The following is a 57,671-nucleotide window of genomic DNA, read 5'->3' as shown; positions in this document are numbered from 1 at the left end:
ACGGTCAATCCCGATGGCACGTATGTCTACACGCCGAATCCGAACTTCAATGGAACCGATACGTTCACTGTCACGGTGAGTGATGGCCATGGTGGGACGACGACGAGCACGGTGACGGTGACGGTCTCGCCCGTCAACGACGCGCCCGAGGCGCCCGACTACAACGAGACGACGAACGAAGACACGCCGATCAGCGGAAGCGTGGTCGGCACCGACGTCGATGGCGATGCGCTGACGTACGTGAAGGGCAGCGATCCGGCGAACGGCACGGTCACGGTCAATCCCGATGGCACGTATGTCTACACGCCGAACCCGAATTTCAACGGGACCGATACGTTCACCGTGACGGTGAGTGATGGGCATGGCGGTACGACGACGAGCACGGTGACGGTCACGGTCGATCCAGTGAATGACGCACCGACGGTGCCCAACTACAACCAGACCACGAACGAAGACACGCCCGTCAACGGCCAGGTCGTCGGCAGTGACGTGGATGGCGAAACGCTCACGTACGTGAAGGGCAGCGACCCTGCACATGGCACCGTCACGGTCAACGCCGATGGCACGTACACCTACACCCCCGGTGCCAACTTCCACGGCACCGACAGCTTCACCGTCACGGTGAGCGATGGCCACGGCGGCACTGTCACCAGCACCGTGAATGTGACCATCAACCCGGTCAACGACGCACCGACGGTGCCCGACTACACCAAGACCACGAACGAAGACACGCCCGTCAATGGCCAGGTCGTTGGCAGCGACATCGACGGAGACACGTTGACCTACACCAAGGGCAGCGACCCGGCACATGGCACTGTGACGGTCAACGCGGACGGCACGTACACCTACACCCCCGGTGCGAACTTCCACGGCACGGACAGCTTCACCGTGACGGTGAGCGACGGCCACGGCGGCACCACCACCAGCACCGTGAACGTGATCATCAATCCGGTCAACGACGCACCGACGGCGCCCAACTACAACCAGACCACGAACGAAGACACGCCCGTCAACGGCAAGGTGACGGGCGCTGATGTGGACGGCGATGCGCTGACCTACACGAAGGGCAGCAATCCCTCGAATGGCTCGGTGGTCGTCAACCCCGACGGCACCTACACGTACACGCCGAACCCGAACTTCAACGGCACCGATACGTTCACCGTCACGGTCAGTGACGGCCATGGCGGTACGACGACCAGCACCATCACGGTCACCGTCGATCCGGTCAACGATGCCCCCACGGCGCCCAACTACAACCAGACCACGAACGAGGACACGCCCGTCAACGGCAAGGTCATCGGCAGCGACGTCGACGGTGACGCGTTGACCTACACCAAGGGCAGCAATCCTTCGAACGGTGCTGTCACGGTCAATCCCGATGGCACGTACGTCTACACGCCGAACCCGAATTTCCACGGCACTGACACGTTCACCGTCACGGTGAGCGACGGCCATGGCGGCACGACGACGAGCACCATCACGGTCACCGTCGATCCGGTGAACGACGTTCCGACGGTGCCCGACTACACCAAGACGACGAACGAAGACACGCCCGTCAGCGGCCAGGTCGTTGGCAGCGACGTCGATGGCGACACGTTGACCTACACGAAGGGCAGCGACCCAGCGCACGGCACGGTGACGGTCAATGCCGATGGCACGTACACCTACACCCCGGGTGCGAACTTCAATGGCACCGACAGCTTCACCGTGACGGTGAGCGACGGCCACGGCGGTACGACCACCAGCACAGTGAACGTGACCATCAACCCGGTCAACGACGCACCGACAGTCCCCAACTACACCGAGACGACGAACGAAGACACGCCCGTCAGCGGAAAAGTGACCGGCAGCGACGTGGATGGCGACACGCTGACTTATGTGAAGGGTAGCGACCCCGCGAACGGCACGGTGACGGTCAACGCGGACGGCACCTATACCTACACCCCGAATGCCAACTTCAACGGCACCGACACGTTCACCGTCACGGTGAGCGACGGCCACGGCGGCACGACGACCAGCACCATCACGGTCACGATCGATCCGGTCAACGATGCACCGACAGTCCCCAACTACACCGAGACGACGAACGAAGACACGCCCGTCAGCGGCCAGGTCGTCGGCAGCGACGTCGACGGCGACACGCTGACCTACACCAAGGGCAGTGATCCGGCGCATGGCACGGTCACGGTCAACGCTGATGGCACGTACACCTACACCCCGGGTACGAACTTCAATGGCACCGACAGCTTCACGGTCACGGTCAGCGACGGCCACGGTGGGACGACCACCAGCACGGTGAACGTGACCATCAACCCGGTCAACGACGCACCGACGGCGCCCAACTACACCGAGACCACCAACGAAGACACGCCCGTCAATGGCCAGGTCGTTGGCAGCGACGTCGACGGCGACACGTTGACCTACACGAAGGGCAGCGATCCAGCGCACGGCACCGTCACGGTCAATCCCGACGGCACCTACACCTACGTCCCTGGCGCCAACTTCAACGGCACCGACACGTTCACCGTCACCGTGAGCGACGGCCACGGTGGCACGACGACCAGCACCATCACGGTCACCGTCGACCCGGTGAACGACGCCCCCACGGTGCCCAACTACGCCCAGACCACGGACGAAGATACCCCCGTCAGCGGCCAAGTGATCGGCAGCGACGTGGACGGCGACGCGCTGACGTATGCACTGGGCAACGGCCCTGCGCATGGCACCGTCACGGTCAACGCTGACGGCACCTACACCTACGTCCCCAGCGCGAACTTCAACGGCACCGACACGTTCACCGTCACCGTGAGCGACGGTCACGGTGGAACGACCACCAGCACCGTGACGGTCACGATCGACCCGGTGAACGACGCGCCGACGGTGCCCAACTACACCCAGACCACGGACGAAGACACGCCCGTCAGCGGAAACGTGGTCGGCAGTGACGTCGACGGCGACACGCTGACCTACGCGAAGGGCAGCGATCCCGCGAACGGCACGGTCACGGTCAACGCGGACGGCACCTATACCTACACCCCGAATGCCAACTTCAACGGCACCGACACGTTCACCGTCACAGTGAGCGACGGCCACGGCGGTACGACCACCAGCACCGTCACCGTGACGATCGACCCCGTCAACGATGCCCCGGTGTTCGTCGACGGCGGCGGCACGCCGGTCGACGCGGCCACCGGCTACGTCTTCGGCTACGACGAGAACCGCCCCGCAGGCACCGTGCTCGGCACGGTCCACGCCACCGACATCGACAGCGCGAACGTCACTTACAGCATCCTCTCGGGCAACGACAACGGCTACTTCGCCATCAACCCGGTCACGGGCGCGATCAGCCTCACGCCGGCGGGTGCTGCAGCCTTCGTCAACGACTACGAAGCGGGCGCCAATGCGCACTCGCTGGTGATCGGTGCGACCGATGGCACGGCCACGACCACCATCCCCGTCACGCTCAACGAGCAGAACATCAACGACGCACCGACGGTGCCCGACTACGCCAAGACCACGGACGAAGACACACCCGTCAGCGGCAGCGTGGTCGGCAGCGACGTCGACGGCGACACGCTGACCTACGCCAAAGGCAGCGACCCATCGCACGGCACGGTCACCGTCAACGCTGACGGCACCTACACCTACACGCCCAGCGCCGACTTCAACGGCACCGACAGCTTCACGGTGACGGTCAGCGACGGCCACGGCGGCACGACCACCAGCACCGTCACCGTGACCATCAACCCCGTCAACGACGCCCCGGTGTTCGTCGACGGCGGCGGCACGCCGGTCGACAGCGCCACCGGCTACGTCTTCGGCTACGACGAGAACCGCACTGCGGGCACCGTGCTCGGCACGGTCCAAGCCACCGACATCGACAGCGCAACCGTCACCTACAGCATCCTCTCGGGCAACGACAACGGCTACTTCGCCATCGATCCGCTCACGGGCGAGATCAGCCTCACCCCGGCAGGCGCTGCAGCCTTCGTCAACGACTACGAAGCTGGCGCCAACGCGCACGCGCTGGTGGTCGGTGCGAGCGACGGCACCGTCACGACGAACATCCCCGTCACGCTCAACGAGCAGAACGTCAACGAGGCCCCAGAGGCTCCCGACGACACCAAGACCACGGACGAAGACACGCCGGTCAGCGGTCAGATCATCGGCAGCGACGTCGACGGCGACACGCTCACCTACGTGAAGGGCAGCAACCCGTCGAACGGCACGGTGACGGTGAACCCCAACGGCACCTACACCTACGTTCCCAACGCCAACTTCAACGGCACCGACAGCTTCACCGTCACGGTGAGTGACGGCCATGGCGGCACGACCACCAGCACGGTGACCGTGACCGTCAACCCGGTGAACGACCCGCCGACGGCCACGGCGACCGACGCCGGCATCGTCTCCGAAGGCAGCCTGCCCGGCGGCATTGCGGCGGTGGGCGAGCCGCCGGTGCAATCGACCGGCAAGATCTCCATCGCGGACCCCGACAGCCTGGCGGGCGACCTGTCGGTGTCGCTCAGCGGCCCGGCCGGCGTCACCTCCGGCGGCCAGCCGGTGTCGTGGACCTGGGACGCGGGCACGCACACGCTCACGGGCAGCGTCACCGTCGACGGCGTCACCACCGAGGTGATGACCGTGGCGGTGGGCAATGTCAGCGCCACGGGCGCGGGGCAGTTCGAGGCGGGCTACACCGTCACGCTGAAGGCGCCGATCGACCACCCGACGGGCAACGGCGAGGGCGTGTCGAACCTGCACTTCGAGGCGCATGTGAGCGACGGCCAAGCCAGCGCGACGCCGGTGGGTTTCAACGTGCCCGTCAAGGACGATGCGCCGGTGCTCGTGAACGGCGAGCAGTCCGTCGACGTGGCGCCGATCAACACGAACCTGATGGTGATCCTGGACCTCTCCGGGAGCATGGAGGAGGAGACGCCGACGCGGCTTTCCCGTGCGAAGGCGGCCGTCCAGAACCTGATCGACGGCTACGACCTGTACGGCGAGGTGCGGGTGCAGCTCGTCACCTTCAGCACGACCGGGCAGGCACAACAGGCCTGGATGACGGCAGCCGACGCCAAGGCGCTGGTGCAGGACCTGCAGGCCAGTGGCAGCACCAACTACGACGCTGCCCTGGCTTCGGCGATGAGCGGTTTCTCGGCTGGCGGCAAGCTGCAGGGTGCCCAGAACGTGTCCTACTTCCTCACGGACGGCGAGCCGACGCGTGGGGACGGCAACCCCGACCAGCTCGGGAACAGCAGCAGCAGCAACGCGGCTGACAAGGGCATCCAGGCAGCGGAAGAAGCGATCTGGAAGACCTTCCTCACCAACAACAAGATCAACTCGTTCGCACTGGGCCTGGGTTCCAGCCTGGGCCCGACGGAGCAGGCCTACATCGACCCCATCGCCTACAACGGCAACACCGGCACGAACACCAACGGCAAGATCGTCACCGACACGAGCCAGCTGAACGACATGCTGCAAGGCACGATCAGCGTGCCGCCCACGGTCAGCAACCTGCTGACCGGCGGCCTCGGTGGCTCGTCGGGCTTCGGCGCCGACGGTGGCCATGTGTCCACGCTGACCATCGACGGCACCATCTACGCCTTCGACAGCAGCACGGGCCTGATGACGAAGACCGGCCCCGCCACCAGCAGCGACTACAGCTACAACCAGGCGACGCACCAGGTCACCATTGCCACCGACAAGGGCGGCAAGCTGGTGGTGGACTTCGACACGGGCGAGTTCAGCTACCAGGTGGCACCGCGCACCACCACCTCGCACAACTACGACGAGACCCTCAGCTACCAGGTGGTCGACCGCGACGGCGATGCGAGCAACGTGGCCACGCAGACGCTGCACGTCAACTACACGCCTGCAGCGGGGGCGGCAGCGCTCTTCACCTCGGCAGACTCGCTGGGCCTGGCCGGCATCGACGAAGTCACGGTGTCGATCGAGCAGCAACAGCAACCGCACGATGCGCCGCATTTCCCCTTCGGCGACGGTCCGGCATGGGGAGGGCTGCAGCTGTCCGACATGCTGCAGGGCTTCGGCGCCGCGGAGTCGCTGCATGCGCTGCTGCAGGCCGCGTTCCCGCCGGCCTTCGGGGGCGCGCAGGCGTCTCCCACGGTGCTGTCGCTGGCGTCCTCGGCCGATTCGCTCGCGGCCTACGCACCGCCCGTGGCGACTTCGCTCGACGACGAGCTCCACATGGGCCTCGCGCTTCACCACTGACCGACCGGTGTGCCGGCGCCGCTTGCGGCGTCGGCACCTGGTGGTCTGCACGTCTTCACGCATGCTTGCTTCCCGTCATCTTTCGTCTGCTGCCGCGGGCCTTTTCTTCCTGCTCGCCGGATCGGCGGCGCTTGCGCAAGCGAGCACCGTCGCCCCGCTGGGCATGGCCGAGGCCGTGCGCCTGGCCGCCACCTCGCACCCGACCGTGCGCAACGCCGTCGGCCAGGCGCTGCAGGCGGGCGAGGGCATTGCGGCCGCGCGCTCGGGCTACTACCCGCAGGTCAGCGCCGGCGTCAGCGCGCGCACGGGCAACCGCCAGCTGCAGGCCGACGGTCGCCGCCAGGTGCACCAGGCCTCGCTGTCGGTGACCCAGCTGCTGTACGACTTCGGCAAGGTGTCGAGCGCCGTGAGCGAGGCCGAAGCCTCGGCCACGGCCGCGCGCGCCAAGCTGCTCGTGGCGGTCGACGACGTGGTGCGCGACACCGCGCAGGCATGGATCGAAGTGCATCGCCAGCAGGCGCTCGGCGAAATCGCGCAGGCCCAGGTGAAGGGCGTGCAGTCGCTGGCGGGCCTCGTGGGCGAGCGCCAGGCCAAGGGCGCCACCAGCCAGTCCGACGTGGCACAGGCGCAGTCGCGCCTGGAAGCCGCGCGCGCCCAGCAACTCAACACCGCGTCGCAGGCCGAGCGCTGGCGCCTGAACCTCATGCACCTGACCCAGGGCCGCACGCCGGCCGACATCGCCGGCGAAGCGCCCGCGCCGCTCGCGAGCGCCTGCGCCGCGCTGCCGCAGACGGCCTTGCCCGCACCGACCGTGCAGATGGCGCAGGCCGAGCGCGACATGGCGCAGGCCGCGCTGCGCGGTGCCGATGCGCAGCTGCTGCCCACGCTGTCGCTCAACGCCGCCGTCAACCGGGGGCTCGAATCGGGCGCGCGGCCCGCCGGCCAGTCGGCCAACGAAAGCACGTTCACCGTCAACTTCACCGCGCCGCTGTACGAAGGCGGGCGCAGCCAGGCCCGCCAGCGCGCCGCCGCGCACGCCGTCGAGGCGGCCGAGGCCGCGCTGGGTTATGCAGAACTCAGCGTGCGCCAACGGCTCGAAGACGCGCGCGTGCAGTCGCAGGGCCACGCGCTGCGCCTGCCCGTGCTCGCCGCGCGCGTGCACAGCACGCAGCGCACGCGCGACCTGTACCGCGAGCAGTACCTGCAGCTGGGCACGCGCTCACTGCTCGACCTGCTCAATGCCGAGCAGGAATTCCACGGCGCGCGCTTCGAGCAAGCCGAGAGCGCGCACGAAGTGCAGCGTCTCGCGGTCGAGTGCCTGTACCAGTCGGGCCGCCTGCGCGAGGCCTTCGGGCTGGTCGATGCGGGCGAGCTCGTCGCCGGAGGCCAGCCATGACCGCCACCACCATGCCCGAACTGTCCGCCGCGCGCGGCCCCGAGCTGCTCGCCGGCTGGGTCGATGCCGTGCTGGCCGTGGCCGCCCACTACCACCTCGACACCTCGCGCGAACGCATCCGCGGTGCCGCCGCATGGAGCGACCACGAAGACATCGGCGAGCGCGTGCGCCAGATGGCCCGCCAGGCCGGGCTCACCGTGCGCCAGGTCGCGCCGCGCCTGGACACCCTGAGCCCCTGGCGCCTGCCCGTGGTGCTGCAGCTGCGCGACGGGCAGGTGGCCGTGGTCACCGCCATCTCGGCGCAGGGCCTGCGCGTGATGCTCGGTGGCGACCAGGGCGCGGAAACCGTCTGCACCGTGGATGAGCTGCAGCCCGCGCTCGAAGCCATGGCCGTGCTGCGGCCCGCGCAATCGGCACCCGACTCGCGCGTGGACGCCTACATCCGCCCCGTGGAGCCGCACTGGCTGCGCCAGATCGTGCTGGCCGACTGGCGGCCCTACGCCCACATCCTCGTCGCGTCGCTGGCCTACAACCTGATGGCGCTGGCCGGCACGCTGTTCTCGATGCAGGTGTACGACCGCGTCGTGCCCGCGCAGTCGCTGCCCACGCTGCATGTGCTGTTCGGCGGCGTGCTGCTGTCGATCGCGTTCAGCTGGGTCATGCGCGGCGCGCGCATGCGCATCACCGACGTGGTGGGCAAGCGCGCCGACCTGCGCATTTCGGACCGCGTGTTCGGCCACGCGCTGCGCGTGCGCGGCTCGGCGCGCCCGCGTGCCACCGGCACCTTCATCTCGCAGCTGCGCGAGCTGGAGCCCGTGCGCGAAATGCTCACGTCGACCACCGTGGCGGCCGTGGCCGACCTGCCGTTCTTCTTCGTGTTCTGCGTGCTCTTCTGGTTCATTGCCGGCTGGCTCGTGCTCGTGCCGCTGGCCGCGTGCGTGCTGCTGATCGTGCCCAGCCTGCTGGCGCAACCGCGCCTGCGCGCGCTGGCCCAGACGGGCATGCGCGAGTCGTCGCTGCGCAACGCCATGCTGGTCGAGGCCGTGCAGGGCATCGACGACATCAAGGGGCTGCAGGCCGAGCCGCGCTTCCAGAACCAGTGGAACCACTACAACGCCGTCAACGCCGACTCGGGCCTGCAACTGCGCGCGCTGCTCAACACCCTGAGCAACTGGACGCAGACCGTGCAGGGTGCCGCCTTCGCCTTCGTCGTGTTCTTCGGTGCGCCGCTCGTGATGGACGGCCACATGAGCACCGGTGTGCTCGTGGCCGCGTCGATCCTGTCGACCCGCATGCTCGCGCCGCTGGCCGGCGTGACGCAGGTGCTCAACCGCTGGCAGCAGGCGAAGGTGGCCGGCGAAGCGCTCGACCAGCTCATGAAGCTCCCGGTCGACCACCCGCCCCACGAGACCCGCGTGCACCGGCCCGCCGTGCAGGGCGACTACACGCTGCGCGACGCCGTCTTCAGCCACGACGGCCAGACCACCGCGCTGCACGTGAAGGCGCTGCACATCGGCGCCGGCGAACGCATTGCCGTGCTCGGGCGCAACGGCGCGGGCAAGTCGACGCTGCTGCAGGCGCTGTCGGGCCTTATCGAACCGCGCGCGGGCAGCGTGCTGCTCGACGGCGTGTCGATGGCTCACATCGACCCCGCCGACGTGCGCCGCGACGTCGGCCTGCTCGCGCAGGACGCGCGCCTGTTCCACGGCACCCTGCGCGAGAACCTGCAGATGGGCACCCCCCACGCCACCGACGCCGAACTGGTGGCGGCCCTGCAAGCCACCGGCGCCTGGGCCTTCGTGCGCCGCCTGCCCACCGGGCTGGACCATCCGCTGCTCGAAGGCGGGCGCGGCCTCTCGGGCGGACAGCGCCAGAGCCTGCTGCTCGCGCGGCTCCTGCTGCGCCGCCCCGGTGTGCTGCTGCTCGACGAGCCCACCGCCTCGCTCGACGAAGTGGCCGAGCGCGAAGTGATCGAACAACTGCGCGCGCTGCCCGCCGGCCGCACGCTGGTGCTGGCCACGCACCGCCCGGCCGTGCTCGAGGCGGTCGACCGCATCCTCGTGGTGGACGGCGGCGCCGTCGTGCTCGACGGGCCGAGCGACCAGGTGATGGCGCGGCTGCGCCAGGGCGCGGCCGCCTCGCGCGAGGCGATGGCCTCCGCAGGCCGCAGCAAGGAGGGGCAGGCATGAACGCCGTGACATTGACCAAGGCGCAGGTGCAAGCACAGGCACAGACACAAGCGCAGGCACCGGCCGTATCCACCGCCACCGTGTGGGGCCCCGGCGGCGCCGACGACTTCGACGAGGCCCGCGCCAGCGGCTCCGCGCGCGTCGTGTGGTTCATCGCGCTCTTTCTGCTCGCCTTCTTCGTGTGGGCCTGGTGCTTCGAGATCGACGAGGTGTCCAGCGGCATGGGCAAGGTGATTCCCAGCTCGCGCGAGCAGCGCATCCAGTCGCTCGAAGGCGGCATCCTGGCCGAGCTGCGCGTGCAAGAAGGCCAGATCGTCGAGAAGGGCCAGGTGCTCGCACAGCTCGACCCCACGCGCGGCGAATCGAACGTGGAAGAAACCGCCGCGCGCTACCGCGCCGCGCTGGCCAGCAGCGTGCGCCTGCGCGCCGAGGTGCAAGGGCAGGGCAGCCTGCAGTTCCCCGCCGAGCTGAAGGCCTACGCGCAACTGGTCGATTCCGAAAGCGCGCTCTTCCGCTCGCGCCAGGGCAGCCTGCGCGACACCGTGTCCGGCCTGGGCCAGGCGCTCGCGCTCGTGCGCAAGGAGCTCGACATCACCCGCTCGCTGCAGGTGAGCGGCGCGGCCAGCAACGTCGAGCTCATCCGCCTGCAACGCCAGGCCGCCGACCTGGAGCTGAAGATTGCCGAGGCGCGCGCCAACTACATGGTGCGCAGCCGTGAAGAGCTGGCCAAGGCCGATGCCGAGGTCAAGTCTTTGTCGTCCGTGGTGCGCGGGCGCGCCGACTCGCTCGAGCGGCTCACCTTGAACTCGCCCGTGCGCGGCATCGTCAAGAGCTTGCAGGTGACCACCATCGGCGGCGTCGTGCCGCCCAACGGCTCGCTGCTGACCCTCGTGCCGCTCGACGACCAACTGCTGGTCGAGGCGCGCATCTCGCCGCGCGACATCGCCTTCATGCGGCCCGGGCAGGAGGCGCAGATCAAGATCACCGCCTACGACTACGCCGTGTACGGCGGCCTCAAGGGCCGCGTGGTGACCATCGCGCCCGACACCCAGCGCGACGAGGTCAAGCCCGAGATCGTGTACTACCCCGTGCTCGTGCGCACCGACTCCGACGCACTCACCGACAAGGCCGGCCGCCGCATGCCCATCGTGCCCGGCATGGTGACCACCGCCGACATCCGCACCGGCCGCAAGACCGTGTGGGACTACCTGACCAAGCCGCTGAACAAGGCGCGCGAAGCCATGCGCGAGCGCTGACCCGCGCGCGCCCATCTCTCCCCGCAAACCCATCCGACACCCATCCGACCCAAGAGGACGCTAGCCATGAAAACCACCCCGCACGCATCCCCCGCCGCTGCCGCCTTCGTGCTCGCCGCCGCGCTGCTCGGCGCCGCCGCTCCTGCGGTGGCCCGCGACAACCCCGTGGACCCCGTGAGCAACCCCGACAAGCTCGACTACCGCGACGTCGAGGCGCGCCGCCCCGACTTCAAGGAGCCCTTTCTGCGCGACGGTGTCGTGTCGCGGCCCGAGCGCTTTCGCGAGATCAAGCCCGGCCTCAACCAGGCCCAGGTGCTCGCCGTGCTCGGGCAGGCCCTGAAGCAACAGCGCGGCGCGCTCGGCACCGAGTGGGACTACCACTTCAAGTTCCAGATGCCCCAGTCGGCCAACTACCTCGTGTGCCAGTACAAGGTCGTGTTCGACGACAGCCAGGCCGTGCGCAGCGCCGTGTGGCGCCGCCGCCAATGCCTGGACCTGCTGCCGCGCTGAGCCGCAACGCCGGCCCGCAGCCCATGCCTCGCGATTCCAAGCGCGCGCCCCGTCCCTACGAGGCCTTCGTGTACGGCAACTCCGCCGACGAGCCCACGCGGCTGGCCGAGCGTTGCCTGGAGGTGATCGAGGGCACGCTCAAAAGCGTCGACCGCGTCGTGGCCTGCCTGCGTGCGGCCGAGCTGGAACACGGCATCGGCATCGCGGCCATGACGCGCGCACAGATCGCCGACGCCGCCGAATGGCACCGCGCCAAGCTGCAGGGCCTGCTGGCCGTGAAGCTGCAGCTCACCAATCGCGGTGGCGACATTCATCTGGTGGACGACCTGCACCTGGTCGTGCGGCTCAAGTCGCGCCTCACCGCACCCGGCGGCTTTCTGCCGGAGCTGTACCACCTCATGCCCCATGGCTGACTTGGACGACGCGGCCTTCGCGGTGGATGCGGTCCGCGGCGTGGGGCTTTGTCTTCTTCCGGCGTTGAACGACGACGCCCGCGCGGCCGCCCCGGGAGTCGCGCCGTGATCCGCCGCACCAAGCGCTTTCGCAAGAACCTCTACCGGTTGAGCGACGTGGCGCTGTGGCTGCTCCTTGCGCTCTTCCTCGCGCTGGCGGCCGACGCGCTGCCGGCGCGAGGCGTCAGCCAGGACCACCACGACAGCGAAGCCGAGCGCGCCACGCACGCGCACTAGCTGGCGGCCGGCCCCGAGCCGAATCTTGCTTCGCCTCGTCTCGCCTCTGGTGAAGCAGAAAAACCGGGGCGCCTCAGATATCTCGTCGATTCGAGAAATCGTCGACGAATTCTTTTCTCTTGCGCGGCTTCGCTTCTCTACAGTGAATGCCCCCGCGACAAGACGGCCCGCTGTAGTGGCCGACGAACCCCGTGAAAGGAACGCCTTCTTCCCAGACATTCATTTATTGATTGATCGATCGATTGATTCGTGCGAGCGAATGAACCGCCTTGCCTCACGGCGGGTGTCGATGCCTCTTTGTGAAGCAGCGACACGAATGTGAGGCACAAAAGGCGACGGCCAGGGTGCGTGAACACCCTGGCCGTCTAACCACATGACGTGCACTAACTTTGGAAAGCGAGCACACCAAATGGCTGATCGAATTATGGCCGGGCGTTCCACGCCCCAATCTCCCCGCCGCACACGCGGCGCGACACCTTCGTCCACCCCCACAGGCGAAGACGCCCGAGACCTCCTCGAAATCAAACTGGCCCAGCTGAACTCCCTGCTGTGGTGCTGCTACGGCGACGGCAACGGCTGGTTCGAGGAAGCAGGGGAGAAACACCGGGATCACATGCTGTGGATTGCGGCGGATCTGGCTAGGGAGGCGGAGAGGTTGTTGGGGGAGAGTGGGAGGGGGTAGGGATTGGTGGTCAGCCGCCGTGTCTTTGTGACCGCCGGCGGTTCACGTACCTGTGTCTGCCACCGTGGTAACGGGCAGGCGTCGCCGACTGTTCGATCGAGACCTGGACCGCTTTGCACCGTCTTCGCTTGAGCTAAGGGCGTTGAGGTCGGTCAGAAGCCGAAAACACGCGTTGGAGCGGGGTCCTTCTCCGAGCTAGTTGAACACCCGGTTCTGCTTGGCAGAGCTTAATCTTCCGAGCTGTGATTCAGCGGCTTGTGAAATTTTGATGGGAAGGAATACTCCTTCGTATAGAAAGGCTTCCCTGAAACTTCTGGGAAGTCGGGACGCCAAACCCAACCGTTCAGCCTTGTCTTGATCGCGCCGAGCTTCGCGGGAGTTGCTAACTCGGAGAGCACGTCGCGAAGGAAGACGCGGTATCGCTTTGTGAAGAAGTACTGCTTATAGAGTCCCGCCGGAATTGGAAGTTTTAGTCCCGTGCCGTCGCCTTCGACTTGGATGCCAAGCAAGGTAGTTGGCAGCTTTGCTCTCAAGAGGCGACGATCGATCCCGTGTTCAACGAGCAAATTTTCGGCAATGCTCTCTATGTCGGAGATGAGCGTGTTGTGATGCCGATAGTCGCCGTTGTCGCAGTCTTTCCTGATGGTTGAAAGTAATTCCCGAAGTTCTTTGACTTTGTGTTCATTCCGAAGCTGCTTTAGTGCATCGATAAAATCGTCGCGTCCTTGGCATTCGTTAACGACAAGTGGCAATAGGGGAGGTAAACCAATGGTGGTCGCGCCGGGTAACGCACCAAGCGCGGCAAGGCTTGACTTCAATTTTCCCTTGAAGCGCCGCACGCCAATCGAAAAGGCGTTTTCAAATTCGACGGCATTTGATGCACCAATGTTGACGCGAGATAGAAAATCGTTAGCGAAAAACTCACGCAGAGGATGCGGAGAGTAGATTAGGTCGTGCTTTGCAGCAAAGACTTGGTGCCAGATGTATTGGTGCCCGAGCCAGCCCATCACAGAAAGCATTCGCTGAACATGAGGTGAAAGCTTGCCCCAATCAACTTCTTTGCCGTCCCTTGCGACTATTCGAAGCTGCTTTCCAAGATCGTCGTCCTTAGGACTGGAAAGAAGTGCCTCAATTAAGGGACTCTCTTTGCCAATACCCTGCGCACGAAAAACTAGAAAAAACTCGGAGCTAGAGTGTTCCCAAATGAAATTGCTATACGCCTGAACCTGCCCAAAGTACTGTTGAAAAAGAGATCGTTCCTTTCCTTCTGCATATGCCTCGGTCCAAGGCCCGGCCAAGCTACCCGCAACGACGTTGAGGGATTCATCAACGGCATCAGGAACCGAAAGAAATTCAACGTCAAGACTTTGAAATAGTTTTTTGCGCGCAGGAGTAAGTTCTTGCTTGTAGTTGTCTGGAATGACAACCTTGTCTGATAGAAGAACAGCTTCTACCAATCTTCCAAGGGCTGCATGTTCGACATCGAGAATTCCTAGGTCGCGAGTTTGTGCTTTTCCAAGCGCCCTTTGAACACTGGAGACGGTGGCATTGTCTATAAGGGTTTTGATCATTGAGGTGACTATGTGCCTCGGCTTAGCTCTCTTGATGAATGACTGTTCAGGAGCATTCAATTGATGTCTTTCCCGGCCCAGATCGCGACGGGCATTGGGTCGCGTTCCAGAGCGTGAGATGCTGCTTCAATTGGCATGAAGGTCGCCAAGCTCGCTGCAGTAGCTATTTTTCTTCTCGGTGACCGTTTTCGCGCAAAAAGCCCAAGCAGTGGTTCCTTTGAAAAATCAATGCCAAGGGTTGACTGATTTGGCGTCAAACGTGCACACTTTTGCGTGAAATTTCTTCTCGATGCTTTGAATGTATTTGAGGTCGGACTCGGAAAAAACGCCGATGTAAATACTCCAAAGTCTCGGAGGGGATCTTTTCCCTGCGTGGTGCGCTTTATTTAAGGCATCAATTATGTGCTCGTCGTATTGTCCAAATCCAAATCCGTAGGAAACTATGGACCCATCGACTTCACAGAGTTTGTCGTAGCAATTTGATAAATATCGATTGTGTCGAATTAGTTCGAGTTTTTCTTTTCCGTTTCCAGCGGTCACGAAGATTGGGTATTCTCCTCTGTCCAACCTTGCTTGGACATTCTCCAAAATGTATCCTTCGCTCGTATATTGTTCTTTGATTGTTTCTATTCCGTCGTCAAATAAAGGAAGGGCGCCGTGAACGTAGTGAATGTTTTGCTTGGATTTGTTTGGCCCCCATATCAAATCTGACCACTCGGGTTCAATTTTGCCTTGAACTGCTTCGTTTGGATTCAGTTGCTCACGACCAAAACCGTCCACTGCATTGTGGAATTTTTGCCGCATCAAAACCCAATATAAAAGCAAGTCGTAATTCGTGCTGAATATGTGCCCATCGGTATCCGTGAACTGATGAAGAAATTCTGCGCACCTTGCCATGTCTGCGTCAGGGATTTTGAAAACATGCTCTGGATGAAGAGATTGGATGGCATCCAAAAGGCTTTTCTTGAGCTGCTCGTGGGCTGCTTGAACCTTGTTCTGTACTTCTATGTCGACATCTAGGGCGGAGAGCAGCTCTGAGAATGTCTTTAGCTGGTCCATGATGAGTTCAAAATTCTTTGTCTTTAAGACGTCGAATAATTTTGTTAATGTCGGCTCATTAAGCTTCTGAACAAAATCGGCGAGTGCGTTGTAAGAGAATATCTTTGAATCATAGGAGATGCTGAAACCATTTCCAAGAAGTAGGTTGATCTTTCGTTTCGACTTCTTGAGATGGGAAATAACATCTTCAAATTTTTCAAAATGTTCCATATGCTGATCTCGCTCCTTGTTAATTGAGGTGGCCGCTTGCGGGTGTTTCGTCTAGGAGTACTGCAAGAGCGACAACACTTCTTAAAAGTAGTAGGAACACATCGTTACACGCATGTCAACCGTTGTCTATCAAGAAAGACCTTGTCCAAGAGTAAATCCCTGACAAGGTATTTTTAGAAGCTGATGAAGGTGGGGAAAGAGGCTAGAAAGCGCGTGGAACGGCAGGCGTGTGCTGCAGGTGTTTGCGCTGCGTATAGGCGCCGAGGTCTTCTGTTAACTCGATGTGCGCCACAGCGAGTTCTACAAGACGCAAGACGCGCGGACTGATCAGGCGCTGGGATTCGGCAGCATGGCGGCTGCGCAGCGCGACGCTGACGCTTCTCCGATGGCTTTAGCCAGTACCGCTTTGTCGGACGTGGCCAATGCCTCTTCCAGCCGTCCGGGAGGTGCTCGAACTGCAGTTTGCAGACGGCGCTGCAAACGCGGAAGGCGGTGGTCGCACAGCAGCCACGACCAAACGCGTCGCCGCGCTGAGCACTTCGTTTTGTTCGGCTTGTCGTAGTCGGACTACGTCAAGTCGAACAAATCAAAGCTCGTCGCCACTGAGAACGTTAGCGCTGCGGCATATCCTTAACCGAATACCCAAGGCTCACAGTCGCATCCTCCGGAATCCCCGGCATCGTCGCATTCCAAGCCTGCCACTGCGCCCGCATCGCCTCCAGCCGCTGCGGCTCCTTCTTCCCCAGGTTCGCGCGTTCGCGCTCATCGGCCGGAATGTTGAACAGGTACTCGTTGCCGTCGACCTTCAGGTACTTCCAGTCGCCGTCGCGCATGGCTTCCTGGCTGCGGTGGTTCATGCGCCAGTGCAGGGGGCGGCGGAAGGTGTGGGTGGCGTCTTTCAGCACGGGCATGAGCGACACGCCATCGAGCGGGTACGCCGCGTCGGCCTTCACGCCGGCGGCGTCGAGCATGGTGGCCGACCAGTCCATGGTCATGCACAGCTGCGTGCTTTCGCCGCCCTTGGCGATCACCTTCGGCCAGTGCGCAATCCATGGCACGCGGATGCCGCCTTCGGTCAAATCCATCTTGCCGCCGACGAGCGGCCAGTTGTCCGAGAAGCGTTCGCCGCCGTTGTCGCTGGTGAACACGACGAGGGTGTTGTCGGCCATGCCGTGCTTTTCGAGCGCGGCCATGATCCAGCCGATGCCCTCGTCCATGTGATGGATCATGCGGCGGTACACGTGGATGTTGCCGCCCGACAGGTCGAACAGGTTGTCCTTCACGAGCGGCGCCTTGTCGGCGTCGTCGCGGGTTTCCCACGGCCAGTGGGGCGCGGTGTAGTGCAGGCTCAGGAAGAAGGGCGCCTCTTGCGCGGCCATGCGCTCGACGTAGTCGACGGCGCGCTTGGAGAGCACGTCGGTCAGGTAGCCCTCGTCGTCCTTGTGCTCTTCTTCGCCGTACCAGAGGTCGTGGCGGCCGGCCGAGTCGCAGTGGGTGAAGTAGTCGACACCGCCCGACATGGGGCCGAAGAATTCTTCATACCCCGAGCGCAGCGGGCCGAAGCTGGGCGGGTAGCCCAGGTGCCACTTGCCGATGAGCGCGGTCTTGTAGCCGCTATCTTTCAGCAGCGACGGCAGGGTGGGGTGCTCGGTGGGCAGGCCCAGCGTGGTGCTGCCGCGGCTTCGGCTGTTGATGGGCTCTTCGGCCGCGCCGCGCAGGCGGTACTGATACCGCGCGGTGATCATCGCGAAGCGCGTGGGCGAGCACACGGGCGAGTTCGAGTAGCCCTGCGTGAGCTTCAAGCCGTTGGCGGCCAGGCCGTCGAGCACGGGCGACACGCGGCCAAAAGGCGCCTCGCGGCCGCCGTAGCAGCCGAGGTCGGCATAGCCGAGGTCGTCGGCCACGATGAAGATGATGTTGGGGCGGGTGCTGCGTGTCGTCATAGGTCGGAAGGTTTTTCGATCAGGGCTGGTAGCCGGACTTTTGGACCACGGGCGCCCATTGCGCCTTGTAGGCCTTGAGCATCGCGGCGGTCTGCGCCTGGGTGCTCACCACCGGCGTCATGCCGGCGTCCTTGAACTTGCGTTGGGTGTCGGGGTCTTGCATCACGGCGTGGATGGTGGTGGCCAGGCGTTCGACCTTCTCCTTGGGCATGCTGGCCGGCGCGAAGAAGGTGTTCCAGCCGGTGGCGGCGAGGTCGAGGCCGGCTTCCTTGAAGGTCGGAATGGTGGGTGCGAAGGGCGAGCGCTTTTCGCCCGACAGCGCCAGGATGCGCAGCTTGCCGGCGGTGTGCTGGGGCAGCACGACGTCTTCGGTGTCGACGGCAATGGGCACCTGGCCGCCGATCAAGTCATTCAGCAGCGGGGCGGAGCCGCGGTAGCCGATCACCTGGGTCTGTACCTTGGCCTTCTCGCCCACCATGAGGCCGAAGAAGTGCGGCAGGCTGCCGGTGGCGGGCACGCCCACGTTGGCCTGCTGCGGGTTGGCGCGCATCCATGCGAGCAAATGGTTCAGCTCGCGCACGGGCAGGGTGGGCGACACGGCCAGCGCGAAGTCGTAGGCGTTGACGTGCGACACGGGCACGAAGTCGCGCTCGGCGTCGTAGCCGTTGTCCTTGAAGACGAGCGGCGCCACCACCATCACGGCGGGGTTGGCCAGCATCAGCACGTTCTGGTTGGCGGGCGTGGCCTTGGCCTGCTGCGCGGCCAGGCGGCCGCCCGCGCCGGGCTTGTTGTCGACGATGACCGGCACGCCGAGCTGGGCCGCGAGCTTGTCGCCCACGATGCGCGCCACGCGGTCGGTGGCGCCGCCGGGCGCGTAGCCGACGACGATGCGCAGCGGGCTGTCGAGTGCGGCTTGGGCGGCCTGTGCGCGCGCGAGCGTGGGGGCGGCGATGGCCGCCACGAGGCCGGCCATGGCCAGCACGGCGGCGAGGCGACGACGGGCCGGGTTGAAGGAAGAAGCGAAAGCGGGGAGGGCGCGCGGGATCATGAAGGGTGTGTCCTTGGTGTCGATCGGTCGGTCAGTCATTGGCCTGGAAGTTCACGGCCTTCATGATGCCGGCCCAGCGGGCAATGTCTTCGCGCATGGTCTTCACGAGCACCTCGGGGCCGTCGGCCACGGGGTACATGCCGTTCTGCAGCAGCAGCTGGCGCACCTCGCGCGAGTTCACGGCGCGGATGATTTCGGTGCGCAGTTTCTCGGCGGTGGCGGGCGGCGTCTTCAGCGGCGCGTAGTAGGCGAACCACGCGGTGGCCACCACGTCCTTGTAGCCGCTCTCGACGAAGCTGGGCAGCTGCGGCATGAGCGGCGAGCGCTTGTCGCCGCTGGTGGCCAGCACTTTCACGCGGCCGGTGGGCAGCATCTGCTGCGCGCCGCCGATGGTGTCGAAGTACACGGGCACGGTGCCGCCCATCACGTCCTGGCGCGCGGGCGTGGAGCCGCGGTAGGGCACGTGCACCATCTTCAGGCCGGCCGCACGGTTGAGCATTTCGCCCAGAAAGTGCGAGGGCGTGCCGGCGCCGTACGAGCCGAAGCTCACCTTGTCGCCCTGTGCCTTGGCCCAGGTGATGAACTCGGCCAGGGTGTTGGCGGGCACGTCCTTGTGCACGGTGAGCGCCAGCTCGAAGCGCGCGGCGTTCACGAGCGGCACGAAGTCCTTGATGGGGTCGTACGACAGGTTGCGGTAGGCGCTGGGGAACATGGTCATCATGCTCGCGGTGCCCAGCAGCAGGGTGTGGCCGTCGGGCGGCGCGGTCTTCACGGCGTCCACGGCAATGCGGCCGGCCGCGCCCGAGCGGTTGTCGATGATGAGCGGGCCGAGCGAATCGCGCACCTGGTGGGCAATGGCGCGGGTCAGCACGTCCTGCGTGCCGCCGGCGGGCACGCCGATGAGCACCTTGATCGGCTGGCCGGGGGTGAAGGCGGCGGGTTGCTGCTGCTGCGCGAACGCAAGCGGTGCGAAGGATGCAAGGGGGGCAAGGGCCAGCCCGCCAAGGGTGGTCAGGGTGCGGCGGCGGGTCGGGTCGGGAAGCTGGGGCATCGTCAATCTCTCCGGGGTCTCGTTCGGCGTTCGGCAGGGTCTGTGCGTGGCCGGGGCGGGTGGCCGCGGCTGCGGACGATTCTGGAGACGCTACATTCGATTGATCAAATCAACCATCGCCCGGATTTACCCGGCCTTTCGAGACGCCACCTCATGACTGCCGAAGACGCCGCCACCCCGCCGCGCCGCCCGCTGGACGACCTGCTGCTGTACCGGCTGTCGCGCCTGCTCGCGGTGGCGGGCAGCATGGTGATCCGGCTGTGCGAGGGCCGCTTCGGCATCACGCGGCGCGAGTGGCGCTTGATCGCGGTGCTGGCCAGCCGGGGCGAGTTGGGCTCGTCGCAGCTGGCCGAGCATGCGCAACTGGACCGGGCGCGCACCTCGAAGGCGGTGGGCTCGCTGGTGGCCAAGCGGCTGGTGTCGCGCACGGCGCTGGCGGGCGACCGGCGGCAGGTGCGGCTGGGCCTCACGGCGACGGGGCAGGCGCTGTACGACGAGCTGTTTCCGCTGGTGACGCGCATCAACGCCGAGCTGATGGGCACGCTCGACGCAGACGATGCCGCGCGCTTCGACGACGCGCTGCACCGGCTGCAGGCGCATGCCGAAACCATGGTGGCGCAGGCGGTGCTGCCCAAGGCCGACCGGGGGCGCCACGCGGCGGCAGCAGCAGCTGCAGCAGGCCAGGGCAAGAAGAACAGCACGGCGCGCAGCGGCAAGGCCGTCAGTCCACCTTCATCCCGGTCGCCTTGACGATGCGGCCGTAGCGCGCCTGCGCCGTGGCCAGGCGCGTGGCGTCGGCTGCATCGGTTTCGGCCAGCGGCACCATGTCGAGCGAGGCTAGGCGGGCCTTCAGCTCGGGCAGGGCCAGCGCCTTGTGCAGCGCCTGGCGCAGGGTCTGCATCACGGGCTCGGGCGTGGCGGCCGGCACCATCGCGAGGTAGAGCACTTCGAACTCCAGGTCTTTCAGGCCCAGCTCGCCGACGGTGGGCACCTCGGGCAGCAGCGGCGCGCGCTGGCGGCCGGTGACGGCCAGGGCGCGCAGCTTGCCGCCCTGGATCTGCGGCAGCACGCCGGGCGTGGCGACGATGCCGGCCTGCACCTCGTTGCCCAGCATGGCCATCACGGCCGGGGCGTTGCCCTTGTAGGGCACGTGCACGATCTTCGCGCCGGTTGCGCTCGCGAAGATCTCGGCGGCAATGTGGCCCGGGCTGCCGTTGCCGGCCGAGCTGAAGGTGGCGGGCTCGGCCTTGGCCTGCGCGATGAAGTCGGGCAGCGTCTTGGCCTTCACCGAGGCGGCGGTGGTGAAGCTCAGGCCCGACGAGCTGAAGATCATCAGCGGCTTGAGGTCCTTCGCCGCGAAGGGCATCGAGGCGTACAGGTGCGGGTTGACGGTGAAGGTGCTGTCGATGCCCAGCAGCACGGTGTAGCCGTCGGCCGCGCTCTTGGCCACGGCGTCGGCGCCGATGTTGCCGCCCGCGCCGGGGCGGTTGTCGACCACGAAGGGCTGCTTCAGGTCTTTCTGCAGCGCGTCGGCCAGCGCGCGCCCGAGGATGTCGATGGGGCCGCCGGCGGGGAAGTTGACGAGGAACTTCACGGGCTTGGCGGGGTAGCTCGCCTGGGCCTGCGCGGCCGGGGCGACGAGGCCGAGGGCCAGTGCGGCGCAGGCGGCGGCGAGCGTGAGGCGGCGGCGCGCGCCAAAGGAAGAGGAAGGCTTCGAGGAAAAAATCGTGGTCATGGGCTGCTTTGTCTGTCTCCGTTTCCACGGCACTCTAGAAGGCTGCGCGGCGCGGCACAACTGAAGTCTCTTCCGCCAGCTATTCCCTCTGGTTATATTTGAAAGCACGTCGCCCCACCGGCTTCGAGGAGAACCGCATGTCAGCCATGAACTTTGAGCGCCTGAAGATGCGCCACCTGCAATGCCTGGTCATGGTGGCGCAGGAGCGCAACCTGGTGCGCGCGGCCGAGGCGCTGTCGCTCACGCAGCCGGCGGTGTCGAAGACGGTGGCCGAGCTCGAAGAGATCGTGGGCCGCCAGCTGCTGCTGCGCCGCCGCCGCGGCGTGGAGCTCACGCCGGCCGCCGAGGTGCTGGTGCGCCATGCGGTGTCGGCGCTGCGCGGCCTGCGCGAAGGCCTGGGCCTGGCGATGGATCAGCCCGAGGCCGACCAGCTGCGCGTGGCGGTCGGCGCCTTGCCGAACATGGCGGCGCACCTGCTGCCCGAAGCCGTCGCGCGGCTGCATGCGGCGCACCCGGCGATGCGCGTGCGCGTGGTGAGCGGCACCAACGCGCAGCTCATGACGCAGCTGCGCCAGGGCGAAATCGACCTCGTGCTCGGCCGGCTGGCGCAGGCCTCGGCCATGGCCGACCTGGCCTTCGAGCAGCTGTACAGCGAGGTGCTGCTGCTGGTGGTGCGCCCCGGCCATCCGCTGGCGTCGCGGCGCAAGCCCACGCTCGACGCGCTGGCCGCGTACCCGCTGGTGCTGCCGGTGTCGGGCACGCTGATCCGGCACACGGCCGATGCCTTCCTCATCGCGCAGGGGCTGGCGCTGCCGGCGCGGCTGGTGGAGGCGACCGACACCAGCTTTGCGGTGGGCCTGCTGCAGCGCTCCGACGCGGTGTGGTTTGCGCCGCAGGGCGCGGTGGAAGGCTTTGTGGCGCGCGGCGAACTCAAGCGCGTGGCCATCGACACGGCAAGCACCGAAGGCCCCGTGGGCGTGACCGTGCGGCGCGGCAGCGAGACGGGCGAGGGCGCGCGGCTGCTGCTGGACACCATCCGCGGCATTGCGGCCACACGCGCTGCCTGAAGGGTTTCTTCAGGCTTCCTTCAGAATAGATCGAGCGCTCGGTCTAATAATTCGGGCATGACCGAATTTCGCGAGAACCACCGTGCGCAAAGTTGACCCCGAACGCCAGCAGGCCAAGCGCCGCCAGATCCTGGAGGCCGCGGGCGACTGCTTTGCGCGGCGCGGCTTTCATGCCACCACCACCGCCGAGATCTGCGCCGCAGCGGGCATGAGCCCGGGCAATCTCTTTCACTACTTTCCCAGCAAGAACGCGATCATCGAGGCCCTGGCCGAGGAGGAGTGGCGCGACACGGCCGCGTACTTCGCCGCGATCGACGACGACCCGGCCGACCCGCTGGAGGTGGTGCTGTCTTTCCTCGACGTGGTGATGGTCTTCGCCTCCGACCGCAGCTACTCGCGGCTGGCACTGGAGGTTGCAGCCGAGACCCTGCGCAACCCGGCGGTCTGCGCCAGCGTGGCCGCGGGCGACACCGAAATGCGCGACGGCCTCGCGGCCCTGCTGCGCAAGGCCGCGGCGCGCGGGCAGATCGACCCCGAGCTCGACCCCGTGCAATCGGCCAACTGGATCGCCGCACTCATCGACGGCGTGTTCTCGCGCCTGGCGCTCGACACGGGCTTTGACCCCGCGCGCGAGGCACCGATGCTGCGGCGCGTGGTGGGCCGCTTTCTCGCGAAGCCGGGGCGGGGCGCATGAACCCGACCCCTGTGGCAGTCGAGCGCCAGTCGCTCGTCGATGCGTTGCGCGGCTTTGCGCTGCTGGGCATCCTGGTCGTGAACATCGCGGCCTTTGCCTCGCCGTACTACGGCCAGCCGCTGCCCGACCCGATGATGCGTTCGGGGCTGGACCGCGTGGCGGCCTTTGCCGTCGCCTTCCTGTTCGAGACCAAGTTCTACCTGCTGTTCTCGTTCCTTTTCGGCTACAGCTTCACGCTGCAGATGCAGTCGGCGCAGCGCAGCGGCAAGCCCTTCGTGCCGCGCCTGGCGCGCCGGCTGGTGGCGCTGTGGTGCATCGGCGCGCTGCATGCGGTGCTGCTGTTCCATGGCGACATCCTCACGACCTACGCGGTGCTCGGCGCCGTGCTGCTGGCGCTGCGCCACCAGAGCGACGCGGTGCTCGCGCGCTGGGCGCTGCGGCTGGTGCTGGCGACCGCGCTGGTGTGGGGCGCCATCGGCATGCTCGCGATGCTGGGCGGCCCGGCGACCGAAGACGTTCTTCGCACCGCAAGGGCCGATGCGGCCTCGGCGCTCGCGGCGTACCGCGGCACGGCGGCGACGGTCATCCGTCAGCACCTGCGCGAGCTGTCGCAGGTGTGGATCGTGCTCGGGCTGGTGCAGGCGCCGATGGCGCTGGCGATGTTCTTCGCGGGCGTCATCGAAGGCCGCCGCAACCTGTTCGCACGGGCCGACCGCTACCGCCCGCTGTTCAAGCGCCTGCTGGTGCCCGGCCTGGTGCTGGGGCTGCCGGGCGCGGCCGTGTATGCGTGGACGGCGTCTGTCGTGCCGGGCTCGCGTTGGGACGTGCTGGGCCTGGCGGTCGGCGTCTTCACCTCGCCGCTGCTCACGGCGACGTATGTGGGCGCGATGATGCTGCTGTTCCAGTCGCGCTGGGGCGGCTGGCTGGCGCAGGCGCTCGCACCGGCGGGGCGCATGGCGCTGTCGAACTACCTGCTGCAGTCGGCGGTGTGCGCGTGGCTCTTCCTGGCGTACGGGCTGCGGCTCATCGGCGAGCTCGGGCCGTTCATGAGCCTGATGGTCGCCTTCGGCATCTTCGGCGCGCAGATGCTGGTCAGCCGCTGGTGGCTGGCACGCTTTGCGTACGGCCCGGTGGAGTGGGTGCTGCGCGCCTTCACCAACCTCGAATGGCCCGCCTTGCGGCGTATGCAACGGTCACGTTGAACGACGAGAATGCCCTCGTTCCAACGAGGAGGATGCGCCGATGAGTTCCATGGAAGACGTGTGGGCCTACCGCGAGGAGACGCTCTACCCGCGCCTGTTCGGCCCCGAGCGCACCGGCATCTATGTGCTGGACTTCGACGACTTCAAGGCGCTGGGCGCCGAAGACGTCGATCCGCGCTGGCTGCACCTGGGTGTGTTCGAGTTCGCGCCTACGCCCGTGCGCAACACCTGGCTGTACGTGACCTCGGGCGGCTCCACGCCCTGGGAGAGCGAGCCGGCCGACTACGACCCCGAGGACTATTCGTGGATCGGCTCCGAGCTGGTCATCGAAGTGCCGTCACAGCCGCAGGACCAGTGGGCCATCAAGCTGCTGCGCCGCCTGCTTGCCTACAACGTGTTGCTCGCGCATTCGCACTTCGGCGAAGACAAGCAACCCTTCGACTACGGCGACCGCATTCCCGTCGGCGAAGCGATCCGCGAGAAGGGCACCGTGGTCCTGCGCCATGTGGTGCTGATGGAGCCGAAGCATTACCCCGCGACGGCGCAGCTCGATTCGGGCCGCTTCGACTTTTTGCACCTCGTCGGCATCAACGATTCCGAACGCGACTGGGCCAAGGCCCACAGCTCCGAGGCGCTGCTGCGCCTGCTCGAGGTGCATGGCGGCGCGCCGGTGACCGACGCGCGGCGCAAGGCGGTCGTTTGAGCCGCGCGAAAGGCGCGGCCGTCGCCGGCGGTGCCGAGCGTTCGCACGGGCGAGCGCTCGAGTTGGCCGAGTCGCTCGGCGCGATGGGCCCCATCGAGGTCAAGCGCTTCTTCGGCGGCTTCGGCCTCGTGCAGGCCGGCGTGCAGTTCGCCTTCGTGATGAAGGGCACGCTGTACCTGCGCGTCGACGACGCCACCCGGCCGGACTTCGAGCGCCTGGGCGCGGTGCCGTTCTCGTACGCGACCAGCGCCTCGACCGTGAAGGTCGCGAGCTACTACGAAGCGCCGGTCGACGCGCTCGAAGACCCGCACGCCTTGCGCGAGTGGGCGATGAAGGCGCTGGCGAGCGCGCTGGGTGCGCGCAAGCCCGCGCGCCGCAAGCCGGCCGGTTGATTCGTCAACGCGACAGCAGCGTCGACAGCTGAAACACCGCAAAGCCCAGCAGCAGCGCGCCCGACAGCTTGTTGATGCCCTGCAGCACACGCGCGCCGAGCTTGTGCCGCACCATCGACACGATGCTCGACAGCCCCAGCCACCACAGCGCCGAGCCGAGGAACACGCCCATCACCATCGTGAGTGCCGCACCGCTGCCGCTGCCCACATGGCCACTGCCGAGCGACGCGAACACCGCGACGAACGACAGGATCGTCATCGGGTTGGCCAGCGTGAGCACGAACACCGACAGCAGCGCCTTCACCGGCGTGGCCGCGTCTTCCGCGGCGCGGGCCTGCGTCGCGGCCGGCGCACGCAGCAGCTGCACGCCCATCCACGCAAGAAACGCCGCGCCGCCGAGCGCCAGCGGCACGCGCGCCGCGACCATCGTCGACACCACGGCCGACACGCCGAATGCACCGATGGCGCCATAGCAGGCATCGGCCAGCGCGGCGCCCAGGCCGCTGAGAAAGCCAATCGTGCGGCCGTGCGCGAGCGTGCGCTGGATGCACAGCAGGCCGATGGGGCCGACCGGTGCGGCGATCGAGAGGCCGATGACAAGGGCCTTGAGAAAGAGAGCGAAGTCCATGCCGACGATTGTTCGATGCGGCCCGCATGACGAGAATGGCGAAATTCAGGCGCGCGGCATGCCTTGCCTGAAATCGGAAGCGAAATTCTCAATCGGGCCTGAAATCCATGGAAATCGACGCCAAGAACTGGCAGATCCTCGACGTGCTGCAGCAGGACGCGCGCACCTCGCTCACGGCGCTCGCGCGGCAGGTGGCGCTGTCGGTGCCCTCGACCTCCGAGCGCGTGAAGCGCCTCGAAGAGGCCGGCGTCATCGAGGGCTACCGCGCCGTGGTGCCGCCGCGCAAGGCGGGCTACACCGTCACCGCGCTGGTCGGCATCACCACCGCGCAACCTGACAAGGCCCGGCTGCTGAAGCTGCTCGGCAGCCGGCGCGAAGTGCTCGAGTGCTTTCATGTCACGGGACAGGACTCGTACGTGCTGAAGGTGGTCGCGCGCGACATCGAGCACCTCGAAGCCTTCGTGAGCAGCATCAACCACCTGGGCGAGACGCGCACCTCGATCGTGATGTCGGTGCCGATCGCGGCGCGCGCGGTGGCGGCGCCGGCGGGCACCGTGCCCGACTGAGGCGCGCTTCTCTCGCCCCAAAAAAATGGTCCGCACAAAGGCGGACCGAATGGACCCGCCTGACGGGCTCCTGGAGAAACGGAACATCCGCGGGCGCAGGGCCGCCCGCGGTCATTCACTCACTTGCTTGCTTCTTTGCGCGTGACAGTCTTCCCTGATCAGAACGAGTGGCGCAGCCCGACGTCGTAGCCCGTCGAGGTCTTGGGCACGAACACCCCGGTGTTCACGAAGGCAGGGCCGCCGACCGTGAGCGCCGCGCCGTTCTTGTTGCTGATGCGCGCGACGGTGGCGTACAGGGCGGTGCGCTTGGACAGGTTGTGGATGTAGCCGATGGCCAGCTTGTTGGCCTTGGGATCGGCGACCGACGGCGTGAACGGTAGGTTGACGGTGTTGAGGTCGTACTTGACCTGCGAGTACGAGGCGCGGATCAGGCCCGGGCCGACCGGCGCGGTCACGCCGATCAGGTAGCCCGTGAGGTCGACATCCGGTACGCCACCGACCAAGGGCGTGACGGCGTAATCGCGCGTTTTCTTGATTCTCGACAATTCGCCGAACAGCTTGACCACGCCGAAATCGTAGGAGCTGCCGAGATTGAAGGTCTTGACGTTGTCGGTGGTGCCCGCATAGAAATTGTCGGCCGCCGTGCTGTTGCCATAAGACACGGCAACATCGAACGGGCCATTGGCATAACCGACACGCCCGCCCAGGTAGCGCCCCGCACGCGATGCGGCCGAATTGCCCGAATTGAGCGCGCCCGCCGCATTGACGCCGGGCGGCGTTGCCGTGCCGGGGTCGTATTTGGTGTTTTCATGCAGCGCGTACATGAATTGACCATAAAAGCCGCCGAGGTTCTTCGGCAGGAAATAGCCGATCGAATTGCTGGCGCGGTTGTAATTGAGGTCGCCCCCGAACCCGCCCGAGCCGCCGCCGGCGTTCGTGTTGGCGGCGGTGAAGATCAGGCTGCGGCCCACGCCGACGATGCCGAAGGGGTCGAACACGATGTCGTTCCAGGCCGTCGGCACGTAGTCGCGGCCCAGGCGCAGTTCACCGAAACCGCCCGACAGGCTGACCGTGGAGCGGCGCTGGAAGGTGGTGATGCCGGTCTTGCCGTCGTCGGGGCTGATCGGCGCCTCGAGCCAGAAGCTGGCCGCGAGCCCGCCGCCCAGGTCCTCGGTGCCGCGAAAGCCCAGCCGGCTCGTGGAGTAGCCGCCCGAGCTCAGCGCGGTCTGGCTCGCGGTGCGCGTGCCCTGGTTCACGTAGAACGGGTTGAACAGCGTGGCGCCGTTCATGTCCTGCGATTTGGACGAGTAATTGCTGATGCCCGTGTCCACCACGCCGAACAGCGTGACGGAAGACTGTGCATTGGCGAACCCGACCCCGAACAGTGCGGCGGCCGTGAGGAATTGTCTTTTCATTGTTGCCCTTGAATTGAATATGAAATTCATCGCTCCCACGCACCGCGTTGGAGCTCTGGTTCGGCTTGCGGAAATACGTTCAATTGATTTCTTCTGCCTTCCGCATGGTTCATGCGTCTGGGCAAATCATATCGATCGATTGCGACAGGAAAAGACCGAAACCGCCTTTTTCAATTACGTTTTCCGTGCAGCCGGGTTACGAATTGGAAAGCTCCGCTTGCCCCTTGCAGAGAATTGATGAATTGGTCTTCATCCTGTCGTTTTTGTAATTGAACCGTTCGCGCGGCGACGGTCCGAATTTCTAGCGTGTCGGCATGGCGAAGCAAAACCGCCATCGCCGAAGCGGGTGGTCCTCTTCGGCGTTCAACGAAGGAGATGACACATGACGAACAGGAAGATGGCCTTTGCGCTGGCGGCGATGGCCGCCGCAGCGCTCCCGTTGGTGGCTGGCGCACAAACCAGCCCGCAGCACGTCGAGGGGCCGGCGCATTTCGCGGCGACCGAAGCCGGCATCAAGGAGCACCCCGAAAACGCCGGCCCGGGCAAGACCGACGCCCAGGTGGTGGCCGAACTGCGCGCCGCGCAGCAAAGCCCCGAGTGGGCCGGCGTGCTGCGCTGGGGCGCCCCGATCCCCGTGAAGGCCACGCAACCGCGCACGCGCGCGGAGGTGGTGGCCGAGCTGGAACGCGCGCAGTCGCAACCGGGCTGGGAGCGCGCCTCGCGGTTGGGCGCGCCGATGGTGCTGCCGGCGGCGGCGCCTGCGCGGTAGGGGAGAAGAAAGAAGACGGCGGCGGGAGCTTCAGCCCGCCGTCGCGCCGTGCATCACCGCCGGCTGCCCCATCGCCGGATCGTTGCCCTCGAAGCGCATCTTCGGCAGGAACTGCGGGTACTCGCGCTGCATGAAGTCGATGACGCCTTCGCGCACGTGGCAGCGCAGGTCGAAGGCCAGGCCGGAGGTGGCGGCGGTGCAGAGCACGCGGACCTGCATGGTGCGTTCGGTGGCGTCGGTCACGCGCAGGTTGAAGAAGCGGCCGTCCCACTCGGGCGCGGCCTTCACGAGGCGCTCGACCTCGGCGCGCAGCGGCGCCAGCGGCGTGCCGTAGTCCAGGTAGAAGAAGACCGAGCCGAGCAGTTCGGCCGAGTGGCGGGTCCAGTTCTGGAACGGCTTCTCGATGAAGTAGGTGAGCGGCAAGATGAGGCGCCGGTCGTCCCAGATGCGCACGACCACGAAGGTGCCGGTGATTTCCTCGACGCGGCCCCATTCGCCCTCGACCACGAGCACGTCGTCGATGCGGATCGGCTGCGACAGCGCGATCTGCAGGCCCGCGATGAGGTTGCTGAAGACAGGCTTGGCCGCCAGGCCCGCCACGATGCCGATCACGCCGGCCGAGGCCAGCAGGCTGGCGCCGACCTGGCGCGCGCCCGGGAAGGTCATGAGCATCATGGCGCCGCCGGCCACGACGACGACCGACATGGCGGTGCGCGCGAGCACACGGGTCTGCGTGAGCACGCGGCGTGCCTGCAGGTTGTCGGAGATGTCCGAAGGGTGCTGCGCGAGCACGCCGTCGGCAAAGCCGCTGATGGCCTTGAGCACGAACCAGGTGCTGGCCGCGATGAGCAGCAGCCCCGTGAGATGTCGCACGCTGCCGATGAAGCGCAGGTCGTCCGGCGCCGCCTGCCACACCATCATGAGCGCCGCCAGCGGCAGCACCAGCCGCGCGGGGGCGGTGCAGTTGAGCACCATCGCATGCACGGCGGGCGCCGGTCGGGTGATCCGCCTGAGGACCATGCCCCCGATGCGGTGGGCGAGAAGGGCGAGGGGCGCGGCGATCAGGGCGGCAATCCAGGTGCCGAACCAGGGGTGTGCGAGGAGCTCTTGGGTCATCAGGCGGGGGTGGTCTTTGCTTCTGGGGTGTTGTCGTTCAGTGGTTGAAGAATGCGCGCTGCGTCGTCGCGCAGCTGCGTGGCGAGCGCCGTGGCCAGGTCGAGCCGGCGCACCAGCCAGGGGCTGATGTCGTTGTCGAACGGGTCAGGCAGTGGAATGGGGCCGCCGACGGTGGTGGCCCCCGTGCTCTCGGGGTGAGAGGGTCCTGCGATCGGAATGGTTCCCAGGGCGGCCTCGATGCGTTGCGCGGTGCGCACGAGCGGGCCTTCGATGTCGCCCGGCGTGAGGCGGTCGCGCCGCAGCACGAGCATCGACTTCACGGCGCTGAGCTGCGCGAGCAGCTGGTAGCTGTGGGCCTGCAGATGCTCCAGCGGCTCCAGCGGCGGCTGCACGGCGCGCGGTTCGGAGAGCGAACGCTGCGTGGCCTGCACGAGCGCCGAGAGGCTGTCGTAAGCCTCGCGGCGCGCAAGCCGCCACTCGAGCTCGGGGCTGCTCTGGATGGCCTGCAATTGGCCCAGGCCGAGTGCGAGCCGCGCATGGCGCGCCTGCGCGGTGAGCACGCGCGCCACCAGCGCCGGAATCTGCGTGCGCTCCCACGAGGGCAGCACGTAGCAGAAGCCCCAGGCCAGCGCGGCGCCGATGAGCGTGTCGGCGATGCGCTCGAACAGCGCAAAGATGGGCGCGGTGCCGGTGTTCAGCATGTGGGCCTGCAGCAGGCCCAGCACGGTGGCGGCCACGGCGGTGACGAGGTAGCGCCGCACCGCGAAGCTGTGGGCGATGGCCTGCGCGATGGTCACGGTCACGAGCAGCATCAGCGGCGAGGGGTGCGCCGACAGCAGGCCCACCGCGAGCACGCAGCCCAGCAGCGTGCCGGCGACGCGGCTGTTGCGCCGCTCCAGGGTCTGCGAGAGGCTGCCGCGCAGCACGACCACGATGGTCAGCAATATCCAGTAGTCGTGCGACCCCCAGGGCATCGACACCGCGATGCCGTAGCCGGCCGCGATGGCCAGCGCCGCGCGAATGGCGTGGCGCAGCGGCGGCGCGTCCCAGCGCCACAGCGCGAGGAAGGGGCGCAGCGACCAGTCGGTCGGGCTCACGAAGAGCTGCCAGTTGGCGCGCACCACGGCCAGGTTGGGCTCGGCGTCGCCGCGCGCCATGGCCGCCAGGCGCAGCACCTCGTCGTTGATGTGGCCGATGCGGCTGGCCAGCCCGCGCGCGAGCATGGCGGCCGAGGGGCCCATCTGACCGTGCGTGTCTTCGTCGTCCGCCGTCACATGGATCGCGGCCAGGCGCGGCCGGCGGTCGGCCACGGCGGCGGGGTGGCGACGCATGAGCAGCGCATCGGCCAGGCCGGTCGTTTCGTCGGCCAGCTCTTCGAGGATGCGGCGCATCTCGACCAGCGCCTGCGCGTGCGACGGATGGGCGCGCAGGGCGTCGAGGTCGAGCTCGCTGGCGAGCAGCTGGTCGCGCATCTCGAGCACGATGACGAGCATGCCGGCCAGGCGCTGGCGGCGCGGCGTGCGCGGCGACTCGAGCACGATGTCGCGCGTGGCCTGCAACTGGTCGGCCAGCGCGGCCTGCTCGCGCAGCAATTGGCCGAGCAACGAGGCGGGGGTGTCGCGGATGTCGCGGGTTTCGTCCTGCGGCGTGAACTGGCTGGCCTCGGTGCGCATGAGCGCGGCCAGCGAAAACAGCACGTCGGCGATCGACTGGGTGCGAAAGCGTCCGTTGAGCAGCAGGTTGGCCAGCGTGGCCCACACCACGTACAGGCCGGCGCCCAGGCCGAATTCGGTGGTGCGCGCGATGGCGTCCGACAGCCCGGCGGGCGCGGGCGTGGCCATGGAGAAGACCATCGAGAACATCACCGCGATGGCGATCGGAATGCCGCGCTTGCCCCAGGCCATGGCCACGAAGGCCATGAAGGTGGCGGGCACCAGCAGCAGCCCGAGGCGGATCGGTGCGCCGTGCAGCATCTGCACCGCGAAGAACAGCGGCAGGCCGATGAGCGGCGCCGGCAGCATCTGCAAAAACTTGCCGCGGCGCGGGCCGGGCAGGTCGGGCGGCGCCGTGACGATCACGCCGGTGGCGGCGGCCGAGGCGGCCAGGGTGCCCAGCCACAGGTGCACCCCGCCCGAGATCACGAGCAGGCCGAGCGCGACGGTGAGCCCGCTCGCGACGTAGTGGCTCAGCGCAATGCGCAACGCCGCACGAACCCGCGAGGCGGCGCCCGGCCCCGTCATCACTTGGCGGAGGCGTCGCCCTCGGCGGGCGCCTCGCGCTTGATGCGGGTGAGCTTGCGCGGGGCGGCCGGCGCGGCGGGGGCTGCGGCGGCCGGGGCTTCGGCGCTGCCGTCGAGCGGGGCGGCCGTGGCTTCGGTCACGGTGCTGCGGGCGTACAGGTCGACCGAGGCGTCGGCGGGGCTCGACTTGGTCGAGGCCGACACGGCGCGCACGCGGTCGCTGGCGCGCAGCTTGTCGTCCACGTTGGCGAACTTGGAGTACTTGGCGAGCAGCGGCACCAGCTGGCCGTACACGCGCGGGGCGCCGGCCAGGCATTCGCGCTGGTCGAGGAACTCGGGCTCGCCCGTGAAGTTGCCGATGAGGCCGCCGGCCTCGGTCACCAGCAGCGAGCCGGCGGCCACGTCCCAGGGGTTCAGGCCGGTTTCGAAGAAGCCGTCGGTGAAGCCGGCGGCCACGTAGGCCAGGTCGAGTGCGGCGGCGCCGGGGCGGCGCAGGCCGGCCATGCGGGGCATCATGTCCGCCATGATGGCCAGGTACTGCTTGAAGTTGTCGCCGGTGCGGAACGGGAAGCCGGTGGAAATGAGGCACTCGCTGAGCTTCACGCGCTTGGACACGCGGATGCGGCGCTCGTTCATGTAGGCGCCGCGGCCCTTGGTGGCCGTGAACAGGTCGTTGCGCGACGGGTCGAAGACGACCGCCTGCTCGATCTTGCCGCGTACCGACAGCGCGATCGACACGCAGTAGACCGGGAAGCCGTGGATGAAGTTGGTGGTGCCGTCGAGCGGATCGATGATCCAGACGAATTCGGAGTCTTTGGCGCCGTATTCGGTGCCCGATTCTTCGGCCAGGATGCCGTGCCCCGGGTATGCGCCCAGCAAGGTCTCGATGATGACCTTCTCGCTGGCGTGATCGACTTCGGTGACGAAGTCGTTGACCTGCTTCTGGGAGATGCGCACGGCCTCGACGTCGAGGGCGGCGCGATTGATGATGGCGCCGGCGGCGCGTGCGGCCTTGACGGCCACATTGAGCATGGGATGCAGGTTGGGGGACGACATTCTGGATTGTGAGAAGAACGGGTGGGAGAGGTCCCCAAGAATGCAATCTGGGCGACCCTGCGGTCCGGCGATGCGGGCGGCGAGAATCGGGCATTTTACCGGCTCAGCCCGTTTGTGTCTTCCCCACCCGTCATGCGCACCCGTTTCATCCTCATCCAGACCAGCCACGCCGGCAATGTGGGCGCCGCCGCCCGCGCCATGAAGACCATGGGTTTCGACGACCTGGTGCTGGTTGCGCCGCGCTGGGCCAACGTGCTGCGGCGCGAGGAAACCATCCAGCGCGCCAGCGGCGCCCTGGACGTGCTGAACAACGCCCGCATCGTCGAAACGCTCGATGAAGCCCTCGACGGCGTGACCCACCTGTGCGCCACGGCCATGATCCCGCGCGACTTCGGCCCGCCCACGCGCACGCCGCGCGAGCACCTGGAGCCGCTGGCCACGCAGGGCGACCAGCACGTGGCCTTCCTGTTCGGCTCCGAGCGCTTCGGCATGCGCAACGAGGACGTCTACCGCTGCAACGTGGCCCTGACCATTCCGACCGACCCGAAGTTCGGCTCGCTCAACCTGGGCGCGGCCATCCAGGTGGTGGCCTACGAATGGCGTCTGGCGCTGGGCGGCTACGGCGTGCGCGAGGCCATCGCCCCGGTGCAGGCGGCCGACGCGCAGGCCGTGGCCGGCATGCTCGACCACTGGGAACGCTCGCTGGTGGACATCGGCTTTCTCGACCCGGCGGCGCCCAAGAAGCTCATGCCGCGGCTGCAGCAGCTGTTCAACCGCGCGCAGCCCACGCCCGAGGAAATCCACATCCTGCGCGGCATCGCCAAGGCCATGAGCGACGCCACCCGCGAGCCGCGCGGCAGCTGAACTGTCACAAAACCCCATCGCGCGTAAGCGAAGACGCCCGGCTTTAGACTGCCCGGCCCCTATCGATATAACGACAACAAAGGCAGCGATGTTCTCTCGACTGCGCGCCGACATCCGGTGCATCCTCGAACGCGACCCGGCCGCCCGCAGCGCCTGGGAAGTGATCACGGTCTACCCCGGCTTCCATGCCGTGGTGCTGCATCGCTGGGCGCACGCCTGTTGGACCCACGGTTTCAAGTGGCCGGCCCGCTTCATCGCGCACTGCGCGCGCGCGTTCACGGGCATCGAGATCCACCCGGCCGCCAAGATCGGCGAGCGCGTGTTCTTCGACCACGCCATGGGCGTGGTGGTCGGCGAAACCGCCGAGATCGGCGACGGCTGCACCATCTACCAGGGCGTGACGCTGGGCGGCACCTCGCTCTACAAGGGCACCAAGCGCCACCCGACGCTGGGCAAGAACGTGGTGGTGAGCGCGGGCGCCAAGGTGCTGGGCGGCTTCGTCGTGGGCGACGGCGCCAAGATCGGCTCCAACGCGGTGGTCATCAAGCCGGTGCCGGCCGGGGCGACCGCGGTGGGCATTCCGGCGCGCATCATCCCGTCGAAAGAGGGCGAGAGCGCCGACGTGGCCGCGCCGCAGAAGTTCTCGGCCTACGGCATCACGCAGGACGACGACCCGCTGAGCCAGGCCATGCGCGGCCTGATCGACAACGCCTCGAGCCAGGAGCACCAGATCGCGCTGTTGTGGCAGGCCATCGAGAAGCTGTCGGCGCAGCCCGGCACCAAGGACTGCGTGCCGGGCGACGCAGCGCGCGGCGAGTCGTTCGAGGCCGACAAGCTGACGCAGCTGATCGGCAAGTAGAAGAGGGGCAGAGGGCGCTGTCGCCGTTCATGCGGGCGCGGCCCTGTCTCGCCGCAAGTTGTCTTCCAGCAGGTCGAGCGCATCCGCATGGTCCAGCGCCCAGCCATAGAGCGCGCGCAAGGGCTCGACGAAGACCTCGCCCAGCGGCGTCAAGGCGTACTCCACGCGCGGCGGCACGACCTGGAACACCTCGCGGTGGACCAGGCCGCCTGCCTCCACCTCGCGCAGGGTCAAGGTCAGCATCTTCTTCGATATGCCCGGCAGGGCGCGCTCCAGCTGCCCGGTGCGCATCGCGCCGTGGCTGAGGGCGTACAGCACCATCGAGGTCCACTTGCCGTTCAGGACGTAGTGGATGCGCCGCTGCGCACAGTCCTCGCGCAGGACGAACGGCGTGTCGCCGGGCGGCGCCGCGACGCGCGGGGTGCGAGCCGCGCGGTTCATCCGGTTCTTCATGGTCACTTTTTTATCCCTATCGCACTTTTAAGTCACTACTTCCGGGTTGGTGACGTGAAATCTACCATTCCTGTTTCGTTGCGAGGCATGGTGCCCGCCACACGACAGGAGCAGATTTTCATGAAAGCAGCCGTCATCCGATCCTTCGGCGACCCCGATCAGATTCAACTCGAAGACGTCGCCACGCCGGCGCCGGGACCGGGCGAAGTCCTGGTCAAGGTGCTGGCCGTCGGCGTCAATCGACTGGATCACTATGTGCGCCTGGGGCAGATCGCCCCGGCCTTGCCGTTCCCGCACATCCTGGGTTCGGATGCGGTGGGCGAGGTCGCCGCGCTGGGCGCTGGCGCTTCGCGCTTCGCGGTGGGCGAGCGCGTGATCGCCATGCCCGGCTACCCGACCGACCCCGCGCAGTGGGACACCCGCCCGGTCACGGCGGCGGCCAGCTACGCGATTCCCGGCATTCACATGCCGGGCACCTATGCCCAGTACATCGTCGTGCCGGAGCACTGGCTGCTGCGCGACACCACCGGCCTGCCCGCCGAGCAGATGGCCGCGCTGCCGGTCTCGCTGCTGATCGCGATCCGCGCGGTGCAGGTCGTCGGCGAGGTCAAGGCCGGCGACCGGGTGCTGGTGCATGCCGGCGCGTCGAGCACCGGCATGATGAGCATCCAGGTGGCGCGCGCGCTGGGGGCGCGCGTCGTCACCACGGTGCAGAACGCGGCGTCCGCCGAGCTGGCTGTGCGCTTGGGCGCCGAGCTGGCGATCGACACCGGCACGCAGGATTTCGTCGAGCCCGTGCGCGCCTGGAGCGGCGGGCAGGGGGTCGATGTCGCAATCGACAACCTCGGCGGCGATGTGCTGTCCAGGACCCTCGAGGCCGTGAAGCCCATGGGCATCGTGGTGGCGATGGGGTTCATGGCGGGCACCGACGTGCGCTTCGACATCCGGCGCTTCTTCTTCGCGCAGCAGCAGCTGCGCGGCACGCTGGTGGGCGACATCGAGGACTTCGCCGCCTGGCTCGACGCGATCAGGCAGGGCCGGGTCCGTGCGCAGATCGACAGCGTGCTGCCGCTCTCGCAGGCCGCCGAGGCACACCGGCGCATCGCCGCCAACGAGGCGCGGGGCAGCATCGTGCTGCAGCCCTGGGCGAGCTGAAGCGGGGCGCGCCATGGACGCTTCGCGTGCGACCGGGGACGACGAGGTGCTGCAGCGGCTGCAGGCCCTGGGCCTTGTCCTGCCCGAACCGCCATCGCCGCTGGGTGCCTACCGCGCAGTGATCGAGGCGGCGGGCCTGCTGCATGTCTCCATGCAGGGGCCGGTGGTGGCGGGGCATCCGCTGCCGCGCGGGCTGCTCGGCGCCGAGCTGACGCTGGAAGAAGGCCGCCAGGCGGCCCGGCTGGCGGTGCTCAATGCGCTGGCGCAGGTGCGTCTGCACCTGGGCGGTTTTCAACGGGTGCGGCAGGTCGTGCGGCTCGAAGGCCATGTCGCCTGCGTGCAGTCGTTCACCCAGCACCCGCAGGTGCTCGACGGCGCTTCCGAGCTGCTGGCCCGCCTGTTCGACGCGCGCGCGGGCCATGCGCGGTCGGTGTGCGGGGTGCGCAACCTGCCGGGCAACCTGCCGGTGGCCGTGACCTTGACCCTTGAAGTGGAACCCTCACGTCGCTGAGGTTGCCGACACCGCTGACGCCGCCCCGGCGTTCAGCGGTGCGCGTCCCCATCACGCCTCGCTCATTGAAGCGGTGTTGAGCGGCCCGTCGCCGACGTGTTCAGTTCGCTGAGCATGTGCACCAGGCGCGCCGTCGAGCGCGTGCCGAGCTTCTCGCGGATGCTGCGCAGCTGGTGGTCGATCGTGGAGAGCGAACGGTCCAGCTGGCGCGCGATTTCCTTGTAGCTCAGGCCGCCGGCCGCCAGCTTCGCCACCTTCAGTTCCGCCGGCGTCAGCGCCGCGAGGTTTGCCGGGTGATCGGTGGCGCCTGCCCGCTCGCTCTGCGCCTGCGCGAACCGGTGGGCGGCGCTCAGCAGCGGGCCCAGCGCAGTGCGGGCCAGGCCCGGCAACTCGTCGCACACGGCGTGCTTCCAGCGCGGGGCCCTGTGGTGCCAGTCGGCGCAGATCATGCCCACCGGCCGGTCTTCGTCGTGCACGGGAACCGCCAGCTTCGAGGCCGTGCCGGCCTGCATCAGCGTGGCGCGCAACTCCTGCGTGAAGCTGCGCTCTTGCGACACGTCGATGATGGGGGCGATGCCGCTGCCGCTCCAGACCGCGCGGATGCCCGGGTTGGCGGCGCTGAAGCGCAGGCCGATCACCGCAGGCAGTGGTTGCGACGGGCGCTGCACCTCGGCCGCGACCACGTAGTCATGCAGGCGGCCGCTGGCGTCGACATAGCCGCCGAAGCCGGCGTCGACGCGGTCGGCGTCGAGCGTGTCGCGCAGCCATTGCACCGAGATGCGCCAGCAGGCCTGCGGGTCGTCCAGGTACAGCAGCAGCTGCGCAGCCAGCTCGCGGCCCGGTCGCCAGGTGATCGCCCGCTCGCCTTCGAACAGGCGCCGTCGGAGCTGGCGTTGAAGCACAAGGATGTCGTGGTCTTCGAGCATGGGTGCCGGGCTTCAGTACGGAAGTCGAATGCTACGGCCCGGCGTCCCCGGGCGGAAGGGGTCTGCTTCCGATGGCACGCTGGTGTGGACCCGCGACGCTGGCGCCGTTCAGGCGAGCGTCGGCCCTGCGGCCGTCACGCCGCACCGCTGGCCGTCAGCGGGTCGTAGTCCGGCGAGCGCAGCAGGTCGTGCAGCTGGCGCCGGCGCACGCCCATGTTGCCGCCGTCGAACAGCGGGAGCACCAGGGCGTCCTGGAGCATGCCGGCCAGCGGCAGGTCGTGGTCGTAGCTGTCGATGCCCACCACGCGCATCAGGTCGGTGATCACGCGCACCGCGGTTTCGGAGCCGTAGATCTTGGCCTGCAGCGCCAGCTCCAGCGCCGCGGGCGATTGCGTGTCCAGCGCGTGGCACGCGCGCCAGTTGAGGTAGCGCGAGGCTTCGATGGCGGTCTTGGCATCGGCCAGCGCATACCCCACGGCCTGGTGCTCGATGATCGGCAGGGCGCCGCCGCGGCATTGGGTCTTGGCGAAGTGCAACGAGAAATCGAAGGCCCCCTGCATCAGGGCCGTGCCGAACACGCCGACCAGCGCCGCCGTCGCCGAGAAGCTGGCGGCCACCAGGCCCTTGCCGCTGCCCACCGGTCCCAGCACGTTGGCCTGGGCGGTGCGCACGCCCTCGAGGCGAAAGCGGGGCGTGAGGTGCGCGCGGTGGCCCATCGAGTCGTGATAACGCTCGACCACGATGCCGCCCTCGGGCCGCGGCACGACCAGCACCGACAGCCCGCTGTCGGGCGGCGCGTCGGCGTCGGTGCGGCACACCACGCACAACAGGTCGGCGCCTTGCTCGTCCCATCCGGTCGCGCTCGAAATCCACTGCTTGGTGCCGTCGATGACCCACTGCCCGCCCTCGAGCCGGGCGCGCGTGCGCGTGCCTTCGCCGGGGGCTGCGGCATCGAAGTTGGCGCTGCCGCCGGGCTCGCTGTTGCACAGGGCGGCCAAGGGCGCACCGGAGCCTTCCAGGAACGGCCCGAGAAACGCCTTCTGCTGCTCGGGCGAGCCGCCGATCGTCACGGGCAGCAGGCCCAGCAGCGTGGCGAACATCGTGAGCGACACGTTGGGGTCGACGCGATAGAACTCCTCGGCCACCACGGCCATGTCCAGCATGCCCGTGCCTTCGCCGCCGAACGGCATCGGGATGATGCGCCGCAGAAAGCCGGCCTTCACCAGCTGTACGTAGAACGGACGCGTGGCGACGAAGCGCGCCAGCGGCGTGGGCAGGTGGCGCGTGGCCGGAGCGACCTCGGTCAGTACGCTGCGCGCGAAACGGCGAGCCGAGAGTTGTAACTCGCGCTGCGCGGGGGTGAGGGTGAAGTCGATCGGCATGGTGTCTCCGTTGTAGGTCTGTCCGGCTCGCGGCCCCAAGGTCGCAGGGCGGATGCGCCGGGTCGGCGGAATTGTCTGCCGGGGTCGGCCGCACCGCCTTCGCGAACATTCGCGATGCCGGTGGGCGCGTCAGGCCCTGCCCAAGGGAGAAAAAAAGCCGTGCGAGCACGCATGCGCATCGGCGCGGTGCCCGGCCACAGAGCCTCGACACAAACCATTGAAGTCCGCTCGACGGCGGTGAAGCACGACCCCGACATCGCCCAGCGTGGCGCCGGGCCCGACGTCATGAGCGCTTGGCGGAGGCGCCGTGCAGCGTGCCGTGCACGTGCCCCGCGTGCTGGCCGAAGGTCTCGGGTGCGAGCGCGGCCGTGTCCAGCTCCTGCAGGATGCCGCAGGCGCTGGCCGATTCGGGGCCGCCGCACTGCAGGCGCAGCGCCTTCAGCTGCTTTTCGAGCGTCTTCAGCTCGGCGATGCGCGAGGCCACATGGCCGATGTGGTCGTCCAGCAGCTGGTTCACCTCGCCGCAGTCGTCCTGCGGCGCATCGCGGAATTTCAGCAGGCTGCGGATCTCGTCGAGCGTCATGTCCAGTGAGCGGCAGCGGCGGATGAAGCCCAGGCGCTGGGCATGCTCGTCGTCGTAGATGCGGTAGTTGCCGTCGGTGCGCGCGGGCGCGGGCAGCAGCTGTTCGCGCTCGTAGTACCGGATGGTTTCGACCGGCGTGTTCGTGGCCTTGGCCAGTTCACCGATTTTCATGATGCGGCATCTCAAGGAAGTGGCAATCAACGGTTGACTCTACACCTGCTTCAGGGTTTCCAATGAATGCATGACGAATCAGACCACCCTGAATCAGCCGGTGCCACGCGCTGCGCCGCATGACCACGCCCATGACCACGGGCACAGCCACGGACATGACCACGCGCATGACCATGCACACGATCACGCCCCCGCCGCGCCGGCAACGGCCTGCTGTGGCAGCCCCGTGTGCGGCAGTGCGCCGGCGTCGGCCGAGCCGGGCGACCTGCCGAAGGGCGCCGTGCTGTTTCGCATTCCCACCATGGACTGCGCGGTCGAAGAGTCCGAGATCCGCCGCGCCCTCGAGCCCGTCGCGGGCGTGAAGGCCCTGCGCTTTCGCCTGAGCGAACGCACGCTGGCCCTCACGACCGAAGACGGCGCGCTGCCCGCCGCGCTCGAAGCCATCCGCCAGGCCGGCTTCAAGCCCGAGCCGGTGGCATCGTCGACGGCGCAGAAGGCCGAGCCTGCGCGCTTCGCCGGAATGTCGACCGGGCTGGCGCGTCTCGTCGCTGCATTGGTGCTGGCCATCGCGGCCGAGACCGTGTCCTTCCTGGCGCTCGACGGCGTGGGCTTCATGGCCGCCGAGATGGGGCTCGCGCTCGCGGCCATCGCGCTGGCCGGCCTGGATACCTACAAGAAGGGCTTCGCCGCGCTGGTGCGCGGGCGCCTCAACATCAATGCACTGATGGCCGTCGCCGTCACGGGCGCCTTCATCATCGGCCAGTGGCCCGAGGCCGCGATGGTGATGGCGCTTTACGCCATCGCCGAGCTCATCGAAGCCCGCGCCGTCGACCGCGCGCGTAACGCCATCCAGAGCCTGCTCGCGCTCGCGCCCGAACAGGCCGAGGTGCGGCAGCCCGACGGCAGCTGGCAGACCGTGCGCGCCGACGCGGTGGCGCTCGATACCGTGGCCCGCATCCGCCCCGGCGAGCGCGTGCCGCTGGACGGCGTGGTGCTCGAAGGCACCAGCGCCATCGACCAGGCGCCGGTCACGGGCGAGAGCATCCCGGTCGACAAGGCTGCGGGCGACGCGGTGTTCGCCGGCACCATCAACCAGACCGGCGCGCTGGTGTTCCGCGTGACGGCCGTGGCGGCCAACACCACGCTCGCGCGCATCATCCACGCGGTCGAAGAGGCGCAGGGTTCGCGCGCCCCCACGCAGCGCTTCGTCGACAAGTTTGCCGCCATCTACACGCCCACCGTCTTCGTGCTGGCGCTGGCCATCGCGGTGCTCACGCCGTGGCTGCTGGGCTGGACCTGGGTGCAGGCGGTCTACAAGGCGCTGGTGCTGCTGGTCATCGCCTGCCCGTGCGCGCTGGTCATCTCCACGCCCGTGACAGTCGTGAGCGCGCTGGCCTCGGCCGCGCGGCGCGGCATCCTGATCAAGGGCGGCACCTACCTCGAAGAGGCGCGCAAGCTCAAGGCCGTGGCGCTCGACAAGACCGGCACCATCACCGAGGGCAAGCCCAAGCTGGTCGAGTCGGTGCTGATCGACAAGGCGGGCAGGGATGAAGGCGCGGCCTACGCGCTGGCCGCCAACATCGCCGGCCGTTCCGACCACCCGGTGTCGAAGGCCATCGCCCAGGGCCTGGGTGGGTCGGTCGAAGAAGTCGGCGACTTCACCGCGCTGCCCGGACGCGGCGTGCAGGCCACGCACGCGGGCCAGACCTACGTGCTGGGCAACCACCGGCTGATCGAGGAACGCGGCCTGTGCTCGCCGGAACTCGAAGCCGAACTCAAGCGGCACGAGGAAGCCGGCCGCACCGTGACGCTGCTGGCATCTGAAAAGTCGGTGTTGGCGCTGTTCGCAGTGGCCGACACCATCAAGCCCTCGTCGCAGGCCGCCGTGGCCGAGCTGCGCGCGCTGGGCGTGACGCCCGTCATGCTCACCGGCGACAACACCGCCACCGCGAAGACCATCGGCGCGCACGCCGGCATCGACGACGTGCGCGGCAACCTGCTGCCCGAAGAAAAGCTCGATGCCATCCAGGCGATGCAGCAACGCTACGGCGCCGTCGCGATGACCGGCGACGGCATCAACGACGCCCCGGCACTGGCCAGGGCCGACATCGGCTTCGCCATGGGCGGCGCCGGCACCGACACCGCGATGGAAGCGGCCGACGTGGTCATCATGAACGACGACCTGCGCCGCATCCCCGAGACCATCCGCCTGTCGCGCCGCTCGCACGCCGTGCTGTGGCAGAACATCACCCTCGCGCTCGGCATCAAGGGCGTGTTCTTCGTGCTCGCGGTGTTCGGCAGCGCGACCATGTGGATGGCGGTGTTCGCCGACATGGGGGCGAGCCTGCTGGTGGTGGCGAACGGGTTGCGGTTGATGCGTATGCCCAAGGAGTGAGTTCGGGCGGGGCTTGGGAGCCCCGGGGGGCGCGTGCGGCACCGGCGGCGATGGCACTAACATCGGCCGCTGTTCCCGCTTTCACCGCGACCCCGCCATGTCCGTCACCACCCTGCTGCTGCAACTCGTCGTCATCCTCACCACCGCGCGCCTGTGCGGCTGGGTGCTGCGCCATGTGGGGCAGCCGAGCGTGGTGGGGGAGATGGCGGCGGGGCTGATGCTCGGGCCGGCGGTCATGGGGCTGCTGTTCCCGTCGCTGCACGCGCAGCTGTTCGCCAAGGAGTCGCTGCAGGGGCTGTCGTCGCTGGCGACGGTGGGGCTGGTGCTGTTCATGTTCGTGGTGGGTCTGGAGCTGCGGGCCACGCGCAACATGCGCGCGCAGCTGCAGGCGGCCGGCGCGGTGGGCGTGCTCAGCGTGCTGGTGCCGCTGGTGCTGGGCCTGGCGATCTCGCCGGCGCTGCACCCCACGCTCGCGCCGGCCGGCGTGGGCTTCTGGCCCTTCGCGCTGTTCATGGCGGCGGCGCTGTCGATCACGGCCTTCCCGGTGATGGCGCGCATCCTGAAAGACCGCGGCATGACGCGCACGCCCTTCGGCCAGCTCTCGCTGAGCGCGGCGGCGGTGGTCGACGTGTTCGCGTGGATCCTGCTGGCCTTCGTGGTCGCGCTGGTGGGCACCAGCGACGGCTACGCGGGCCTGATCAAGATCACGGTCGGCGTGGTGGTGATGCTCACGGTGCTGTTCCTCGGGCTGAAGCCGGCCTTTGCGTGGCTGCTGCGCGTGAAGGCACCCGACGGCGAGCCGTCGACCACGCTGATGGCCGCGCTCATGATCGGCCTGCTGGTCACGGCGCTGCTGACCGAGTGGCTGCACCTGCACGCGGTGTTCGGCGCCTTCCTGTTCGGCGCCTGCCTGCCGCGCGACGACCGCCTGCTGCGCTCGCTGAGCGAGCGCATCGAGCCGATCTCCATCGTGGTGCTGATGCCGCTGTTCTTCGCGCTCGCGGGGCTGGGCACCACGGCCAACGCGTTCTCGGGCGCCAGCCTGGGCGCGATGCTGCTGATCGTGGGCGTGGCCACCGTGGGCAAGATCGCGGGCGGCGCGGCGGGCGCGCGCATCGCCGGCTACAGCTGGCGCGACAGCCTGGCCACCGGCTCGCTCATGAACGCGCGCGGGCTGATGGAGCTCATCGTCATCAAGATCGGCCTGGACGTCGGCCTGATCGGCCCCGAACTCTTCACGATGCTGCTGGTGATGGCGCTGGCCACCACCGCGATGACCGGGCCGCTGATGACGCTGTGCGTGGGCCGCAAGCCGAAGCCCGCCGAGACGGCGGCGCACGCCGAGCCCTGAACCCCTTCAGCCGCCGCGGCGCACGCTGAACCCGATGCGCGTCTCGCCGCCCTGGCTCGACGCGAACACCTGTCCGCCGTGCATGCGCGCGATCGCCTCGACGATCGACAAGCCCAGCCCGTGGTGGCGCGTGGAGCCGTCGCGCGCCTGGGCCGCGCGGTAGAAGCGCTCGAACAGGCGCGGCAGGGCCTCGGGATCGATGGGCGCGCCGCGGTTGATCACGGCGATGGTGTGGTGTTCTCCGCCAGGAGCGGCCGCAATCTCGATGCGCAGCGTCGAGGCCGGTTCGGCAAAGCGGATCGCATTGCCCAGCAGGTTGAAGAGGGCGCGCCGGATCAGCCCCGCGTCCACCTCGGCCACGGCCTCGCCGTGCACCTCGGCGCGCAGGCCGGCCTCGTCGAGCATGGCGTCGTAGAAGTCGATCACGTCGCGCGCCTGCTCCGCCAGGCTCACCGGGGCCATCGAGCGCGCCGAGGTGCCGCGGTCGGCCTTCGAAAGAAACAGCATGTCGGTCACGATGCCCGACAGCCGCCCCATCTCCTCGAGGTTGGAGGCCAGCACGGCCTGCAGCTCCTCGTTGCTGCGCGGGCGCGTGAGCGCCACCTCGGTCGAGCCCAGCAGGTTGGCCAGCGGCGTACGCAGCTCGTGCGCCACGTCGGCGTTGAACGACTCCAGCTGCACGTAGGCGCGCTGCACCCGCGCCAGCAGCGCGTTGAACTGCGTGATCCAGGGCCTCAGCTCCTGCGCGAAGGCGCCGGGGTCGATCGACTGGTGGACGTGGTCGGGCGTGATGGCCGCGGTGCGCTCGGCCAGCGCCTTCAGCGGCCGCAGCCCGCGCCGCACCAGCCACATGCCGGTGAGCGACACCAGCGCCGTGCCCAGCACCACCGCGCCCAGCAGCGTCCAGGCCAGGCGCTCGAGCAGCCGGGAGTCCTGCGCGATGTTCACGCCGACCTGCACCGACAGGTCGGTGTGGAAGTCGCCGTTCTGCCAGGGCACGACGATGGCGCGCCGCAGCCAGCGGCCCTGCGGCGGCGGCGTGGACTGGAACAGCGGCTTGCCGGCGTTGGCGATCGACAGGGTCACGTCGTCCTGCATCGAGAAGAAGTCGTCGAGCTTGTGCCGCAGAAAGACGAGGTCGCCGCCTTTCTCGGCCTCCTTGAGCAGGTGCTCGACGAGCACCGTCTTCTGGTCGAGCGCGTCGCGCTGCTTGGCGCCGAAGCTCCAGGCGGTCACGAGGTAGATGGCCAGGCAGATGATGCTCAGGCCGGACAGCGTCTGCGCGGCGAACCAGAACGACAGCCGGCTCTGGATCGAATGCGGCTTCGGGCTCATGCCCAGGAGCGGTCTTCGAGTACGTAGCCCATGCCGCGGACGGTGTGCAGCAGCTTCACGTCGAAGGGGTCGTCGATCTTGCTGCGCAGGCGGCGAATGGCCACCTCGACCACGTTGGTGTCGCTGTCGAAGTTCATGTCCCACACCTGCTCGGCGAGCGTGGAGCGCGACAGGATCTGCCCGCGCCGACGCAGCAGCACCACCAGCAGCGTGAACTCCTTGGCCGTGAGGTCCAGCCGCGTGCGGTTGCGCATGCACTTGCGGCTCACCAGGTCCAGCTCCAGGTCGGCCAGGCGCAGCACCGTGGGCTCCTGCGTCTTGCCACGCCGCAGCAGCGCCTGCACGCGCGCCAGCAGCTCCGAGAAGGAGAAGGGCTTCACCAGGTAGTCGTCGGCGCCTTGCTGCAGGCCTTGCACGCGGTCTTCGACCTTGTCGCGCGCGGTGAGCACCAGCACGGGCACGTTCTTCGTGCGGCGAATGGCCTGCAGCACGGCAAAGCCGTCGATGCCGGGCAGCATCACGTCGAGCAGCACGAGCGCGTAGTCGCCCTCGGTGGCGAGGTAGCGGCCTTCGATGCCATCGCGGGCGATGTCGACCACGTAGCCGTTCTCTTCCAGCCCCTTTTTCAGGTAATCGCCCAGTTTGGGTTCGTCTTCGATGACAAGAATTCGCATGGTACGGATCGTACCCAAGGCCTTTCGAGACGCTGGTTACGATTTAGTAATCCTATTGAAGGACAAAGCGCCGACACGCTGTCGTACAGTGGGCCGGGCCCTCGGTTCGCAGGGCTTTTCTTGGTCGGCGCGCCACGCCCCGTCGATATACTTTTGTCAACAATGCGCCGCTGGCTCCTGATTTTCCTGCTGTTTCTCTTGCCTTTCCAGTACAGCTGGGCGGTGTCGGCAGCCTATTGCCTGCACGAAGGCGACAAGAGCAGCGGCCACTGGGGCCACCACGAGGACGAGCCGCGCGGCACCGACCGCACCCACGCGGGCGACGGCGCCAAGAAAGACAGCACCCGCCAGCCCAACGCGGCGGTCGGCCATTGCATCGTCGCCCACTTCGGGCAGGCCCAGCATGCGGACACCGCCGCCGCGCTGCCGGCCCAGGCGCCCGTGGCTTCGCAGCCGCTGCGCGCCGCTTCCACCGAACGCTTCGCCTCGCACATCGCCGAAGTGCCGGTGCGCCCCGACTGGTTGCTCGCCGCCTGATTCGGCGAGAGCACAGCCCCTTTTTCTTTTTCTGATCTCACTCATCAGCTGAGCGCTCCTCGCCGAATTCGTCCGTCCGTTGTTTCGCAACCCAGGAGAATTCGATGCGCACGCTTTTCGTGCCGCTGGCCGTGTTGGCCTTGGCGGTACCCCCGGCCTTTTCACAGCAGATCCCGCAGGCGGCCGGTCCCTCGTCGTCCCTGTCGGCACCCGCCCGCACGCTGGAGCCCGAAGGCCCGCTGACCCTGCGCGCCGCCGTGGCGCTGGCGCTGCAGGCCAACCCGGGCCTGTCGGCCGCGCGCCATGAGCAGGCCGCCGCCGACGGCGCCGTGGTGCAGGCCGGCGCCTGGCCCAACCCCACGCTGGACACGCAGCTGGAGGACCTGCGCCGCAACAACCGCACGACCACGCTGCAGCTGAGCCAGCCCCTCGAGCTGGGCGGCAAGCGCGCCGCGCGCGTCACGGCGGCCGAGCGTGCGCGCGACCAGGCGGCGTCGGCGCTGTCGGCGCGGCGCGCCGAACTGCGCGCCGCGGCCGTCACCGCTTTCTTCGACGTGCTGACCGCGCAGGAGCGCCTGCGGCTCGCGCAAGACTCGGTGGGGCTCGCGCAGATCGCCACCCGCGCCGCGGCCAACCGCGTGGCGGCCGGCAAGGTGTCGCCGCTCGAGGAAACCAAGGCGCGCGTGGCCGAGGCCGGCATCCGCGTCGAACTGCTGCAGGCCGAAGGCACGCTGCGCGCGTCGCGCCAGCTGCTGTCCGCGCTGTGGGGCAACCCGTCGCCGCGCTTCACGCAGGTGGACGGCGCGGTCGACCAGCTGCCGGCCCAGGCCGCCGCGCCCGAGGTGGCGCGCCGCCTGCCCGATGCGCCCGTGCTGCGGCAGGCCCGGCTCGAGGTCGAGCGCCGCCGCGCGCTGAGCGACCTGGAGCAGGCCAAGCGCATTCCCGACGTGACCGTGTCGCTCGGCGTCAAGCGCGTGCCCGCGTCCGAAGGCGAGGGCGGCGAGGCCGTGAGCAGCAGCCGGCGCAACCAGGTGGTGGTGGGCCTGTCGGTGCCGCTGCCGATCTTCGACACCAACCGCGGCAACATCGCCGAGGCGCTGAGCCGCGAAGACAAGGCGCGCGACGAGCTCGCCGCCGCCGAGCTGCAACTGGGCGCCGATGTGGCCCAGGCCAGCGAGCGCTTGCGCTCCGCACGCGCCACCGCCGAGACGCTGCAGCGCGACGCGCTGCCCGGCGCCGAGACCGCCTACCGCGCCGCCACCAAGGGCTTCGAGCTGGGCAAGTTCAGCTTTCTCGAGGCGCTCGACGCGCAGCGCACGCTGTTCCAGGTGCGCAACCAGTACCTCGTCGCGCTGGCCGAGGCGCACCGCGCGGCCGGCGAGCTCGACCGCCTGCTGGGCACGGAGGGCGACGACATCGCCTCGAACGCGACGCCGAACGTGACGCCGAACGCGCGTTGAAGAAGAACACCGAACCGATTCCGACCATGACCACACCACACAACCGCACATCGTCCGCCGGCCGCAAGCAGTGGATCGCCATTGCCGCCGTTTTGCTCGCCGGCCTCATTGCCGGCGCGCTCATCCTGCGCACCGCGCCGTCCAAGCCCGAGGCGGGCGGGCACTCGGAGTCCGCCGGCCATGCCGACGGCGAGCACCACGAGGAAGACAAGGGCCACGCCAAGGGCAAGGAAGACGACCACGGCCATTCGCATGACGAAGGCCATGGCGACAAGGAACACCACGCGGAAGAGGGCAAGGACGCCGGCAAGGAAGCAGGCAAGGAGCCCGCCAAGGAAACGCCCGCATCGGCAGAGCCGCAGAAGGCCGCCGCCAACGCCCACAAGGAAGACGAGGAAAAGATCCCCTTCACCGACGAGCAGGTCAAGGCCGCCGGCATCGCGATCGACAGCGTCGGCCCGGCGCGCATCAAGACGTCGCTGCAGCTGCCCGGCGAGATCAAGTTCAACGAAGACCGCACGGCCCACGTGGTGCCGCGCGTGGCGGGCGTGGTCGACAGCGTGTCGGCCAACCTGGGCCAGGAAGTCAAGCGCGGCCAGGTGCTGGCCGTGATCTCCAGCCCCGCGCTCTCGGAGCAGCGCAGCGAGCTGCAGACGGCGCAGCGCCGGCTGGCGCTGGCGCGCACCACGCACGACCGCGAGAAGAAACTGTGGGAAGAAAAGATCTCGCCGCAGCAGGACTACCTGCAGGCCGAGCAGGCCATGCAGGAGGCGCAGATCGCCGTGGCCAACGCCAACCAGAAGCTGCTGGCGCTGGGCGCCACGCCCGGCTCGTCGGCGCTGGGCCGCTACGAGCTGCGCGCACCCTTCGACGGCATGGTGGTCGAAAAGCACATCTCGCTGGGCGAATCGGTGGGCGAGGCGGTCAACGTGTTCACCATTTCCGATCTGTCGACCGTGTGGGCCGAGATCAGCGTGCCCGCCAGCAGCCTGAACCTCGTGCGCGTCGGCGAGGCCGTGACCATCCGCGCCGGTTCCTTCGAGCAAGCCGCGCGCGGCACCGTGTCGTACGTGGGCTCGCTGCTGGGCGCGCAGACGCGCACCGCCACCGCGCGCGTCACGCTCACCAACCCGCAGCGCACCTGGCGCCCGGGCCTGTTCGTGAACGTGGAGCTGGTGGCATCGGAGGCCGATGCGCCCGTCACCGTGTCGGCCGAAGCCGTGCAGACCGTGGACGACCAGCCCACCGTGTTCCTGCGCGTGCCCGGCGGCTTTGTGCCGCAGCACGTGAAGACCGGCCGCAGCGACGGCCAGCGCATCGAGATCGTGGGCGGCCTGAAGCCCGGCGCGGCCTATGCGGCCAGCGGCAGCTTCGTCGTGAAGTCGCAGCAGGGCAAGAGCTCGGCCACGCACACCCACTGAGGACGACCGCATGTTCGAACGCATCATCCGCTTCTCCATCGAGCAGCGCTGGCTGATCCTGCTGGCCGTGCTCGGCATGGCGGCGCTCGGCGTCTTCAGCTACCAGAAGCTGCCCATCGACGCCGTGCCCGACATCACCAACGTGCAGGTGCAGATCAACACGTCCGCGCCCGGCTACTCGCCGCTCGAAGCCGAGCAGCGCGTGACCTACCCCATCGAGACCGTCATGGCCGGCCTGCCGGGCCTGCAGCAGACGCGCTCGCTGTCGCGCTACGGCCTGTCGCAGGTCACGGTGATCTTCAAGGACGGCACCGACATCTACTTTGCGCGCCAGCTCGTGAACGAGCGCATCCAGTCGGCGCGCGAGAGCATGCCGCCCGGCGTGTCGCCGGTGATCGGGCCCATCTCGACCGGCCTGGGCGAGATCTACCTGTGGACCGTCGAGACCGAAGAGGGCGCGAAGAAGGCCGACGGCAAGCCCTACACGCCCACCGACCTGCGCGAGATTCAGGACTGGATCATCAAGCCGCAGCTGCGCAACGTGCCGGGCGTGACCGAGATCAACTCCATCGGCGGCTACGCCAAGGAGTTCCAGATCGCACCCGACCCCGCGAAGCTCTTGGCGCACGGCCTCACGATGACCGACCTGGTCACCGCGCTGGAACGCAACAACGCCAACGTGGGCGCGGGCTACATCGAGAAGCGCGGCGAGCAGTACCTCATTCGCGCGCCCGGGCAGGTGAAGTCGGTGGAAGACATCGGCAACGTGATCCTGGGCAACGCCGGCGGCATTCCGCTGCGTGTGTCCGACGTGGCCGAGGTCGGCATCGGCCAGGAGCTGCGCACCGGCGCCGCCACCGACAACGGCCGCGAGGTGGTGCTGGGCACCGTGTTCATGCTCATCGGCGAGAACAGCCGCACCGTCTCGCAGGCGGTCGACAAGAAGATGCAGGAGATCAACCGCACGCTGCCCGCGGGCGTGAAGGCCGTGACGGTGTACGACCGCACGGTGCTGGTCGACAAGGCCATCGCCACCGTGAAGAAGAACCTCTTCGAGGGCGCGGTGCTGGTGGTGACGATCCTGTTCCTGTTTCTGGGCAACATCCGCGCGGCCATCATCACCGCCACGGTGATCCCGCTGTCGATGCTCTTCACCTTCACCGGCATGGTGAACCAGAAGGTCAGCGCCAACCTCATGAGCCTGGGCGCGCTCGACTTCGGCATCATCATCGACGGCGCCGTGGTGATCGTGGAGAACTGCGTGCGGCGCCTGGCGCATGCGCAGGAGAAACACGGCAGGGCGCTCACGCGCAGCGAGCGTTTCCATGAAGTGTTCGCAGCCTCGCAGGAGGCGCGCCGGCCGCTGCTGTTCGGCCAGCTGATCATCATGATCGTGTACCTGCCGATCTTTGCGCTCACCGGCGTCGAGGGCAAGCTGTTCCACCCGATGGCGTTCACCGTGGTGATTGCGCTCTTGGGCGCGATGATCCTGTCGATCACCTTCATCCCGGCCGCCGTGGCGCTGTTCATCGGCAACAAGGTCGCCGAGAAGGAAAACCGCCTCATGCTGTGGGCCAAGCGCGGCTACGCGCCGCTGCTGTCGCGCGCGATGAATGCCAAGCCGCTGGTCATCACCACGGCCGTGGTGGCCGTGGTGCTCTCGGGCCTGCTGGCCACGCGCCTGGGCACCGAGTTCGTGCCCAGCCTGAGCGAGGGCGACTTCGCCATCCAGGCGCTGCGCATTCCGGGCACCAGCCTCACGCAGTCGGTCGAGATGCAAAAGCAGCTCGAACGCACGCTGAAAGACAAGTTCCCCGAGATCGAGCGCGTGTTCGCGCGCACCGGCACGGCCGAGATCGCGTCCGACCCGATGCCGCCGAACATCTCCGACGGCTACATCATGCTCAAGCCCGAGAGCGAGTGGCCCAAGCCCAGGCGCACGCGGCCCGAGCTGCTGGCCGCCGTGCAGGAAGAGGTCGAGAAGCTGCCGGGCAACAACTACGAGTTCTCGCAGCCGATCCAGCTGCGCTTCAACGAGCTGATCTCGGGCGTGCGCAGCGACGTGGCCGTGAAGATCTTCGGCGACGACATGGACGTGCTCAACCAGACCGCCGCGCAGGTGTCGAACGCGCTGGGCAAGGTGCCCGGCGCCGCCGAGGTGAAGGTGGAGCAGACCACCGGCCTGCCGATGCTCACCGTGAACATCGACCGCCAGAAGACCGCGCGCTACGGCCTGAACGTGGGCGACGTGCAGGACGCCATTTCGACCGCCGTGGGCGGGCGCGAGGCCGGCACGCTGTTCGACGGCGACCGCCGCTTCGACATCCTCGTGCGCCTGCCCGAGACCCTGCGCACCGACCTGGACGCCATCCGCCGCCTGCCAATCGCGCTGCCCAAGGGGGCGGGCGGCGAGGGCCTGCGCACCAGCTTCATCCCGCTGGGCGAGGTGGCCACGCTCGACCTCGCGCCCGGCCCCAACCAGGTGAGCCGCGAAGACGGCAAGCGCCGCATCGTGGTCAGCGCCAACGTGCGCGGGCGTGACCTCGGCTCCTTCGTGGCCGAGGCCGAAGAGGCCATGCGCGCCGTGCGCATTCCGCCGGGCTACTGGACCGTGTGGGGCGGCCAGTACGAGAACCTGGCCTCGGCCACGCAGCGCCTGCAGGTGGTGGTTCCCGTGTCGCTGCTGCTGGTGTTCACGCTGTTGTTCGCCATGTTCGGCAACCTGAAGGACGGGCTGCTGGTGTTCACCGGCATTCCGTTCGCGCTCACGGGCGGCATCGTCGCGCTGTGGCTGCGCGGCATTCCGCTGTCGATCTCGGCGGCCGTGGGCTTCATTGCGCTGTCGGGCGTGGCCGTGCTCAACGGGCTGGTGATGATCTCGTTCATCCGCAACCTGCGCGAGGGCGGCCTGCCGCTGGACGAAGCCATTCGCGAAGGTGCGCTCACGCGGCTGCGCCCGGTGCTCATGACCGCGCTGGTCGCCTCGCTGGGCTTCGTGCCCATGGCCATCGCCACCGGCACGGGCGCCGAAGTGCAGCGCCCGCTGGCCACCGTGGTCATCGGCGGTATCCTGTCGTCGACCGCGCTGACGCTGCTGGTGTTGCCGCTGCTGTACCGCATCGCGCACCGGCGCGATGAAGACGAGGTGCAGGAAGCCAACGCAGAGAAGCAACACGGCGCACCTCTCGATCCCGCACTGCAAGGTTCCCATGGCCCATGAGCATTCACACGCCACAGCCGTTGCTGGTGGCAACGAGAAGGCGCTGCGCTGGGCGCTGGCGCTGACCTCGACCTACCTCGTCGCCGAGGTGATCGGCGGGCTGGTGTCGGGCAGCCTGGCGCTGCTGTCCGACGCGGCCCACATGGCCACCGACACCGTGGCGCTGGCCATCTCGCTGGCCGCCATCTGGCTGGGCAAGCGGCCGGCGGACAAGCGCCGCACCTTCGGCTACTACCGCTTCGAGATCCTGGCGGCCGTGGTCAATGCGGTGCTGCTGTTCTTCGTGGCGATCTACGTGCTCTACGAGGCGTACCGGCGCATCTCGCAGCCGGCCGAGATCCAGTCGACCATGATGCTGCTCGTGGCCATCGGCGGCCTGGTGGTCAACCTCATCGGCATGCGCCTGCTGGCCAGCGGCAAGGACGAGAGCCTCAACGTGAAGGGCGCGTACCTGGAGGTGTGGGCCGACATGCTCGGCTCCGTCGGCGTGATCGTGGGCGCGCTCGTCATCCGTTTCACCGGCTGGGCCTGGGTCGACTCGGTGATCGCCGTCGCCATCGGCCTGTGGGTGCTGCCGCGCACCTGGCGCCTCTTGCGCGAGAGCCTCAACGTGCTGCTCGAAGGCGTGCCCGACGACGTCGACCTGCCCGAGGTCGAGCGCGCGCTGCAGGCGCAGCCGGGCGTGGCAGGCCTGCACGACCTGCATGTGTGGGCGCTGTCCAGCGGCAAGGTGAGCCTGAGCGTGCACGTGGTGTGCACGCCCGACGTGGTCGACCTGGCACCGCTGATGCTGCGGCTGCGTGCGCTGCTGGCCGAGACGTTCGACATTCACCATTCGACCGTGCAGGTGGAGCGGGTGCCGTGCGAGCAGGCGGGGGAGACCCATGGGTTCGGGCCTGCGGTGACGGCGGGCTGACGCGAGGGCGGGGCACAAAAAAACGCGACAGTCGCACGGGGCAACTGTCGCGTTTGGGGGCGGCGCCGATGGGGCGCCGCGTGGCCTGTCTGCAGGCTTAGAGGATGGTCACGTGGACCTTGTCCTCGACCAGCAGTTCGGCGGTGCCGGCGAGGTTGGTGTAGACGCTGTAAGTCACGCCGCCCACCGTGGCGCTATCGCCCTGGGTCCAGCTGTCGTTGCCGCCCAGCAGGTTCACGTCGCCGTTGGCGCCGTTGACCAGCATCTGCACCTTGCCGTCGGCCGAGACCATGTCGCGCATGCCACCGGCCAGCAGGTCTTGCGCGCTCAGCGCGAGCGTGTTGCCGCCCGCACCCAGGTCGAACTTCTCGAAGCCCTGCACCTTCGCCCCGAGGGCCGACAGGTCGATGTGCATGGCGGTGCCGTCCATGACGAGCGTGTCGATGCCCAGGCCGCCGCCGAGGCGCGCGAAGTCGCCGCTGTTGATGCGGACCGTGTCGTCGCCCGCGCCACCGTGCACCGTGTCGCCCGTGCCCACCTTCGTGAAGGTGTCGTTGCCGGCACCGCCCTCGAGGCGGTCGGCGAAGCCGAGCCTGGCGATGAGCGTGTCGTCGCTGTCGGTGTAGGTCTGCGTCACGTGGTCGAGCACATAGGCCTCGACTTCTGGTTCGATGTGGAACGTGCCGGCGCCTGCGTTCTGCAGCGTGACGGTCACGCCTTGCTGCACCAACAAGTCGGCCTTGAAGCCCGAGTGCTGGTACACCTCGTAAACCACGCCCCACACCGAGATGTTGGCCTGCTTGACCCAATCGCCGGTGTCGGTGCCGTTGGGCAGCACGTCGGACAGCGTCACCTTGTCGCCGGCATTGCCCTTGACCACCATCTGCACGCGACCGTTCTCCATGAACTGGTTCATGGCACCGTTTTCCATCACGTCGGCCAGCGACAGCTTGAGCGTGTTGTTGCCCGTGCCGGTGAGGTCGATGACTTCGACCGAACTGACCTTGCCCGCGAGCGCGGTCAGGTCCAGCGTCTGGTTGGCGCCGGTCAGCTTGAGCGTGTCGGCACCGCCGTTGCCGGAGATGGCCGAATCGGACAGGTGCTTGATGTCGGTGACGACGAATTCGTTGTTGTCCGAACCGCCATGCAGGGTGCCTGCCGATGCGTCGGTCAGCGTCTGTTGCTGCGCAGGACTGGAGGTCGTGTCGACGCCGCTCCAGCTCAGGTCGCCGATCAGGATGGCGTCGTTGACCCCCGGGGCCGTTCCGCTGTCCTGGCCGTACACCTTGATGTAGGAAATGGGGGTGTTCGACGAGAAGCCGATCTTGGCCATGCCGGCCGACGAATCCGGGTGGGCAACCATGTTCTTCGTGCCCAGCAAGACGCCTTCTGCCGAATAGAACTCGACCTTGCCGTAAGGTGCCCCGTGCGTGTTCCCATATTCGATCTCCACCGATCTGGCGGGCGCGGGAATCTTGAAGCTCACGATGCCTTGAGACGAGAGGTACAGGCTGGAGTAATTAGAGGGCTCCACGAAACCTTGAACCATCTCGATCTGTACGCCCTTGGTGGTCGTGTGCGAGGCGCCTGCATTGATCTTGATCAGATTTTCGAAAGAATCTTTTCCTGGGAGGAGGGGTGAAGTGTATTGAGAAACGTTGCCTGCAGGGTCGACGATAGCCGCCGAAAAATTAAATTGATTTACCGGTGCAGGGCCTGTTTGCAAGTTGTCAACATAATATCCGTAGTCCGGATTAATTCCAATTGCTTCGAAGTGGTGGATTTTTGTTCCAGGAGGAGCTGTGAAGGAGATCTGTTTGAAGTAAACCCCCGCGCTGCTTGATCCATATATGTTTAAGCTGGCATCAACTCGTCCAATTTCTTTGCCTGAAGCGTCGTAAAACAAAAAATCTCCGGCGAGATTTTCAGCTCCTAGGGTAAAGGAGACATGCTCTTTCCCTTCAGGAAAAGTGAATGTGGTTACCGAGGTTGGTCCGATGTCGTAGATGCGTAGATATTTTCCTTCCATTCCATATTTTTTTGAGTATGCGGAAGAAAATTCGTCAATCCAAATTGATGACTTGGTCGAAATATTCAAATCTCCAATCGTCATGGATTTCAAATGCTTGTCGGATGGGAGGCCGTCAAAGGTGGTATTTTTCAAAGATCCAGAATCTGCAAAGAACACCTTCCCAGCCGCAATATCAGCAGCAGTCAATGCATAGTCGAAATGATCGCCACGCAGAATCAGGCTGAGCTTGTGGCCCACAGCCACATCCGCCGGATTGAATCGAACCTCCACGCCGCCAGTGACCACAGCCACCTCGGTCGGCGCCGCAGGGGCGACGGTGTCCAGCGCCATCGCCTGCGATTGCGCCGGGCCCGCATTACCGGCCTCGTCCACCGTGCGCGTCTGCACGGTCCAGCTTTCGGTGTGGCTGTTGTCGTCCTGCGCGCTCCATCGGTCGCCGACCACGAAAGCGGCCGTCCAGGTCTTGCCGCCGTCGGTCGACACCTGCAGGGTGTCGCCGGCGGCAAGGGGTGCGCTCAGCTGGCCCATCATCAGGCGGCCCGCGCTGCCGTCGTTGGTGAGGTAGTCGTCGACGTCGAAGCCGCTGTCCTTGCCGATGTCGGTGACGGTGCCGGTCTGCGTCGGGGGAGTCGTGTCCACCACGAAGTTCCAGGCGCTGCTGGCATCGCTGGTCTGGCCCAGCGGGCTGGTGGCGGTGGCCGTGATGTTGTATGCGCCATCGGGCAGATCGATCTGGGGCGTGAAGCGCCAGTGACCGCTCTCGTCGGCCACGGCCTTGCCCAGGTAGGTCGACCCGTCGTAGAACTTGACCGTGTGGTTGCCCGTGAGCACGCGGCCCGCGCTGCCGTCGGCGGTCACGAAGTCGGTGGCGGTGCCGCTGTCCTTGCCCAGGCTGTCGAGGGTGAGCGTCGTGCCCACGCCCAGCGTGACCGTCACGCCCTGCTGCACCAGCAGGTCGGCGCCGAAGCCCGAGTGCGCGTACACGGTGTAGACGACGCCGTCGAGGGTGACGGTGCCGTTCTCGGCCCAGTCGCCCGGGAAGGTGCCGTCGGGCAGCAGGCCGCTCAGCGCGACCGCGTCGCCGGCATTGCCCTTGACCAGCATCTGCACGCGGCCGTTGGCCACGAACTGGTCGACCGCGCCGTTCTCCACGCCGTCGTCGTACACGACGACGGTGCTGTTCGCCTCGGCCGTGCCGGTGAAGGCGGGGCGCGTGTCGTCGGTGGTCGCGCCGTCGGCCATGTTCGGGGTGACGATGCTGCCCACGTCGTCGGCCACCGACACGATGACCGGTGCCTGCGGCGGCGTGGTGTCGACCACGAAGTCCCAGGCATTGCTGGCGTCGCTGGTCTGGCCCAGCGGGCTGGTGGACGTGGCGGTGACGTGGCGCGGCCCGTCGGGCAGCGCGGCCGTGGGCGTGAACGTCCAGCGGCCGTTGGCGTCGGCCACCACCTCGCCCAGGAAGGTCGCACCGTCGTAGAGCCTGACGGTGTGGTTCGCCTGCGCCGTGCCGGCCAGGGCCGGCCGGGCGTCGTCGGTCACTTCGCCTTGCTGGAGCAGGTGCGGCGTGCCCACGTCGTCGTACACGCTCTCGATCACGGGCGGCGAGGGCGCGTCGGTGTTGACCGTCACGCGGTACGGCGCCGTGAGTGCGGTCTCGTTGCCCGCGGCGTCCTTCTCGTAGACCCGGATCACGTTCAGGCCCGCGGCCAGCGGCGGATCGACCTGCAGCGTCCAGCGGCCGCCTTCGCCGATGGTGGCGTGGCCCAATTCGCGCTCGCCGCTGGCGTCCTTCACCATCACGATGACGGTGTGGCCGGGCACGCCGGAGCTGGCGCCGCTGATCACCGGGCTGGCATCGTCGGTGGTGCCGCCCGAGGCCACGTTGCCGGTGATGCTGCCCACGGCGTCCATGACACCGGTGATGGCCAGCTGGCTGGCGTCGGGCGGGGTCACGTCGATCTCGAAGTTGAACGCGGCGGAGGGCTCGCTCTCTTCGCCGGCCG

44 protein-coding genes (2 of these 44 running past the window's edge) are annotated in these 57,671 nt (G+C 67.6%); 26 read left to right on the top strand and 18 right to left on the bottom strand.

The window, feature by feature from the left end; translation table 11 throughout:
* The 7 genes from AC1RAA_RS28445 to AC1RAA_RS28415 form a co-directional block, all read left to right on the top strand.
* A protein-coding gene (locus AC1RAA_RS28445) for a tandem-95 repeat protein (RefSeq protein ID WP_492727783.1) crosses the window boundary here: on the top strand, nt 1–6,234 show its 3' portion. 876 nt of this gene lie to the left of the window's left edge; only the last 6,234 of its 7,110 coding nucleotides appear in the window; its start codon lies off the left edge, out of view; the stop codon is at nt 6,232–6,234.
* Nucleotides 6,235–6,295: 61 nt separating this feature from the next.
* The gene (locus AC1RAA_RS28440; RefSeq protein ID WP_492727782.1) at nt 6,296–7,630 is read left to right on the top strand and encodes a TolC family outer membrane protein; all 1,335 of its coding nucleotides are present in this window, start codon (nt 6,296–6,298) and stop codon (nt 7,628–7,630) included.
* Nucleotides 7,627–9,819, top strand: coding sequence for a type I secretion system permease/ATPase (locus tag AC1RAA_RS28435; RefSeq protein WP_492727781.1), 2,193 nt, complete (start codon nt 7,627–7,629; stop codon nt 9,817–9,819). Before AC1RAA_RS28440 ends, AC1RAA_RS28435 begins: the two co-directional genes overlap by 4 nt.
* The gene (locus AC1RAA_RS28430; protein ID WP_492727780.1) at nt 9,816–11,075 is read left to right on the top strand and encodes a beta-barrel domain-containing protein; all 1,260 of its coding nucleotides are present in this window, start codon (nt 9,816–9,818) and stop codon (nt 11,073–11,075) included. Before AC1RAA_RS28435 ends, AC1RAA_RS28430 begins: the two co-directional genes overlap by 4 nt.
* 66 nt (nt 11,076–11,141) lie before the next feature.
* A complete protein-coding gene (gene bamE, locus AC1RAA_RS28425) occupies nt 11,142–11,585 on the top strand; it encodes an outer membrane protein assembly factor BamE domain-containing protein (RefSeq protein ID WP_062479197.1) in 444 nt (147 codons plus the stop codon).
* Nucleotides 11,586–11,608: 23 nt separating this feature from the next.
* Nucleotides 11,609–11,998 (top strand): hypothetical protein, encoded by a 390-nt coding sequence (locus AC1RAA_RS28420; protein WP_143599085.1) that lies wholly within the window; start codon nt 11,609–11,611, stop codon nt 11,996–11,998.
* Nucleotides 11,999–12,103: 105 nt separating this feature from the next.
* On the top strand, nt 12,104–12,274 hold the full coding sequence (locus tag AC1RAA_RS28415; protein ID WP_157627413.1) for a hypothetical protein: 171 nt from the start codon (nt 12,104–12,106) through the stop codon (nt 12,272–12,274).
* Nucleotides 12,275–13,183: 909 nt separating this feature from the next.
* On the opposite strand, the gene AC1RAA_RS28410 is transcribed toward AC1RAA_RS28415, so the two are convergent.
* From AC1RAA_RS28410 to AC1RAA_RS28390, 5 genes are all read right to left on the bottom strand, one after another.
* Nucleotides 13,184–14,527 (bottom strand): hypothetical protein, encoded by a 1,344-nt coding sequence (locus tag AC1RAA_RS28410; protein ID WP_492727779.1) that lies wholly within the window; start codon nt 14,525–14,527, stop codon nt 13,184–13,186.
* A gap of 225 nt (nt 14,528–14,752) precedes the next feature.
* Nucleotides 14,753–15,796 (bottom strand): DUF4917 family protein, encoded by a 1,044-nt coding sequence (locus tag AC1RAA_RS28405; RefSeq protein WP_492727778.1) that lies wholly within the window; start codon nt 15,794–15,796, stop codon nt 14,753–14,755.
* A 611-nt stretch (nt 15,797–16,407) separates the two neighbouring features.
* Nucleotides 16,408–17,739: a sulfatase family protein gene (locus tag AC1RAA_RS28400; RefSeq protein ID WP_492727777.1), complete on the bottom strand. Its 1,332-nt coding sequence runs from the start codon at nt 17,737–17,739 to the stop codon at nt 16,408–16,410.
* Nucleotides 17,740–17,758: 19 nt separating this feature from the next.
* Nucleotides 17,759–18,712, bottom strand: a complete 954-nt coding sequence (locus AC1RAA_RS28395) for a Bug family tripartite tricarboxylate transporter substrate binding protein (protein WP_095949153.1) — start codon at nt 18,710–18,712, stop codon at nt 17,759–17,761.
* A 106-nt stretch (nt 18,713–18,818) separates the two neighbouring features.
* Nucleotides 18,819–19,838, bottom strand: coding sequence for a Bug family tripartite tricarboxylate transporter substrate binding protein (locus AC1RAA_RS28390; protein WP_492727776.1), 1,020 nt, complete (start codon nt 19,836–19,838; stop codon nt 18,819–18,821).
* A 153-nt stretch (nt 19,839–19,991) separates the two neighbouring features.
* On the opposite strand from AC1RAA_RS28390, the gene AC1RAA_RS28385 reads away from it, so the two are divergent.
* Nucleotides 19,992–20,588: a MarR family winged helix-turn-helix transcriptional regulator gene (locus AC1RAA_RS28385; protein ID WP_492727775.1), complete on the top strand. Its 597-nt coding sequence runs from the start codon at nt 19,992–19,994 to the stop codon at nt 20,586–20,588.
* Here the strand turns inward: AC1RAA_RS28385 and AC1RAA_RS28380 are convergent.
* On the bottom strand, nt 20,560–21,573 hold the full coding sequence (locus tag AC1RAA_RS28380; RefSeq protein WP_492727774.1) for a Bug family tripartite tricarboxylate transporter substrate binding protein: 1,014 nt from the start codon (nt 21,571–21,573) through the stop codon (nt 20,560–20,562). The two genes, AC1RAA_RS28385 and AC1RAA_RS28380, sit on opposite strands and share 29 nt — an antisense overlap.
* Before the next feature lie 137 nt (nt 21,574–21,710).
* On the opposite strand from AC1RAA_RS28380, the gene pcaQ reads away from it, so the two are divergent.
* The 5 genes from pcaQ (at nt 21,711) to AC1RAA_RS28355 (ending at nt 25,631) form a co-directional block, all read left to right on the top strand.
* Nucleotides 21,711–22,640, top strand: a complete 930-nt coding sequence (gene pcaQ / locus AC1RAA_RS28375) for a pca operon transcription factor PcaQ (protein WP_062479169.1) — start codon at nt 21,711–21,713, stop codon at nt 22,638–22,640.
* Between the two features lie 82 nt (nt 22,641–22,722).
* A complete protein-coding gene (locus AC1RAA_RS28370) occupies nt 22,723–23,334 on the top strand; it encodes a TetR/AcrR family transcriptional regulator (protein WP_492727773.1) in 612 nt (203 codons plus the stop codon).
* A complete protein-coding gene (locus tag AC1RAA_RS28365; protein ID WP_492727772.1) occupies nt 23,331–24,536 on the top strand; it encodes a DUF418 domain-containing protein in 1,206 nt (401 codons plus the stop codon). The genes AC1RAA_RS28370 and AC1RAA_RS28365 overlap by 4 nt, the downstream gene beginning before the upstream one ends.
* 40 nt (nt 24,537–24,576) lie before the next feature.
* Nucleotides 24,577–25,239, top strand: a complete 663-nt coding sequence (locus tag AC1RAA_RS28360) for a suppressor of fused domain protein (protein WP_492727771.1) — start codon at nt 24,577–24,579, stop codon at nt 25,237–25,239.
* Between the two features lie 83 nt (nt 25,240–25,322).
* On the top strand, nt 25,323–25,631 hold the full coding sequence (locus AC1RAA_RS28355; RefSeq protein ID WP_492728355.1) for a TfoX/Sxy family protein: 309 nt from the start codon (nt 25,323–25,325) through the stop codon (nt 25,629–25,631).
* Nucleotides 25,632–25,635: 4 nt separating this feature from the next.
* On the opposite strand, the gene AC1RAA_RS28350 is transcribed toward AC1RAA_RS28355, so the two are convergent.
* A complete protein-coding gene (locus tag AC1RAA_RS28350; protein WP_159270978.1) occupies nt 25,636–26,259 on the bottom strand; it encodes a LysE/ArgO family amino acid transporter in 624 nt (207 codons plus the stop codon).
* Between the two features lie 107 nt (nt 26,260–26,366).
* On the opposite strand from AC1RAA_RS28350, the gene AC1RAA_RS28345 reads away from it, so the two are divergent.
* A complete protein-coding gene (locus AC1RAA_RS28345) occupies nt 26,367–26,825 on the top strand; it encodes an Lrp/AsnC family transcriptional regulator (RefSeq protein ID WP_062479155.1) in 459 nt (152 codons plus the stop codon).
* A 158-nt stretch (nt 26,826–26,983) separates the two neighbouring features.
* On the opposite strand, the gene AC1RAA_RS28340 is transcribed toward AC1RAA_RS28345, so the two are convergent.
* On the bottom strand, nt 26,984–28,240 hold the full coding sequence (locus tag AC1RAA_RS28340; RefSeq protein ID WP_062479152.1) for a porin: 1,257 nt from the start codon (nt 28,238–28,240) through the stop codon (nt 26,984–26,986).
* A 382-nt stretch (nt 28,241–28,622) separates the two neighbouring features.
* Here AC1RAA_RS28340 and AC1RAA_RS28335 point away from each other — a divergent pair, with 382 nt between their 5' ends.
* Nucleotides 28,623–29,009, top strand: a complete 387-nt coding sequence (locus AC1RAA_RS28335) for a DUF4148 domain-containing protein (protein WP_489058821.1) — start codon at nt 28,623–28,625, stop codon at nt 29,007–29,009.
* Between the two features lie 30 nt (nt 29,010–29,039).
* Here AC1RAA_RS28335 and AC1RAA_RS28330 read toward each other — a convergent pair whose 3' ends face one another.
* Genes AC1RAA_RS28330 through AC1RAA_RS28320 form a run of 3 tightly spaced genes read right to left on the bottom strand, consistent with a single transcriptional unit; the run spans nt 29,040 to nt 33,420 of the window.
* Nucleotides 29,040–30,125, bottom strand: a complete 1,086-nt coding sequence (locus AC1RAA_RS28330) for a mechanosensitive ion channel family protein (RefSeq protein WP_492727770.1) — start codon at nt 30,123–30,125, stop codon at nt 29,040–29,042.
* The gene (locus AC1RAA_RS28325) at nt 30,125–32,365 is read right to left on the bottom strand and encodes an FUSC family protein (protein ID WP_095746115.1); all 2,241 of its coding nucleotides are present in this window, start codon (nt 32,363–32,365) and stop codon (nt 30,125–30,127) included. The genes AC1RAA_RS28330 and AC1RAA_RS28325 overlap by 1 nt, the downstream gene beginning before the upstream one ends.
* The gene (locus AC1RAA_RS28320; RefSeq protein ID WP_307693475.1) at nt 32,365–33,420 is read right to left on the bottom strand and encodes an inositol monophosphatase family protein; all 1,056 of its coding nucleotides are present in this window, start codon (nt 33,418–33,420) and stop codon (nt 32,365–32,367) included. Before AC1RAA_RS28320 ends, AC1RAA_RS28325 begins: the two co-directional genes overlap by 1 nt.
* A 132-nt stretch (nt 33,421–33,552) precedes the next feature.
* Here AC1RAA_RS28320 and AC1RAA_RS28315 point away from each other — a divergent pair, with 132 nt between their 5' ends.
* Both AC1RAA_RS28315 and cysE read left to right on the top strand, forming a co-directional pair.
* A complete protein-coding gene (locus tag AC1RAA_RS28315) occupies nt 33,553–34,284 on the top strand; it encodes an RNA methyltransferase (RefSeq protein WP_492727769.1) in 732 nt (243 codons plus the stop codon).
* A 67-nt stretch (nt 34,285–34,351) separates the two neighbouring features.
* A complete protein-coding gene (gene cysE, locus AC1RAA_RS28310; RefSeq protein ID WP_223301446.1) occupies nt 34,352–35,143 on the top strand; it encodes a serine O-acetyltransferase in 792 nt (263 codons plus the stop codon).
* Nucleotides 35,144–35,170: 27 nt separating this feature from the next.
* Here cysE and AC1RAA_RS28305 read toward each other — a convergent pair whose 3' ends face one another.
* Nucleotides 35,171–35,596, bottom strand: a complete 426-nt coding sequence (locus AC1RAA_RS28305; RefSeq protein WP_492728353.1) for a winged helix-turn-helix transcriptional regulator — start codon at nt 35,594–35,596, stop codon at nt 35,171–35,173.
* A 120-nt stretch (nt 35,597–35,716) separates the two neighbouring features.
* Between AC1RAA_RS28305 and AC1RAA_RS28300 the strand changes: the two genes are divergently transcribed.
* Nucleotides 35,717–36,751 (top strand): quinone oxidoreductase family protein, encoded by a 1,035-nt coding sequence (locus tag AC1RAA_RS28300; protein WP_492727768.1) that lies wholly within the window; start codon nt 35,717–35,719, stop codon nt 36,749–36,751.
* A 13-nt stretch (nt 36,752–36,764) separates the two neighbouring features.
* Nucleotides 36,765–37,262, top strand: coding sequence for a RidA family protein (locus tag AC1RAA_RS28295; RefSeq protein WP_492727767.1), 498 nt, complete (start codon nt 36,765–36,767; stop codon nt 37,260–37,262).
* Nucleotides 37,263–37,324: 62 nt separating this feature from the next.
* Here AC1RAA_RS28295 and AC1RAA_RS28290 read toward each other — a convergent pair whose 3' ends face one another.
* The 3 genes from AC1RAA_RS28290 to cadR form a co-directional block, all read right to left on the bottom strand.
* Nucleotides 37,325–38,188, bottom strand: a complete 864-nt coding sequence (locus tag AC1RAA_RS28290; protein ID WP_159270990.1) for a LuxR C-terminal-related transcriptional regulator — start codon at nt 38,186–38,188, stop codon at nt 37,325–37,327.
* A gap of 134 nt (nt 38,189–38,322) precedes the next feature.
* Nucleotides 38,323–39,570 carry an acyl-CoA dehydrogenase family protein gene (locus AC1RAA_RS28285; protein ID WP_492727766.1) on the bottom strand — a complete coding sequence of 416 codons (1,248 nt, stop codon included), beginning with the start codon at nt 39,568–39,570 and terminating at the stop codon, nt 38,323–38,325.
* Nucleotides 39,571–39,853: 283 nt separating this feature from the next.
* Complete coding sequence (cadR, locus tag AC1RAA_RS28280) at nt 39,854–40,324, bottom strand: Cd(II)/Pb(II)-responsive transcriptional regulator (RefSeq protein WP_095746108.1); 471 nt, start codon at nt 40,322–40,324, stop codon at nt 39,854–39,856.
* 70 nt (nt 40,325–40,394) lie between these two features.
* Here cadR and AC1RAA_RS28275 point away from each other — a divergent pair, with 70 nt between their 5' ends.
* Nucleotides 40,395–42,719: a heavy metal translocating P-type ATPase gene (locus tag AC1RAA_RS28275; protein ID WP_492727765.1), complete on the top strand. Its 2,325-nt coding sequence runs from the start codon at nt 40,395–40,397 to the stop codon at nt 42,717–42,719.
* A 97-nt stretch (nt 42,720–42,816) separates the two neighbouring features.
* Nucleotides 42,817–44,070 carry a cation:proton antiporter gene (locus AC1RAA_RS28270; RefSeq protein ID WP_070063158.1) on the top strand — a complete coding sequence of 418 codons (1,254 nt, stop codon included), beginning with the start codon at nt 42,817–42,819 and terminating at the stop codon, nt 44,068–44,070.
* A gap of 6 nt (nt 44,071–44,076) precedes the next feature.
* Here the strand turns inward: AC1RAA_RS28270 and AC1RAA_RS28265 are convergent, their stop codons facing one another.
* Nucleotides 44,077–45,405 (bottom strand): heavy metal sensor histidine kinase, encoded by a 1,329-nt coding sequence (locus AC1RAA_RS28265; RefSeq protein ID WP_492727764.1) that lies wholly within the window; start codon nt 45,403–45,405, stop codon nt 44,077–44,079.
* Nucleotides 45,402–46,079 (bottom strand): heavy metal response regulator transcription factor, encoded by a 678-nt coding sequence (locus AC1RAA_RS28260; RefSeq protein WP_062481258.1) that lies wholly within the window; start codon nt 46,077–46,079, stop codon nt 45,402–45,404. Before AC1RAA_RS28260 ends, AC1RAA_RS28265 begins: the two co-directional genes overlap by 4 nt.
* Before the next feature lie 162 nt (nt 46,080–46,241).
* Here AC1RAA_RS28260 and AC1RAA_RS28255 point away from each other — a divergent pair, with 162 nt between their 5' ends.
* The 5 genes from AC1RAA_RS28255 (at nt 46,242) to AC1RAA_RS28235 (ending at nt 53,633) form a co-directional block, all read left to right on the top strand.
* A complete protein-coding gene (locus AC1RAA_RS28255; protein ID WP_492727763.1) occupies nt 46,242–46,616 on the top strand; it encodes a hypothetical protein in 375 nt (124 codons plus the stop codon).
* Nucleotides 46,617–46,720: 104 nt separating this feature from the next.
* Entirely contained in the window at nt 46,721–48,076 is a 1,356-nt protein-coding gene (locus AC1RAA_RS28250; RefSeq protein WP_492727762.1) for a TolC family protein, read from the top strand.
* A 26-nt stretch (nt 48,077–48,102) separates the two neighbouring features.
* Nucleotides 48,103–49,497, top strand: coding sequence for an efflux RND transporter periplasmic adaptor subunit (locus tag AC1RAA_RS28245; protein ID WP_492727761.1), 1,395 nt, complete (start codon nt 48,103–48,105; stop codon nt 49,495–49,497).
* Nucleotides 49,498–49,507: 10 nt separating this feature from the next.
* Entirely contained in the window at nt 49,508–52,717 is a 3,210-nt protein-coding gene (locus tag AC1RAA_RS28240) for a CusA/CzcA family heavy metal efflux RND transporter (protein ID WP_492727760.1), read from the top strand.
* Entirely contained in the window at nt 52,707–53,633 is a 927-nt protein-coding gene (locus AC1RAA_RS28235) for a cation diffusion facilitator family transporter (RefSeq protein ID WP_492727759.1), read from the top strand. The genes AC1RAA_RS28240 and AC1RAA_RS28235 overlap by 11 nt, the downstream gene beginning before the upstream one ends.
* A gap of 97 nt (nt 53,634–53,730) precedes the next feature.
* Here AC1RAA_RS28235 and AC1RAA_RS28230 read toward each other — a convergent pair whose 3' ends face one another.
* A protein-coding gene (locus tag AC1RAA_RS28230) for an Ig-like domain-containing protein (protein ID WP_492727758.1) crosses the window boundary here: on the bottom strand, nt 53,731–57,671 show its 3' portion. 304 nt of this gene lie beyond the right edge of the window; only the last 3,941 of its 4,245 coding nucleotides appear in the window; its start codon lies off the right edge, out of view; its stop codon occupies nt 53,731–53,733.

Source organism: Variovorax sp. GW823-FHT04F07 (assembly GCF_058795995.1).
This window is presented reverse-complemented; position numbering and strand designations above follow the sequence as displayed.

Excerpts from the sequence above, each read along its gene's own strand:
- pcaQ (WP_062479169.1), top strand. The coding sequence starts at position 21,711 with ATGTCAGCCATGAACTTTGAGCGCCTGAAGATGCGCCACCTGCAATGC.
- AC1RAA_RS28315 (WP_492727769.1), top strand. The coding sequence starts at position 33,553 with ATGCGCACCCGTTTCATCCTCATCCAGACCAGCCACGCCGGCAATGTG.
- AC1RAA_RS28365 (WP_492727772.1), top strand. The coding sequence starts at position 23,331 with ATGAACCCGACCCCTGTGGCAGTCGAGCGCCAGTCGCTCGTCGATGCG.
- cadR (WP_095746108.1), bottom strand. The coding sequence starts at position 40,324 with ATGAAAATCGGTGAACTGGCCAAGGCCACGAACACGCCGGTCGAAACC.
- AC1RAA_RS28245 (WP_492727761.1), top strand. The coding sequence starts at position 48,103 with ATGACCACACCACACAACCGCACATCGTCCGCCGGCCGCAAGCAGTGG.
- AC1RAA_RS28390 (WP_492727776.1), bottom strand. The coding sequence starts at position 19,838 with ATGCCCCAGCTTCCCGACCCGACCCGCCGCCGCACCCTGACCACCCTT.
- AC1RAA_RS28240 (WP_492727760.1), top strand. The coding sequence starts at position 49,508 with ATGTTCGAACGCATCATCCGCTTCTCCATCGAGCAGCGCTGGCTGATC.
- AC1RAA_RS28330 (WP_492727770.1), bottom strand. The coding sequence starts at position 30,125 with ATGACCCAAGAGCTCCTCGCACACCCCTGGTTCGGCACCTGGATTGCC.
- AC1RAA_RS28300 (WP_492727768.1), top strand. The coding sequence starts at position 35,717 with ATGAAAGCAGCCGTCATCCGATCCTTCGGCGACCCCGATCAGATTCAA.
- AC1RAA_RS28430 (WP_492727780.1), top strand. The coding sequence starts at position 9,816 with ATGAACGCCGTGACATTGACCAAGGCGCAGGTGCAAGCACAGGCACAG.
- AC1RAA_RS28325 (WP_095746115.1), bottom strand. The coding sequence starts at position 32,365 with ATGACGGGGCCGGGCGCCGCCTCGCGGGTTCGTGCGGCGTTGCGCATT.
- AC1RAA_RS28420 (WP_143599085.1), top strand. The coding sequence starts at position 11,609 with ATGCCTCGCGATTCCAAGCGCGCGCCCCGTCCCTACGAGGCCTTCGTG.
- AC1RAA_RS28385 (WP_492727775.1), top strand. The coding sequence starts at position 19,992 with ATGACTGCCGAAGACGCCGCCACCCCGCCGCGCCGCCCGCTGGACGAC.
- AC1RAA_RS28250 (WP_492727762.1), top strand. The coding sequence starts at position 46,721 with ATGCGCACGCTTTTCGTGCCGCTGGCCGTGTTGGCCTTGGCGGTACCC.
- AC1RAA_RS28275 (WP_492727765.1), top strand. The coding sequence starts at position 40,395 with ATGACGAATCAGACCACCCTGAATCAGCCGGTGCCACGCGCTGCGCCG.
- AC1RAA_RS28340 (WP_062479152.1), bottom strand. The coding sequence starts at position 28,240 with ATGAAAAGACAATTCCTCACGGCCGCCGCACTGTTCGGGGTCGGGTTC.
- bamE (WP_062479197.1), top strand. The coding sequence starts at position 11,142 with ATGAAAACCACCCCGCACGCATCCCCCGCCGCTGCCGCCTTCGTGCTC.
- AC1RAA_RS28255 (WP_492727763.1), top strand. The coding sequence starts at position 46,242 with ATGCGCCGCTGGCTCCTGATTTTCCTGCTGTTTCTCTTGCCTTTCCAG.
- AC1RAA_RS28350 (WP_159270978.1), bottom strand. The coding sequence starts at position 26,259 with ATGGACTTCGCTCTCTTTCTCAAGGCCCTTGTCATCGGCCTCTCGATC.
- AC1RAA_RS28260 (WP_062481258.1), bottom strand. The coding sequence starts at position 46,079 with ATGCGAATTCTTGTCATCGAAGACGAACCCAAACTGGGCGATTACCTG.
- AC1RAA_RS28265 (WP_492727764.1), bottom strand. The coding sequence starts at position 45,405 with ATGAGCCCGAAGCCGCATTCGATCCAGAGCCGGCTGTCGTTCTGGTTC.
- AC1RAA_RS28355 (WP_492728355.1), top strand. The coding sequence starts at position 25,323 with ATGGGCCCCATCGAGGTCAAGCGCTTCTTCGGCGGCTTCGGCCTCGTG.
- AC1RAA_RS28335 (WP_489058821.1), top strand. The coding sequence starts at position 28,623 with ATGACGAACAGGAAGATGGCCTTTGCGCTGGCGGCGATGGCCGCCGCA.
- AC1RAA_RS28400 (WP_492727777.1), bottom strand. The coding sequence starts at position 17,739 with ATGACGACACGCAGCACCCGCCCCAACATCATCTTCATCGTGGCCGAC.
- AC1RAA_RS28380 (WP_492727774.1), bottom strand. The coding sequence starts at position 21,573 with ATGACCACGATTTTTTCCTCGAAGCCTTCCTCTTCCTTTGGCGCGCGC.
- AC1RAA_RS28305 (WP_492728353.1), bottom strand. The coding sequence starts at position 35,596 with ATGAAGAACCGGATGAACCGCGCGGCTCGCACCCCGCGCGTCGCGGCG.
- AC1RAA_RS28410 (WP_492727779.1), bottom strand. The coding sequence starts at position 14,527 with ATGATCAAAACCCTTATAGACAATGCCACCGTCTCCAGTGTTCAAAGG.
- AC1RAA_RS28320 (WP_307693475.1), bottom strand. The coding sequence starts at position 33,420 with ATGTCGTCCCCCAACCTGCATCCCATGCTCAATGTGGCCGTCAAGGCC.
- AC1RAA_RS28395 (WP_095949153.1), bottom strand. The coding sequence starts at position 18,712 with ATGGCCGGCCTCGTGGCGGCCATCGCCGCCCCCACGCTCGCGCGCGCA.
- AC1RAA_RS28435 (WP_492727781.1), top strand. The coding sequence starts at position 7,627 with ATGACCGCCACCACCATGCCCGAACTGTCCGCCGCGCGCGGCCCCGAG.
- AC1RAA_RS28235 (WP_492727759.1), top strand. The coding sequence starts at position 52,707 with ATGGCCCATGAGCATTCACACGCCACAGCCGTTGCTGGTGGCAACGAG.
- AC1RAA_RS28290 (WP_159270990.1), bottom strand. The coding sequence starts at position 38,188 with ATGCTCGAAGACCACGACATCCTTGTGCTTCAACGCCAGCTCCGACGG.
- AC1RAA_RS28295 (WP_492727767.1), top strand. The coding sequence starts at position 36,765 with ATGGACGCTTCGCGTGCGACCGGGGACGACGAGGTGCTGCAGCGGCTG.
- AC1RAA_RS28270 (WP_070063158.1), top strand. The coding sequence starts at position 42,817 with ATGTCCGTCACCACCCTGCTGCTGCAACTCGTCGTCATCCTCACCACC.
- AC1RAA_RS28345 (WP_062479155.1), top strand. The coding sequence starts at position 26,367 with ATGGAAATCGACGCCAAGAACTGGCAGATCCTCGACGTGCTGCAGCAG.
- AC1RAA_RS28440 (WP_492727782.1), top strand. The coding sequence starts at position 6,296 with ATGCTTGCTTCCCGTCATCTTTCGTCTGCTGCCGCGGGCCTTTTCTTC.
- AC1RAA_RS28285 (WP_492727766.1), bottom strand. The coding sequence starts at position 39,570 with ATGCCGATCGACTTCACCCTCACCCCCGCGCAGCGCGAGTTACAACTC.
- AC1RAA_RS28360 (WP_492727771.1), top strand. The coding sequence starts at position 24,577 with ATGAGTTCCATGGAAGACGTGTGGGCCTACCGCGAGGAGACGCTCTAC.
- AC1RAA_RS28405 (WP_492727778.1), bottom strand. The coding sequence starts at position 15,796 with ATGGAACATTTTGAAAAATTTGAAGATGTTATTTCCCATCTCAAGAAG.